The organism is Pseudoalteromonas sp. AOP31-A2-14 (assembly GCF_052378035.1).
Classification (GTDB): domain Bacteria; phylum Pseudomonadota; class Gammaproteobacteria; order Enterobacterales; family Alteromonadaceae; genus Pseudoalteromonas.
Window position 1 is genome coordinate 2,612,672 of sequence record NZ_JBQSXI010000001.1, and the last position, 57,671, is coordinate 2,670,342.

General features: G+C 40.4%; 45 protein-coding genes and 1 pseudogene (2 of these 46 running past the window's edge). 13 read left to right on the plus strand and 33 right to left on the minus strand.

All coding sequences use genetic code 11. The features are described 5' to 3' along the window. A protein-coding gene (locus ACT3S9_RS12085; protein WP_441836488.1) for a cupin-like domain-containing protein crosses the window boundary here: on the plus strand, window positions 1-863 show its 3' portion. Its footprint begins 178 nt before the window's first position; the window shows 863 of its 1,041 coding nt (coding positions 179-1,041); its start codon lies beyond the left edge, outside the window; the stop codon is at window positions 861-863. Between the two features lie 105 nt (window positions 864-968). Here the strand turns inward: ACT3S9_RS12085 and ACT3S9_RS12090 are convergent, their stop codons facing one another. The 3 genes from ACT3S9_RS12090 to ACT3S9_RS12100 are packed head-to-tail and all read right to left on the minus strand — an operon-like array spanning window position 969 to window position 5,795. Continuing rightward, window positions 969-2,006, minus strand: a complete 1,038-nt coding sequence (locus ACT3S9_RS12090) for a glycoside hydrolase family 16 protein (protein WP_441836489.1) — start codon at window positions 2,004-2,006, stop codon at window positions 969-971. Beyond that, the gene (locus ACT3S9_RS12095; protein WP_441836490.1) at window positions 1,997-4,516 is read right to left on the minus strand and encodes a glycoside hydrolase family 3 protein; all 2,520 of its coding nucleotides are present in this window, start codon (window positions 4,514-4,516) and stop codon (window positions 1,997-1,999) included. Before ACT3S9_RS12095 ends, ACT3S9_RS12090 begins: the two co-directional genes overlap by 10 nt. Window positions 4,517-4,529: 13 nt before the next feature. Next, window positions 4,530-5,795 (minus strand): sugar MFS transporter, encoded by a 1,266-nt coding sequence (locus ACT3S9_RS12100; RefSeq protein ID WP_441992932.1) that lies wholly within the window; start codon window positions 5,793-5,795, stop codon window positions 4,530-4,532. Window positions 5,796-6,029: 234 nt separating this feature from the next. Here ACT3S9_RS12100 and ACT3S9_RS12105 point away from each other — a divergent pair, with 234 nt between their 5' ends. From ACT3S9_RS12105 to ACT3S9_RS12115, 3 genes are read left to right on the plus strand one after another with little or no spacing between them, the layout of a single operon-like run. Next, entirely contained in the window at window positions 6,030-7,364 is a 1,335-nt protein-coding gene (locus tag ACT3S9_RS12105; RefSeq protein WP_441833964.1) for a GH1 family beta-glucosidase, read from the plus strand. Between the two features lie 19 nt (window positions 7,365-7,383). Next, window positions 7,384-8,718: a glycoside-pentoside-hexuronide (GPH):cation symporter gene (locus ACT3S9_RS12110; RefSeq protein WP_441833965.1), complete on the plus strand. Its 1,335-nt coding sequence runs from the start codon at window positions 7,384-7,386 to the stop codon at window positions 8,716-8,718. A gap of 1 nt (window position 8,719) precedes the next feature. Further along, window positions 8,720-9,724: a LacI family DNA-binding transcriptional regulator gene (locus ACT3S9_RS12115; protein WP_441833966.1), complete on the plus strand. Its 1,005-nt coding sequence runs from the start codon at window positions 8,720-8,722 to the stop codon at window positions 9,722-9,724. On the opposite strand, the gene ACT3S9_RS12120 is transcribed toward ACT3S9_RS12115, so the two are convergent. From ACT3S9_RS12120 to ACT3S9_RS12140, 5 genes are read right to left on the minus strand one after another with little or no spacing between them, the layout of a single operon-like run. Next, window positions 9,711-11,672, minus strand: a complete 1,962-nt coding sequence (locus tag ACT3S9_RS12120; protein WP_441833967.1) for a response regulator — start codon at window positions 11,670-11,672, stop codon at window positions 9,711-9,713. The two genes, ACT3S9_RS12115 and ACT3S9_RS12120, sit on opposite strands and share 14 nt — an antisense overlap. A 14-nt stretch (window positions 11,673-11,686) precedes the next feature. Next, the gene (locus tag ACT3S9_RS12125) at window positions 11,687-12,148 is read right to left on the minus strand and encodes a response regulator (protein ID WP_441833968.1); all 462 of its coding nucleotides are present in this window, start codon (window positions 12,146-12,148) and stop codon (window positions 11,687-11,689) included. Continuing rightward, complete coding sequence (locus tag ACT3S9_RS12130) at window positions 12,148-13,626, minus strand: sensor histidine kinase (protein ID WP_441833969.1); 1,479 nt, start codon at window positions 13,624-13,626, stop codon at window positions 12,148-12,150. Before ACT3S9_RS12130 ends, ACT3S9_RS12125 begins: the two co-directional genes overlap by 1 nt. An 8-nt stretch (window positions 13,627-13,634) precedes the next feature. Continuing rightward, window positions 13,635-13,835, minus strand: coding sequence for a histidine kinase (locus ACT3S9_RS12135; protein WP_441833970.1), 201 nt, complete (start codon window positions 13,833-13,835; stop codon window positions 13,635-13,637). A 35-nt stretch (window positions 13,836-13,870) separates the two neighbouring features. Beyond that, window positions 13,871-15,214, minus strand: coding sequence for a sigma-54-dependent transcriptional regulator (locus tag ACT3S9_RS12140; protein WP_441833971.1), 1,344 nt, complete (start codon window positions 15,212-15,214; stop codon window positions 13,871-13,873). A 397-nt stretch (window positions 15,215-15,611) separates the two neighbouring features. Between ACT3S9_RS12140 and ACT3S9_RS12145 the strand changes: the two genes are divergently transcribed. Next, complete coding sequence (locus tag ACT3S9_RS12145; RefSeq protein WP_441833972.1) at window positions 15,612-16,124, plus strand: NUDIX domain-containing protein; 513 nt, start codon at window positions 15,612-15,614, stop codon at window positions 16,122-16,124. On the opposite strand, the gene ACT3S9_RS12150 is transcribed toward ACT3S9_RS12145, so the two are convergent. Both ACT3S9_RS12150 and ACT3S9_RS12155 read right to left on the minus strand, forming a co-directional pair. Then, on the minus strand, window positions 16,105-16,284 hold the full coding sequence (locus ACT3S9_RS12150) for a YgjV family protein (RefSeq protein WP_441834012.1): 180 nt from the start codon (window positions 16,282-16,284) through the stop codon (window positions 16,105-16,107). The two genes, ACT3S9_RS12145 and ACT3S9_RS12150, sit on opposite strands and share 20 nt — an antisense overlap. A 61-nt stretch (window positions 16,285-16,345) precedes the next feature. Next, on the minus strand, window positions 16,346-16,528 hold the full coding sequence (locus ACT3S9_RS12155) for a hypothetical protein (RefSeq protein ID WP_444750954.1): 183 nt from the start codon (window positions 16,526-16,528) through the stop codon (window positions 16,346-16,348). Between the two features lie 441 nt (window positions 16,529-16,969). Here ACT3S9_RS12155 and ACT3S9_RS12160 point away from each other — a divergent pair, with 441 nt between their 5' ends. Then, window positions 16,970-18,346, plus strand: a complete 1,377-nt coding sequence (locus ACT3S9_RS12160; protein WP_441833974.1) for an NAD-dependent succinate-semialdehyde dehydrogenase — start codon at window positions 16,970-16,972, stop codon at window positions 18,344-18,346. A 77-nt stretch (window positions 18,347-18,423) separates the two neighbouring features. Here ACT3S9_RS12160 and ACT3S9_RS12165 read toward each other — a convergent pair whose 3' ends face one another. Together ACT3S9_RS12165 and ACT3S9_RS12170 are read right to left on the minus strand one after the other, a co-directional pair. After that, entirely contained in the window at window positions 18,424-19,497 is a 1,074-nt protein-coding gene (locus tag ACT3S9_RS12165; protein WP_441833975.1) for an endonuclease/exonuclease/phosphatase family protein, read from the minus strand. Window positions 19,498-20,143: 646 nt separating this feature from the next. After that, window positions 20,144-20,473: a hypothetical protein gene (locus ACT3S9_RS12170; protein WP_441833976.1), complete on the minus strand. Its 330-nt coding sequence runs from the start codon at window positions 20,471-20,473 to the stop codon at window positions 20,144-20,146. 508 nt (window positions 20,474-20,981) lie between these two features. On the opposite strand from ACT3S9_RS12170, the gene ACT3S9_RS12175 reads away from it, so the two are divergent. Further along, window positions 20,982-23,033: a TonB-dependent receptor gene (locus ACT3S9_RS12175; protein ID WP_441833977.1), complete on the plus strand. Its 2,052-nt coding sequence runs from the start codon at window positions 20,982-20,984 to the stop codon at window positions 23,031-23,033. 78 nt (window positions 23,034-23,111) lie between these two features. Here the strand turns inward: ACT3S9_RS12175 and ACT3S9_RS12180 are convergent, their stop codons facing one another. From ACT3S9_RS12180 to ACT3S9_RS12195, 4 genes are all read right to left on the minus strand, one after another. Next, window positions 23,112-23,549 carry a hypothetical protein gene (locus ACT3S9_RS12180; protein ID WP_441833978.1) on the minus strand — a complete coding sequence of 146 codons (438 nt, stop codon included), beginning with the start codon at window positions 23,547-23,549 and terminating at the stop codon, window positions 23,112-23,114. Window positions 23,550-23,875: 326 nt separating this feature from the next. After that, complete coding sequence (locus tag ACT3S9_RS12185; RefSeq protein WP_441833979.1) at window positions 23,876-24,511, minus strand: hypothetical protein; 636 nt, start codon at window positions 24,509-24,511, stop codon at window positions 23,876-23,878. After that, window positions 24,501-25,073, minus strand: a complete 573-nt coding sequence (locus ACT3S9_RS12190) for a sigma-70 family RNA polymerase sigma factor (protein WP_441833980.1) — start codon at window positions 25,071-25,073, stop codon at window positions 24,501-24,503. Before ACT3S9_RS12190 ends, ACT3S9_RS12185 begins: the two co-directional genes overlap by 11 nt. A 26-nt stretch (window positions 25,074-25,099) precedes the next feature. Next, entirely contained in the window at window positions 25,100-26,860 is a 1,761-nt protein-coding gene (locus ACT3S9_RS12195) for a vWA domain-containing protein (protein WP_441833981.1), read from the minus strand. A 217-nt stretch (window positions 26,861-27,077) separates the two neighbouring features. Here ACT3S9_RS12195 and ACT3S9_RS12200 point away from each other — a divergent pair, with 217 nt between their 5' ends. Then, the gene (locus tag ACT3S9_RS12200; RefSeq protein ID WP_441833982.1) at window positions 27,078-28,277 is read left to right on the plus strand and encodes an MFS transporter; all 1,200 of its coding nucleotides are present in this window, start codon (window positions 27,078-27,080) and stop codon (window positions 28,275-28,277) included. Here ACT3S9_RS12200 and ACT3S9_RS12205 read toward each other — a convergent pair. The 4 genes from ACT3S9_RS12205 to ACT3S9_RS12220 form a co-directional block, all read right to left on the minus strand. Beyond that, window positions 28,261-28,899, minus strand: coding sequence for a 3'-5' exonuclease (locus ACT3S9_RS12205; RefSeq protein ID WP_441833983.1), 639 nt, complete (start codon window positions 28,897-28,899; stop codon window positions 28,261-28,263). The genes ACT3S9_RS12200 and ACT3S9_RS12205 overlap by 17 nt on opposite strands. Continuing rightward, window positions 28,896-30,749: a DUF294 nucleotidyltransferase-like domain-containing protein gene (locus ACT3S9_RS12210; RefSeq protein ID WP_441833984.1), complete on the minus strand. Its 1,854-nt coding sequence runs from the start codon at window positions 30,747-30,749 to the stop codon at window positions 28,896-28,898. The genes ACT3S9_RS12205 and ACT3S9_RS12210 overlap by 4 nt, the downstream gene beginning before the upstream one ends. Before the next feature lie 112 nt (window positions 30,750-30,861). After that, the gene (locus ACT3S9_RS12215) at window positions 30,862-32,586 is read right to left on the minus strand and encodes a sodium:solute symporter family protein (protein WP_441833985.1); all 1,725 of its coding nucleotides are present in this window, start codon (window positions 32,584-32,586) and stop codon (window positions 30,862-30,864) included. A 10-nt stretch (window positions 32,587-32,596) separates the two neighbouring features. Next, complete coding sequence (locus tag ACT3S9_RS12220; RefSeq protein ID WP_441833986.1) at window positions 32,597-32,860, minus strand: DUF4212 domain-containing protein; 264 nt, start codon at window positions 32,858-32,860, stop codon at window positions 32,597-32,599. Window positions 32,861-33,249: 389 nt separating this feature from the next. On the opposite strand from ACT3S9_RS12220, the gene ACT3S9_RS12225 reads away from it, so the two are divergent. Continuing rightward, on the plus strand, window positions 33,250-36,690 hold the full coding sequence (locus tag ACT3S9_RS12225; RefSeq protein ID WP_441833987.1) for a PAS domain-containing hybrid sensor histidine kinase/response regulator: 3,441 nt from the start codon (window positions 33,250-33,252) through the stop codon (window positions 36,688-36,690). A 443-nt stretch (window positions 36,691-37,133) separates the two neighbouring features. Here the strand turns inward: ACT3S9_RS12225 and ACT3S9_RS12230 are convergent, their stop codons facing one another. From ACT3S9_RS12230 to ACT3S9_RS12240, 3 genes are all read right to left on the minus strand, one after another. Continuing rightward, window positions 37,134-39,779, minus strand: a complete 2,646-nt coding sequence (locus tag ACT3S9_RS12230) for a DUF2339 domain-containing protein (protein ID WP_441833988.1) — start codon at window positions 39,777-39,779, stop codon at window positions 37,134-37,136. 108 nt (window positions 39,780-39,887) lie between these two features. Next, a complete protein-coding gene (locus ACT3S9_RS12235) occupies window positions 39,888-41,234 on the minus strand; it encodes a hypothetical protein (RefSeq protein WP_441833989.1) in 1,347 nt (448 codons plus the stop codon). Window positions 41,235-41,441: 207 nt separating this feature from the next. Then, window positions 41,442-42,020, minus strand: a complete 579-nt coding sequence (locus tag ACT3S9_RS12240) for a type 1 glutamine amidotransferase domain-containing protein (protein WP_441833990.1) — start codon at window positions 42,018-42,020, stop codon at window positions 41,442-41,444. A 276-nt stretch (window positions 42,021-42,296) separates the two neighbouring features. Between ACT3S9_RS12240 and purU the strand changes: the two genes are divergently transcribed. Beyond that, window positions 42,297-43,124 (plus strand): formyltetrahydrofolate deformylase, encoded by an 828-nt coding sequence (gene purU / locus ACT3S9_RS12245; RefSeq protein ID WP_441833991.1) that lies wholly within the window; start codon window positions 42,297-42,299, stop codon window positions 43,122-43,124. Between the two features lie 102 nt (window positions 43,125-43,226). Here the strand turns inward: purU and ACT3S9_RS12250 are convergent, their stop codons facing one another. After that, on the minus strand, window positions 43,227-43,877 hold the full coding sequence (locus ACT3S9_RS12250) for a LuxR C-terminal-related transcriptional regulator (RefSeq protein WP_441833992.1): 651 nt from the start codon (window positions 43,875-43,877) through the stop codon (window positions 43,227-43,229). A gap of 96 nt (window positions 43,878-43,973) precedes the next feature. After that, window positions 43,974-45,914 (minus strand): acetate--CoA ligase, encoded by a 1,941-nt coding sequence (gene acs, locus ACT3S9_RS12255; protein WP_441833993.1) that lies wholly within the window; start codon window positions 45,912-45,914, stop codon window positions 43,974-43,976. A 208-nt stretch (window positions 45,915-46,122) separates the two neighbouring features. Here acs and ACT3S9_RS12260 point away from each other — a divergent pair. Together ACT3S9_RS12260 and ACT3S9_RS12265 are read left to right on the plus strand one after the other, a co-directional pair. Beyond that, window positions 46,123-47,340, plus strand: a pseudogene (locus ACT3S9_RS12260) (DcaP family trimeric outer membrane transporter); the annotation flags it as partial. A gap of 391 nt (window positions 47,341-47,731) precedes the next feature. Next, the gene (locus tag ACT3S9_RS12265) at window positions 47,732-48,700 is read left to right on the plus strand and encodes an IS30 family transposase (RefSeq protein ID WP_086959932.1); all 969 of its coding nucleotides are present in this window, start codon (window positions 47,732-47,734) and stop codon (window positions 48,698-48,700) included. A gap of 150 nt (window positions 48,701-48,850) precedes the next feature. Here the strand turns inward: ACT3S9_RS12265 and recA are convergent, their stop codons facing one another. Together recA and ACT3S9_RS12275 are read right to left on the minus strand one after the other, a co-directional pair. Further along, window positions 48,851-49,894 carry a recombinase RecA gene (gene recA / locus ACT3S9_RS12270; protein ID WP_441833994.1) on the minus strand — a complete coding sequence of 348 codons (1,044 nt, stop codon included), beginning with the start codon at window positions 49,892-49,894 and terminating at the stop codon, window positions 48,851-48,853. Between the two features lie 65 nt (window positions 49,895-49,959). Then, window positions 49,960-50,451 carry a CinA family protein gene (locus ACT3S9_RS12275; protein ID WP_441833995.1) on the minus strand — a complete coding sequence of 164 codons (492 nt, stop codon included), beginning with the start codon at window positions 50,449-50,451 and terminating at the stop codon, window positions 49,960-49,962. Between the two features lie 21 nt (window positions 50,452-50,472). Here ACT3S9_RS12275 and mutS point away from each other — a divergent pair, with 21 nt between their 5' ends. Next, window positions 50,473-53,043 carry a DNA mismatch repair protein MutS gene (gene mutS / locus ACT3S9_RS12280; RefSeq protein ID WP_441833996.1) on the plus strand — a complete coding sequence of 857 codons (2,571 nt, stop codon included), beginning with the start codon at window positions 50,473-50,475 and terminating at the stop codon, window positions 53,041-53,043. 128 nt (window positions 53,044-53,171) lie between these two features. Here the strand turns inward: mutS and rpoS are convergent, their stop codons facing one another. The 6 genes in view from rpoS to truD are tightly spaced (at most 58 nt apart) and all read right to left on the minus strand, a layout consistent with a single transcriptional unit that may run on beyond the window. Then, window positions 53,172-54,146, minus strand: coding sequence for an RNA polymerase sigma factor RpoS (gene rpoS / locus ACT3S9_RS12285; protein ID WP_441833997.1), 975 nt, complete (start codon window positions 54,144-54,146; stop codon window positions 53,172-53,174). Between the two features lie 58 nt (window positions 54,147-54,204). Next, window positions 54,205-55,029: a peptidoglycan DD-metalloendopeptidase family protein gene (locus ACT3S9_RS12290; RefSeq protein ID WP_441833998.1), complete on the minus strand. Its 825-nt coding sequence runs from the start codon at window positions 55,027-55,029 to the stop codon at window positions 54,205-54,207. Window positions 55,030-55,070: 41 nt separating this feature from the next. Continuing rightward, window positions 55,071-55,649, minus strand: a complete 579-nt coding sequence (locus ACT3S9_RS12295; protein ID WP_441833999.1) for a YqaA family protein — start codon at window positions 55,647-55,649, stop codon at window positions 55,071-55,073. Between the two features lie 9 nt (window positions 55,650-55,658). Continuing rightward, the gene (locus tag ACT3S9_RS12300) at window positions 55,659-56,297 is read right to left on the minus strand and encodes a protein-L-isoaspartate(D-aspartate) O-methyltransferase (RefSeq protein WP_441834000.1); all 639 of its coding nucleotides are present in this window, start codon (window positions 56,295-56,297) and stop codon (window positions 55,659-55,661) included. After that, on the minus strand, window positions 56,287-57,051 hold the full coding sequence (gene surE / locus ACT3S9_RS12305; protein WP_441834001.1) for a 5'/3'-nucleotidase SurE: 765 nt from the start codon (window positions 57,049-57,051) through the stop codon (window positions 56,287-56,289). Before surE ends, ACT3S9_RS12300 begins: the two co-directional genes overlap by 11 nt. Further along, on the minus strand, window positions 57,048-57,671 hold the 3' portion of the coding sequence (gene truD, locus ACT3S9_RS12310) for a tRNA pseudouridine(13) synthase TruD (protein WP_441834002.1). The gene runs 408 nt beyond the window's last position; only the last 624 of its 1,032 coding nucleotides appear in the window; its start codon lies beyond the right edge, outside the window; the stop codon is at window positions 57,048-57,050. Before truD ends, surE begins: the two co-directional genes overlap by 4 nt.

The following is a 57,671-nucleotide window of genomic DNA, read 5'->3' on the forward strand; positions in this document are numbered from 1 at the left end:
AAGCACTGAGTTACTTAAAAAGCATTGCGAGCAGCTCTTCTATACGTGCGTTTTCAGCGCCAGCAAAAGAGCAAGGTCGTTACTTTTATAATACCAATATGAGTGGATTTAACTTTACACAGTATGCCAGTAACTTAAGCGAGCTACTAACAACATTAGAACATTTAATAACAACAGAAAATCCAGATTCACACTATATGGGATCAACTTCCTGTGATTATTGTGCACCTAAATTTACCACACAAAATCCATTACAAGTAACCTCCCATGATTGCTTAAAAAGTTTATGGGTGGGCAATCATAGCTGTATTTCAGCTCATTATGATAATGCCGACAACCTTGCCTGTGTTGCTGCGGGTAATCGTGAGTTTATTTTATTTCCCCCAGAGCAAGTAGATAACTTATACGTAGGTCCGTTGGAGTTTACTCCTGCAGGACAAGCAGTTAGTTTGGTAGACTTTGATAACCCTGATTTCAACCGCTTCCCTCGCTTTAAAAACGCCCTCAACAACGCGCTAATAGCAAAACTGCAACCAGGCGACTGCATATTTATCCCCGCCCTTTGGTGGCATCATGTAAGCGCACAAAGCCAATTTAATGTGTTGGTTAATTACTGGTGGCGACAAGCGCCAGATTATTTGGCAAACCCGTTTGATGCCATGTTACACAGCATGTTAGCGATTAAAGATTTGCCACAATCTCAGCGTAATAATTGGCAGCAATTTTTCGAACATTATGTATTCAGTGAAGACAAAGATTTAGGCGCACATATAGCAGAAAATGCGAAAGGAGTTTTAGGGGATATTGACGATCAAACAGCACGCAAAATTCGTCAATTATTGCTGCAAAAGCTCAACCGCTAATAGTTTTTTAATTGACTATATTTGAGTCAAAAGCCAGTTAATGTAGCGAGTTCGGCGATACATTAATTAGCTAAAGACTCAAAGTTATTTAAGTTAATATAATAGTTACTTAGATACACCTTCAATTTGCTGGGCAGTATCTTGATAGGTCGCGCAACCTTTGCCTGTTTTAGTATCTACAGAACATTGAAATACGCGTACATAATCCACCTGCATTTGCTTAGGAAAACCACTTTCATCCACGCCTTTTTCATTCACATTAGCAGGCCAATTGCCGCCAACTGCAAAGTTGAGTAATAAATGAAAATGCTTATCAAATGGGGCAAAACCGCCATTTTCGATAAAAGAGCCATTGGCTTGCGCTGAACTTGAGTACCATTGTTCGCTTTCAAATGTTGCATAATGCACATCATCTACATACCAACGCATTTCATCCTCTTGCCACTCAAGGGCATAAGTATGAAAGGTATCAGCTGGGTTTTGCTCTGCTGTAAAACTATAAGCTAATCCACTGTATACGTTTTCAGGTGCAGGACCGCCATAATGCAATGTGCCATGCACTCGGCTTTCAGGCGTGCCAACTGGCGCTGTTTTATCATCAGTCGGAACTTTTAAATTAACCGCTTCCATGATGTCAATTTCACCAGATGACGCCCAGCGACCATACTCCCAATCAGTAGGTAGCATCCAAACTGCAGGCCAAGCACCTTGTCCAGCGGGAAGTTTGGCGCGAATTTCAAACCGGCCATAACGCCAATCACCTTGACCTTTTGTACGTAAACGCGCTGATGTAAATGGTTGTGTGCCTTGTAGCTTTTTTTGCTCGTCACTAGTTACTTCATCGCTATTATGTAAAGGCCCAGTGTACTCACCTTTTAATGCAACAATGTGTAATAAGCCGTCCTTTAGGTAACTGTTTTGCTCGCGAGCGGTATAACATTGCTGCTCGTCATTACCGCCACCACGACAATTAACTTCGTGCTGCCATTTATTTAAGTCAATGCTGTTGGCATTAAATTCATCTTGCCAAACCAGCTGCCACCCTTTTCCTATACTCGCTTGAGTTGATGCAACTTGCTCGGCCTGTTGGCAGGCGCTTAATGCGCCGACCAACAATATTGTTGTAGTTACTTTTACTGACATGCTATTGCTGTGTTATCAGCACGCTCAGCGATAATGCTAAGCTTAGCAATTGATACCTGCCATGGCGCAGCGGTACTTAACTGCCAAGGTGAGAAAACCTGAGCTAAGTTAATCCCTTGCTCTGCAAAGCAACTTAAATCTATATTTAAAGTTTGCCATTCATCAGTGCGATTTAATTGCTCAGCTATATCTAACTTTCCTTGGCAATCATCACCACATTGCATACCAAGCCAAAGCGGCGCATTTGCGTGTTGATCCACTTTAATTTGCATTTGTAGTTGTCCTGACTTTTCAACATACGAACGTAAATCCGACGGAAATGCCGACATTAATCGCACAGCTGCTGACTCAGCTCCGCTGAAAGTAATTGCACGCGCATCTTCTTGTACGTCTTTATCAAACGTTTTAACACTTACAGCACCGACAGTTTCACGGCTGCTTGCCATGGTTTTTTGTTGCTCACCACTTTGCAACTCCAAGCTCCAAGGAGCTTTAACTGCGCGTTCAAATAACACTAAGTTTTTAAGCTTTTGTGATGACTCGCTTTTCTCTATCAGGTCATCATTAAGCGTATTGCTATCTGAGTAAGTTAAACCAAAACCATAAGGTAATAGTGGCGAGTAATCAGCGTCACCACGATTTTCGTTATCGACTGGATTATTAGGCCAAGAGAACGATAATTTACCTTTAAAGTCATGATTAACTGAGCCATCTGTATTGGCAAACAATACATCACTTATCGCATCACCTTCACTACCTGGAAGCCAAGTGGCAACAAATGCATCACTGGCATTAAGCTCTGCGTTTACCCACATTGGGCGACCACTAATAAATAATGACACTACCGGAATACCGGCATCTTTAAACTTACGTAAAAGAGCTAAGTTTGTTTTATTTCCACGTTGGTATTCAAGGTTATCTAAATCACCATTACCTTCAGCGTAAGGTTGTTCACCAAATACAACAATCGCTACATCTGGGCGTGCATCGAACTCACCCTTTAAGTCATATTGAACTTGTCCGCCCGCTTGCATTACAGTGTGTTCAATACCATCAAAAATAGACGTACCACCTGGGAAGTCGCTATTTTCGTTGCCTGTACCTTGCCATGTCACACTCCAACCACCTGACTGCATACCAATGTTATCGGCGCCAAGCCCTGCAACAAGTACATTTGCTTTTGGTGACAATGGAAGTAACTTTTGTTTATTTTTAAGTAACACCAGTGATTCTCGCACTGCTTGCTTAGCAACAGCACGATGCTCTTTACTGCCAATCACCTCTGTTTCACCTGACAAAGGACGCTTGGCTGGGCTTGGCTTATCAAATAATCCTGCTCGCATTTTTACGCGTAAAATACGCGTTACTGCATCATCAATACGCGACTTTGCAATTTCACCACTATTTACTTGAGCAATTACGTTTTCATACAATGGTTTCCACGCATCGGTTGGTACCATATATACGTCTAGGCCTGCATTAGCAGCTTGTGCACAATTGCCATTAGTGCACCCTTCAATTTGCCCGTGACCGTTCCAATCACCGACTACAAAACCATCAAAGCCCATTTTATTTTTTAGTACATCAGTCAGTAGGTACTTACTGCCATGAATTTTTTCACCATTCCAGCTATTAAACGATGCCATAACGGTTTGCGCACCAGCCCCTAAGCCTCCAACATAACCTTGTGCATGAATATTAAATAAGTCTGCTTCGCTATCAATATTATCACCTTGGTCGTCACCGCCCTGCGTACCACCATCACCTAAAAAGTGCTTAACAGTACTTATTACTCGCTTATCAGATAAAAAGTCTTTATCAACAGCTCCTTGCAAACCTTTTACAATTGCCGCTGAATAGTCTTTTACTATTTGTGGATCTTCTGAGTAACCTTCGTAGGTACGACCCCAGCGATCATCACGTACTACAGCAACTGTTGGGGCAAACACCCAATCAATACCGGTTACCATAACTTCTTGCGCGGTTGCAGCGGCTATTTTTTCAATCAGTGCAGGGTTGTTAGCTGCGCCTAAACCAATGTTATGAGGGAATAGAGTCGCGCCAATTACATTGTTATGACCATGTACAGCATCAGTCCCCCACATAGTTGGAATACGACTACCATCAAGCGAATCATCAATTGATGCTTGATACATTTTTTCGGCTAATTCGATCCAATCATCAGCTGTGGCATGTTTATCATTATTTGGAAATGCACCACCACCATTTAAGTAAGAACCAAAACCATATTTACGCATATCTTCAACAGTGATATCGCGAATTTCAGGTTGAATCATTTGCGCTACTTTTTGCTCAAGAGTCATACTTGCTACAAGCGCTGCTATTTTCGACTCCATAGCGGCATCATCTTTAATACCTGTTTGAATCGTTGGCCAAATTTCTTTGTCAGTCGACTTTTTATCTTGCGAATTCCCGAAGCCTGAACAGCCGTTCATCGCGATTGTTGCAATCATTAGCGCCGACAGTGTGAATGTTTTTTTTAAAATCATGTTATGCACCTAATTATTGATGGCGAGTTGAAGAAGATACTTTTGAGCCAAATAGCGCAAAGTAAGTAATATATAAATAACAACCAATAGGTAAAAGTAGCGCTAACTGCACACCTATATTGTCGGCCAGTACGCCTTGTAATAATGGAATAATCGCACCACCTACAATAGCTAAACATAAAATACCGGAACCTTGTGAGGTATATTTTCCAAGGCCTTGTAGCGCTAAACTGAAAATAGTCGGGAACATAATTGAATTGCATAAACCGACTAATAAAATAGCCCACATAGCAAGTATACCTTGGCCGGTCATGGCCACTAAAACAAGCACTACAGCTAATAAGCCATGGCACGCCAACACTTTACCGGCATTAAGCTTTTGCATCACTACTGCACCTATAAACCGGCCAATCATAGCGCCTGCAAAGTAATAGCTAATATAATGAGCTGCTTGTTGCTCAGTAAAACCGGCAATATTTTCAAGCGTTAAAAAGCCCACTAAAAAGCTACCAATTGCCACCTCTGCACCGACATAAACAAAGATCCCCACAGCCCCTAAAATTAGGTGGCGATACTGCCATACACTACCTAAATCAACAAACCCCTCAACATCCTGACTTTCAGCTTCAGAGTCTGTGGTTTTACCCAGTTTAGGGAGTTTTAAAAAAGCAAAAATAATCGCCATAATTAACAAACTCGCAGAAAGCATCAAATAAGGAAACTTAACTTGTTCTGCTGTTGCTTGGCTTACTTCGCTTAGGATTAACCAGCCACCAATAATGGGGGCAACCGTCGTACCCAGTGAGTTAAAAGCTTGGGTCATGGTTAAACGTGAAGAAGCCGTTTTTGCTGCGCCCAATACACTAACGTACGGATTCGCAGATACCTGCAAAATAGTTATTCCTGAAGCAAGTACAAATAAAGCAAACAAAAACAGTTCATAAACATGGGCATCAGCAGCGGGATAAAAAAGCGCACAACCAATGGCAGCAACCACTAATCCAACAACAATACCGTATTGATAACCTATCTTACTGACTAACTTACCGGCAGGAATAGACATCACAAAGTAGGCACCAAAAAAGCAAAACTGGATTAGCATTGCTTGGGTATAACTCAGTGAAAACATACCTTTGAGGTAAGGAATCAAAATATCGTTTAAACAGGTTATAAATCCCCACATAAAAAACAAGGTCGTCAATGACGCTAAAGCAAAGGTTTGCTTGGGTGTAGACTGTAGGCTTTGTGTTGCCGATACAGACGAAGAGATATGAGCCATAAATTTTCTCTTATTATTTATAGTTATCAGTAAATTACAACTTAAAAATTGTTTTTCATTAGAATTTCAAAGACAAATAGTAGTTGCAACATTTAATGTAAGCGCTTACATTTATATCATACAAATCAAATTTAGCAATTCATTTACAAAAACTTGTAAGCGCTTACATTGAAAGGTTATGTTGTGTTCAATTAAGTTGCTGCAAAAACTGTAAGTTAAAGGACAACTCAAATCGTGTTTAAATCTATATCTTTATTACCTGAATCCGCATTACTAAAACCACAGTTTACTTTTGGTGTTGCAACAGCTTCTTTTCAAATCGAAGGCGATCGGCACTCTCGCCTACCGTGTATTTGGGACACTTTTTGCAAACAACCAAATACAATTGATGATAATAGTAATGGTGATGTAGCCTGTAATCACGTTGAGCTTTGGCAGCAAGACGTAGAGATGATTGCTGATTTAGCTGTTGATGCGTATCGATTGTCTATTTCGTGGCCACGCGTTTTGCATCAAGATGGCACAGTTAATCAACAAGGAATCGGATTTTATCGCGATTTATTAACTGCATTAAAAGCACGTAATATTAAAACTTATGTCACCTTATATCACTGGGACTTACCACAGCACTTAGAAGATAACGGGGGCTGGCAAAACCGCGAAACAGCCTATGCTTTTGCAGCTTATACTGATTTGGTGAGTAAAGAACTTGTTGGATTAGTCGATTCATATGCGACTTTAAATGAACCGTTTTGTAGTGCTTATTTAGGTTACGAAATTGGTGTACATGCGCCTGGTATAAAAAGTCAAAAAGCAGGTCGACAAGCTGCGCACTATTTATTATTAGCTCATGGCCTTGCTATGCAAGTACTACGTAAAAACTGCCCTTTGATAGAGGCTGGGATTGTGCTTAACTTTAGCCCCGCTTACCCCCTAACTCCCGATGATACTCAAGCGGCACTATTGGCAGATCAATATCACAACCAGTGGTATATAAAAGCCGTCCTTGAAGGACAATACCCTGACTTACTAAATCAGCTGTCGTCAACAGTAAAGCCAGATATAAAACAAGGTGATATGGCAATTATTAGCCAACCGATCGACTTTATTGGTGTAAATTACTACACCCGTATACATTACCAAAATACTACTGATAATTGGTTTAGCGAAGTTGACTTAAAAAATATTGAAGTGACAGATATGGGATGGGAGGTATATCCTCAAGGGCTAACCGAATTACTTGTCTCTCTTGATAAGTTATACTCACTGCCAAAAGTATATGTAACAGAAAATGGCGCTGCAATGGCTGATACCTATGAAAACGGTCAAGTATTAGATTATCAACGCGTTAGCTATTATCACACTCACATTAATGCTGTTAGTGATGCCATTGATCAAGGTGTTAATGTGCAAGGTTATTTTGCTTGGAGCTTAATGGATAACTTTGAATGGGCGTACGGCTATAAAAAACGTTTTGGCCTTGTTTATGTGGACTACCAAAGCCAACAAAGAACATTAAAAGAAAGTGCCAAACAATATCGAGCACTATTAAAACATCGCCAAAAATAACAATAATGAGTGCCAACTTATGCTGACAAAAAAAGAAAAAATAGCCTATGGTTTAGGTGACACTGCAAGTAACATCATTTTTCAAACGGTGATGCTATTTTTAACTTTCTTCTATACCGATATATTTGGTATTTCTCCTGCAATTGTTGGCACTATGTTTTTAGTTGTGCGGGTTGTTGATGCTGTGACTGATCCATTAATGGGCGCCCTCACGGACAAAACAAGCACTAAATATGGCAGCTATCGCCCTTATCTTTTATGGCTAGCGGTACCGTTTGGTATCGTCAGTATAATTACTTTTACTACTCCCGACTTATCGTCAACAGGTAAAGTTGTCTACGCGTTTATAACTTACACTTTACTAATGCTGGTATACACAGCAATTAATATTCCTTATTCCGCTCTTGGTGGCGTGCTTAGCCGCGACCCAGCAGAAAGGGTATCCATTCAATCCTACCGTTTCGTATTTGGTATGTTTGGTGGGCTTATAGTTAGTAGCTGCACTTTGTCATTAGTAGACTGGCTTGGTGAAGGCGATAATGCACTAGGTTATCAGCTAACAATGGTAATTATGAGTGTATTAGGCGTGACGCTGTTTTTAATTTGTTTTTACTTTACCAAAGAACGCATCAGCAACCCTCCCAATAAGCAGCTAAATATTAAACAGCAAATGGCTACGCTTTGGCAAAATGGTCCTTTTAGGGTGCTGTGCGCCGCATCAGTAGTACTTTTAACCAGCATGGTACTGCGTACCACTTTAGCCATTTATTATGTGAAATATGTACTGGGTGAAGCTGATTTAGTTACACAATTCGTTACCCTTGGGATGATTGGCAATATTTTAGGCTGTGCCTGCGCGCAACCACTTAGCAAGCGTGTTGACAAAAAAACCGCCTATATTTATTTACAATACATATCGGCTGTTATTAGTTGCATTGCGTTTTGGTTACCAGGAGAAAACCTGTTTATCGCTTTTGGAGTTTACTTTTTATGGTGCTTTTTCACGCAAATGGCAACTCCTTTACTATGGGCTAAAATGGCTGACACTATTGATTACGGACAGTGGAAAACAGGCCAACGCTTAACGGGTTTAGTATACGCAAGCGTGGCGTTTTTTATAAAACTAGGCTTAGCACTTGGCGGCGCTATTGCGGGTTGGCTATTGGCATATTATGGCTACCAAGCAAATACCGAAATAAGCGAAGCCACTAAATCAGGAATTTTAACCTCATTTACTTTATTTCCAGCCATTGGTAGCGTGCTTGTAGCCTTGATCATGAAAAGGTATATTCTTGATAATAAAACTGTGCTGCAAATAGATGCTGAATTAGCCGCTAACAATAAAAAGGAATAATATGGCCACCATATACGAGGTGTCAAAGCTTGCCGGGGTTTCTCTTGCAACCGTATCAAGGGTAATGAATAACAACGCCAACGTGAGCGATAACACGCGCGAAAAAGTCACCACAGCGATGAATAAGCTTGGCTACCGCCCTAATTCGATAGCACAGTCGCTCGCATCAAACTGCTCAAATAGTGTGGGCCTATTAGTATCAAAGCTCGACGGCCCATTTTATGGTCCAATGATGAGCGGCATTGAAAATATATTTCGAAGTCATGGTAAACATGCCATCATTGCCGCAGGTCATAGTGATGCTGAGCGTGAGCAACAAGGTATTGAATTCTTGATCAGTCGTAATTGTGATGGCCTTATTTTGCATGTAGAAGCGGTAAGTGACGAATACCTGATTGCATTAAGTAAAGGTAAAATTCCTTTTCTATTACTAAACCGATATGTTCCTGATATTAGCGATCGTTGTATTATTTTAGATAACATTTATGGTGGTTACATTGCATGTAAACATATACTTGAGCAGGGCCATAAAGATATAGCTTATATCAGTGGACCACTTTGGAAAAAAGATGCCCAAGATCGTCTTTCAGGCCACAAACAAGCCTTAGCAGAATTTGAGCAAGAATTAAATTGTGAGTTGCTTTATCAAGGTGACTATACAGAATCAAGTGGCTATGAGGGCTTCAAGCAACTGCATAACGATAATAAAACATTTTCAGCACTTATTTGCGCCAATGATGAAATGGCAACAGGGGCAATGGTCAGCGCTCGAGAGCAAGGCATTGCCTTACCAGAGCAACTTTCGATTATGGGGTTTGATAATATATTTTTCACACGTCACGTATATCCGCCATTGACCACGATTAATTACCCTATAAATGATATGGGCACTATGGCAGCAAACTGGATGCTAAATGAACTGTATCAAAAAAACACCTTGCCACTGCAAACCTTATTTAAACCTGAGCTGGTGATCCGCAATTCAGTAATTGCTAACCCTCAATGAGTTGAGTTAGCAAGCTTAAATTTATTGGCTTGAGTAACACGTGCTCTATCTCTAGCTGCTTTATCTTTTGAGGATCTGGCTCTGCGCCACTGATAATAACAAGGTTTAGCGCTGGATGCTGACATTTTAATTGACTAGCCAAAGTTAAACCATCGCCATCAGGTAAATGCATATCAAGTAGTACTTTATCAAAGGTACTGTCGGTGTTTAATGTCTCTATACATTGCTCACAACTATTGACTATAACGGTTTCAACCGCAAGACTCTCGAGTAACAGCTGAGTAATTTGCGCCGCATCATGGTCATCCTCTAACAACAAAAAGCGTAAATTAGCAGCTGGAACCTCTGGTGTAGGGTGTGCAGGCTTTGTCTGCTGATGGTCGTCAAGGTAATTAGCTAAAGTTTGATACAGTAAATTAGAATCTACTGGCTTACCTATAACATCATCAAAACCAAGTGCTGATAGCTCATTATGTATCCCCTTCATGGTTGCGGCAGTAAGGGCAACTATGCCCCCTTTAAAACCTTGCTTTCTAAGCTCAATTGTTGCCTCTTTACCGCCCATTACAGGCATGTGAATATCAATAAAGATTAACTCATAAGGCGAGCCTTGCTGCTCTGCACAGCGAACTTTTTCAAGGGCTTGCTTGCCGTGCTCAGCATAGTCTACTTTTGCACCGGCAGAACTTATCATATGCCCCACTAAAACACGTAAATCTCTAAGGTCATCAACTACCAGTACACGACCACTGACTTTACAAGGTGCTGTTTTTTGCTGCATATTCGGCGTTAAATCAAGCTTTAATGGCTCTCTTTGCACACCATTAATATTGCCCGGGTGCACTGAAATAATAAACTCAGAGCCTTCACCCACAGTCGATTCTAAATCGATACTGCCGTGCATTCGCGTTAATAACTCTGAACATATAGCCAGCCCAAGCCCTGCACCACCGACTGAACGGGACTCAATATCTGCTATTTGTTCAAAGGGCTTAAAGATCAACTCTTGCTTTTCAGGGGCAATCCCCAAACCTGAATCTTTAATGCTGAAAAAGAGCATTTCTTGGTCGTTAACAAATTCAGTCCAAGCACGCACAACAATCTCACCTTGCTCGGTAAATTTTATTGCATTATTAATAATATTTATAAGGATTTGACGAAAGCGTGTTGCATCTAGATTAACCAATAGTGGCAATGACTGTAACGACTCAAAACGCAAACACAACCCTTTATCAAGTGCAGATACACGCATTAAGGTAAAAACATCAGCCATTAGACTGTCGAGATTTACTTCGCTGAAGTTAAGCTCAAGTTTGTCGGCCGCTATTTTAGATAAGTCGAGAACATCATTAAGTAAGCTCAGTAGGTGCTTTCCGTTACGATAAATCACCCCTAGCTCGTTGTTTGCGTGCTGATTAAACTCGCTTTGCAACAGCAGCTCGGTATAACCAAGTATTGAAGATAGCGGCGTGCGTAACTCATGGCTTAAGTGGGCTAAAAAGCGGTCTTTTGAACGGTTTTCAGCTTCCGCCTTTAAACGCTCAACACGCTCACCTTCGACATCTCGCCTTGCTAGAGCATAACGAATAGAGCGCGCGAAACGACTACTGCTCATTTCACTTTTAACTAAATAATCAACAGCTCCGGCATCAAGCGCTGCATTGTCAAGAGCTTCATTAGATTGCCCGGTAAGCATAATGATAGGACCATTGTAACCATTTTCAATTGCTTGCTTAAGTACCACTAAACCGTCGGATGCACCAAGGCGGTAGTCAAGCAGGCAAATGTCATGCTGGTTTTGACTTAATACTTCTACGGCTTTTATAGGGCAGCTGACCCACTCAACATCAAAATTGTGGGAGCTTAAGCTTTTAAGATAATCACAAGTAAGAATATAATCATCTTCATCATCTTCAACAAGTAGCAGCTTGGTTGCCCTATCTATCATTATTTCTCCTGCGATTAATCGTTAAAGCTACTAGGTAGCTCTACAAACTCAACCCAATATTTGCCCAGTGTTTTCATTAAATCAACTAAGCCATCAAAGGTAACAGGTTTTGTAATATACGAGGCTGCACCTAAGTTATATCCTTTAACCATATCTTCTTCCTGCTTAGATGTAGTTAAAATAACGACCGGGATACCTTTAAGGTTAGGGTTACCTTTAATTGCCTCTAAAGCTTCTCGACCATCCATCCTCGGCATATTTAAATCAAGTAAAATAAGTCCTGGGCGAGGTGAAGAATCGCGCTCTTCAAACTTGCCTTTACGCTCTAAATACTCAAGTAGCTCAACACCATCTTCAACAAAGTGAAGCTCGTTAAGAACGCGACTTTCTGCTAGCGCATCTTGAGTTAATAAACGGTCATCTTCATCATCGTCAGCCATTAAAATGGTGATTGGTTTTACTGTATTAAGTGGCATTACGCCTCCCCTTGCAATGTGAAAAGCTCTGCTTCCACAGGTAATTTAATTATGAAGGTTGCCCCTTCACCACTTTCACTTTGCGCCGTTATAGTTCCACCATGGCGTTCAACAATTCGACGACATACAGACAAGCCAATGCCTGTGCCTTTATATTGTGAGCGTCCGTGTAAACGCTGAAACGGTACGAAAATCTTATCTGTATACTCTTCTAAGAATCCAATGCCATTATCTGTAACTGTAATAACTTGCCATTCAATATCTGTATTATGAGTTTCACTAAATTCGCTCTGATGCTGATAATTAATACTGATCCGTGGTGCCACATCAGGGCGTCTAAACTTAACAGCATTTGAAAGTAAATTTAAAAAAAGCTGATGCATCTGGCTAGGATCAGCCTGAATAACCGGCATATCATCAATATCAACCTCAGTGTCAGATTCTTTAATTGCGATTTCTAAATCGCTTACAACCTCACTCAACACTTTACTCAAATCAATATCGATAAACTCTCTACCTCGCGTAGTGACCCGAGAAAACTCAAGTAAATCATTAATAAGGTTTGACATTCTTTGTGCTGCGCTTTTCATGCGGCCAATGTAATCAATACCTTTTTCGCCGAGTTCATCTTTAAACATAGTTTCAAGGCGATCGCTAAACGCTTGAATTTTCCTCAGAGGCTCTTGTAAGTCATGACTTGCTACAAACGCAAAGTCTTCGAGTTCTCGGTTTGAACGGCTTAATTCATCAGAGTAAATCATTAACTCTTGGGTCCGCTCAGAGACCTTGCTTGCAAGCATTTCATTTTGCTGCTCCAGCTCTGAACGGTAAATACTGGCATTACGTAAATTAATCCGCGTAAGTATAAACATGCCTATAATCAATAAAGCACTAGTAATTGCTGTTATTGCAAACGTAATTTTAGCATCCTTTTTTATTTCTGCTAATTTCACAAACTGACTAATCTTAAAGTTAAGTTCCCGCTCTTCAATTTGTCCAACAAGTGTTAGTATTTGCTCGTATAAATCACGTCCTTTGTGGGTTTCTAGTAAATAATGGGCACGTCTGTCTTCATCTGCCAAGGCTAAATCAGCAGTTTTAGTGAGTACAGCTACTTTGTCATCGACTAAAAAAAGCAAGCGAGCAATATCGTCAGCCTGCCCCTCAATAGATGAGCTGAGGCTTTTAACCAAGCTTACCTGAGATTTTAGTTGTAATATGGCCTCGTAATAAGGGGTTAAATAAGTTTTATCACCGGTGAGTAAATAACCACGCTGCCCTGACTCTGCTTGTACAACAGATAAATGTAACTTACTGATAGCTGTTGTGATCATGCTGGTGTTATCCAAGCTCTGCTGAGTCTTGGTTAAACTATTAATTATATTAACGGCTAAAAAGCTATTACCTACAATAATACACAATACAATACCGATAAAACTCGCCCATATAAGGTTCGCTTTGCCCTGCCATTTTTTCATTAAATGTCCTATTGTGAATCTGATATTTTTTGCAAGCTCTCGCTGCACTGTTGGCAGTTAGCAATTATTTTATCAAGCGCCACTAGCGCTTTGTCTTTTGGCATATCATTTTCAAGTACTAACTTAATAAGCTCAGCATTCATCGAGATACGGTTAAGTGGTGCACGCGCGTCATGTACTAATTTGTTAATCGGTTCATTACTACTCATACTGCCCTCTTTGTTTCTTTAATCTAGTGTCAGGCTTACTTGTATTCGCCAATCCCACCATAAGCATTTAAACGGTTATACAAGGTTTTTGTGCTTATCCCGAGCATTTGTGCTGCTAAGGTTTTATTACCTTGTACTTTATCTAAAGTCACGTGGATCAACTCTCTTTCAACCTCTTCGATGGTTTGCCCAGCACTGACTTTATTTTCTTCAGTCTGTAATTTATTGATACGTGAAAAAGGTGATTCTAAATTTTCAGGTAAGGTAATACTGCTTTCCTTTGGGTCACTCATAATAAAAGCACGGTGGATAGCATGTCGTAATTCGCGCACATTACCCGGCCAATCGTGGCTTTCCAATACTTTTAGCTGGATACTTTGCCAGCTATAGTTGGTACCATTTTCATCGTTAAGCTGGGTTAAAAATGCTTTAGCAAGTAACGAAATATCTTCTTTTCGGTCACGCAGTGCTGGAATCTCAATCGGGAAAACCGCCAAACGAAAATAAATATCTTCGCGAATAATATTATTTTGGGCAAGTTCGGTTAAAGAGCGGTTAGTCGCAGATATAACCCGGCAGTTTACCGGTTGTTCACGATTACCGCCTACCCGAGTTACTTTTTTACTCTCAAGTACACGCAGTAAATTTGGCTGCATATCGATAGGCATTTCGGTTACTTCATCTAAAAATAACGTACCGCCACCGGCTTGCTCAAACACCCCTTCTTTACGAGCTATAGCGCCAGTAAAAGCGCCTTTTTCATGGCCAAACAACTGACTTCCTATCAATTCTTTTGAAAATGCACCACAGTTAGTCGTAACTAAAGGGCCATCGCATTTACTCGCATTATGAATTGCCTGTGCTACAACTTCTTTACCCGAGCCACTTTCACCCATCAGCATTACATTGGCAGAAGTGGCCGCCACACGTTCAACCATAGTGTAAAGATCTTTCATTACTTGTGATTCACCAATAAGCGTATCAAAATGTTTAGTTACAGCAGGCTTCGAGACTTTTTTATCGCCGCTTTTTTTAGGCGATAAAACCAGTTCAATATCTTCGCGTTGTAATGGCTTAACTAAATGGCCAACATTAGGAGCGCACATCTCAGCTAATTTACCCTTAATAGAGGGGTGGCCAGAAATAAGCGTGATTTTGGGATTATGGATAGACTGCTGTAAGTGTTCAATTAAGTGTAAGCCACTGCCGTCGGGGAGCATGAAATCTAAAAAAACATGGTCAAAGGTATTATTCTCAAACCATTGCTGAGCTTCCGCCAAATTAGCAGCAGTACTAATGTTGTGCCCTAAAAACTCAATGATATGACAAACTACCTCGCTAAACTCAGCATCGTCATCAACTAAAAGTATGTTTAACATATAAAATTCCTGTGCTTTTTTCTTATTCTACGCTGCCGCATTTGCAAAATAAAGTAAATTAAACCTTAACGCATTATAATAACAGCTTATAAATTTTTAGCCGAAATAAATACTCCTCACAAGCTAAAAACCTCGACTAAATGTCTATTATTGCTTGCTATTTATTTAGGGGGTTACTTTTTGTTGCTCTATTTTCACTTATTATTTCAGCGATTAAGTCAGTAGAGTAAAGCAGGTGCAGTTATCGACAGCCTATGAGGCTATAAATCTCACACTGTGATTAAATACCTTCGTTTTACCCCCCTGAAAAATCAACGGTCACTTTAGACAAATATTCGCTTTACACGCTACACACGTTAAAATAGCATTGCTCTAACTTATATAAGCAAGCCTAATTATGAAACTACTTCGCGACGTCATACACCCAAGCCTTGGCATTGTTAATGGTACGCAGTTTACCCGCGAAACCACGCGTGCCATTGTCATTAAAAATGAGAAGATTTTGCTTTTGTATACACCGCGTTATGACGACTACAGCTTACCCGGCGGTGGGATTGATAACGGTGAAAGCATCGAACAAGGCCTAAAACGTGAGCTTTTTGAAGAAACAGGCGCGCAAGATATACAAATAACGGGTCAGCTTGGTATGTACCAAGAGTATCGCCCTTGGTACAAAGATGACTATGACATTATCCATATCAAATCATACTGCTACTTTTGCAGTGTGAGTGACCAATTTGCAAAACCCTGCATGGAACTCTACGAGCAACAAAATGGTATGCAACCAAAATGGATGGATATTAATACTGCCATTGCTCATAACGAAACCACCATGGCCATGAGCGACAAGCAAGGTATGTCGATTCAACGAGAAACTTTTTTACTTAAGCTCATAGCTCAACACCCTTAAGCGTGTTTTCTCTTATATAAAAACGAGATAATCCAACAAGGTTACTAGCAATAAAAATACTTTCCATCAATACCGCCACAGGTGAGCCAACTCTCATGTTATGGGAGATCCAAAAAAGTGAACGACGGTCAGTAATACTAAGATAAAAACACAGTAAGATAGGTTTACGGGCTTTAAATTATAATGACGCTAAATCTAATAAAGCCGCAATAGAAATCACGCTACCACTGTAGCTTTTTATTCTGCTTACGATAGACGGCTTTAGAAAACCAAAGTGAAAGCCCCTTCAGCGGTTTAAATGGCGCAATTAAACCAACTATACCTGCATCAATGGGTTTTCGTGATGCACTCATTCCTAACGTTGACTCATCAATATCAAACTCAGCAGAATAAGGTGCAAGCAATATATGCAAATCTGCTTTTTGTTCGTGACTATAACTGAGCGGTGTATGACAAAAAAGTTGAGGTTATAAGATTGCTCGCTAGCTTGAGGGAGTTTTGTAAGCCCACTCAGTAACTACTCTTTAGGCAGCATAGCGCAAGATAGAAAGCTTAAGCCACCGCCATTACACAGCGATTACTAAATTTGTCTTTTGAACATCGCTTGTATTAACGCTAAACGGGTATTAAACAATTTTGCCATATTATACTCCTTGTAACTTTTTCAGCTACCTGCACTTTTTACCGGCATAAGACTAAATAGCGACTTAAATTAATAAGCGAATGAGCCACGTGGAAATTAAAAGTTCACTAATTACAATAAAATATAACTATAAACGAACTAAATATAGAGTTGGTGTCAGCCTTGCAAACCCTTACACAATATTATTTGTAAGGAGATAATGATGTCTAATACAGTAAAAACTATTAATCCCACCACCGAGCAGCCTATTAATGAATATACTTTGCTTACTTTAGCCCAAGCACAAGCAGAGGTTGATAAAGCCCAGCAAGCTTTTTTAGATTGGTGTACCACTACATTTACCGAACGAGCTAAACATTTAAACCAGTTAGCTGTTGTATTTGAGCAGAACAAAGAAGCAATCGCTAAATTAATGACCGAAGAGATGGGCAAAGTATATCCGCAAGGATTTCAAGAAATTGAACTATGTGCAGCTATATGTCGTTATACAGCTGAAAATGGCCCAGTGCAATTAGCTGATGAAGAACGAGATATGCAAGGCGGCAGAGCAATCGTAACCTACCGACCAACAGGCGTTCTACTCGGTATTCAACCTTGGAATTTTCCGCTTTACCAAGTAATACGTTATGCAGTCACGAATATTATGGCTGGTAATACAACCGTACTTAAACACGCTGGTAATGTGTTTGGCATGGCCGAAAAAATTGAAAGTATGTTTGATGAAGCTGGGTTCCCTGATCATGTATTTAAGAACCTACTAGTTGATGGCAAAACAGCCAGCGAACTGATTGATCATAAAGCGATTCGCGGAGTCACATTTACCGGTAGCGACGACACGGGTAAAAAAGTGGCTGAGCGCGCTGGCAAACAAGTAAAGAAAACCGTACTGGAACTAGGTAGTAACGATGCCTACATGGTTCTTGATGATGCCGATTTAACACTTGCAGTCAAAACCTGCATGCAAGGACGCATGGTCAATAACGGTCAAACCTGTGTTTCTGCTAAACGCTTTGTGGTTGTTGATGCTCTTTATGATGACTTTAAAAAAGCCATTATTGAACAGTTTGAAGGGATGAAAATGGGCGACCCAATGAGTGATGATACCGACTTAGGCCCAATGGCTCGTGAAGACTTACGTGATAAAATTCATCAACAAGTACAAGACTCAGAAAAAGCCGGGGCATCAGTTGTAACAGGTGGAGAAATACCAGAACAAACTGGTTACTACTACCCACCCACACTACTTGAAAACTTATCACCAGGTATGCCCGCTTATGACGATGAGTTATTTGGTCCAGTTGCCTCTTTAATTAAAGCAAAAGACAATGATGACGCTATGCGCATTGCTAACGACTCCCGCTATGGCTTAGGCGGCGGTATATTTTCAAAAGATGAGAAAAAAGCCATCGATCTGGCTAAAAAGCACTTTGATACCGGCATGATCAACATCAATGGCTACGGTCTTGCACAACCAAACTTACCCTTTGGTGGCGTAAAAGACAGCGGCTACGGCCGCGAACATGGTGGCTTTGGTATTCGTGAATTTGTGAATATCAAGACAATTATGATTAATGAGTAAACGTTAATAGCTCCCCCAAAAGGCCACTCATATGGCCTTTAATCTACAGAAAAGACAGCTCTAAAGAACAGTGCTCGCTAATCAAAAGTCGGGACTTGGTGTTTATCTAGATGATCCATCATCAGCTCATCAGCCACTTGTGCGGTGACGCTGGTTTGTTCATACGTTGATTGCTGATCGATTTGTTGATGCACAAGCTCGGTTAATAGTGCAAAGTGATCTGAGCCATATTTGTCTAAGCGCTTAATACGTTTCACGGTAAAGCCACCACTATGAAAAAGGTGATCAAGTGGCCAACGCATGAAAAAATAATCAGCATGGAAAGTATTAAAAAAGCCGCGACCTTTACGAGGGTCGAGCAAGCCACTTATTTGCATAAATAAACGCGTAGTGCGTGACCATGCCACATCGTTTAAATCCCCAGCAACTATCACCGGACGTTTACACTCTTTTAATGCTTTAGCGACCATAACAAGTTCGCTATCACGCGGACGAGAGGTGTCTTCTTCGGTTGGACTTGGTGGCGCAGGGTGAATAAAGTGCCCTTGCATCTCAATCCCTTCTGCGTTTTCAAAAAGGATATGAATAGATGGCACATCTTCTTCAACTAATTGACAAACTTGCGCTTGCTTAATTTTAAACTTACTAAACAAATGCATACCATAGCGGTTATCTTTTGCACAATCGATACTATAAGGGTAATCATCTTTTAAAGGTGCCAGCTCATCTTGCCACCACTTATCACTTTCAAGAGTTATTAATAAATCAGGTTCATGGCGCTTAACTAAATCGAGTAGTGCCGCACTATTTTTATTCGACATAAGCACATTAGCCGACATGATCCTTACGCTATGACGTTTGCCCTTTTGCGCATGGTTAACCTCTTTAGGAGCAATAAAGGTATATGGATAAATCCACCAGCTCTGCAAGGCAAGTGAAATAACATTAATGGTTAGTAGGCTAAGCTGTATCCATGTAAAGGAGTCTACAACAGCCAGCCAAATAATAACGACGAGCATAAAAATAGCCAGATAAGCGATTTGTAGCCTGACAAAGTCACAACTTCGAACTAGATAATGCTGACTATATGAAAGTGGCAACGCACTCACCAATAACAAAAATCCGCTGATAATAAAAAGAGCTGTATACACAAAGTCTCCCTGTAGGCTTATTTTTAACTAAGTAAGTTAAGTACATTTTAAACGCATTGTTTTTTGACTATTAAGCAGTTGCTATCAATGCCTTTGCCGTTAATTTAATTCATACCATTTTGATTACCCATCTATCATAGCCTTAAACCTATGAAAAACAACAAGGGCTTTATCCTTGTTACGGTATTAATACTCACCTCCATGGCTATTTTAGTAATCCAAGATAATCGCCACTATGGTGGAGTCAACCATTAGAGGCGCCAGCCCTTTGACGATTCCGGGTCAAAGTAGCTTGACTATTATTCAAGATAAATTAAATATTGGCAGCGACGCACAAGTTTACACTTCAAGTAATGGTATGACCGCTCAAAGAAAGTCGCTATTTAGTATATGCACCGTTAAGCAATGTTGATTAGCATCAGCGGGTGGCTTTAAAGGCTCTGTTTTAGGTAATACCGTGAATATATCTGGTGCTGACGGCATCATCTGCGATACCGCATTAAGTCAAACCACCGAACGCGATGGCAGTACTTCAGGTCCAGGCAGCCACCTAGTATTTAAAGGCTGGCGTTATGCAAATAAAGTAAAGATGAAAGTTACCAAGCTATTGTGGTCAAGCAACTTTCAATTAAGCCACTTTCAATTTTCATTTACCACGACTCAAAATAGAAAGTATTTCTCGTGTGTTATGTACCAAGTGGATAATAGTGTCATCGACTTCAATCGTAATTACATTATCACGGCCAATCGGTGTTAATATTTTTCCATATCTATAGATATCATGATCTAGAATATCACCCCGGTGATACTTTTTTTGCCAACCTGGCGGTAATTGTCCACCATTGGCTACTTTTTTCTGTAAGCCTGGTGGCAAACTACCTTTTCCCGTATGTTTATTCTTGTACTTTTGTTTAGCATCAACACCACTCGTCATCATTCCCAGTGCTAATACAGCCAAGTATATAAATGCTTTCATAAATAGCCTCTATTTAACTGAACTTAAACATAGCAAAGATTTATGAACTTCACATGAAGTGTACTAACTATAACAACGTCTAATCGTGTAATTGATGCCAGCTCACTATCAATAAAATTTCTCGTGTGTCATGCACTTGGTGGATTAGTAAACCATCAACTTCTAATAATATTAGCTCCTTACGCTCACCCTATCATGTTCACGTTCATGTTTAGCACTTGCTTGTACCGATAATATACTTTTCCCTAATACGGCTAAAAAAGTTGCAAATATGTATTTTATTATAAAAACCTTCAACGGCTATTTCGCTTTAAAGCCTAACAGTCTCGCATGAATCAAACAGCAACTACATTTCAGAACATATAAAGACAGTGAGTACTTACATTAAAATGAAAGTTAAAGAAAAAAACAGAGTGACTACTTAAAATAATTCACATTATCGTAATTGCTAGTTATCACTGGAGTTGTTATTTTATACTTGACCTAAATAATAATTTTAAGGAAAACAATGCGTTTATTTATAGTCCCCGCTGCATTACTCACCTCCACATTAAGCGTAGGTAGCGAAAAAAACGATATTGAACGTATTACCACTACCGCATCACGCGCAGAAGTAAGCGCAGAACCTCTGCCTTTAGTAATAAGCAGCATCACTAAAGAGCAGCTAGATTTAATTGCCCCGACTCATATTGAACAAGTATTAAAGCAAATTGCTGGTGCTAATATTCAACATGGCAATGGCCAAGAATATTTGCCGGCCTTGCGCTCTCCTGTTCTTTCGGGCGCAGGAGCGTGTGGTGGAATATTGACCGCAGAAGACGGAATTCCTCTTCGCGCAGCGGGGTTTTGTAATATAAACGAGTTATTTGAAGCACACACTGAAATGGCCGAACGTGTAGAAGTATTAAAGGGACCAGGCTCTGTCCTTTACGGCTCAAATGCCGTACATGGCGTAATTAATGTAATTACCCCTGACACGACTTACGATGAACACTTGCTTGGGGTTGATTTAGGTTCTTATGGTTACAGCCGTTTAAAACTTAGAAGTGGTACAGACTTGGGTAATCAAGGTATTGGCATAAATGCCAGTGTTACTCGTGATACAGGTTACCGTGATGATGAAAGTGTCGACCAAGAAAAATTAAATCTGCGCCATCGCTATGAAAGTGATGACTTTTTAGTGAATACAGGGCTAAGTTACACTCATTTAGATCAAAAAACAGCTGGGTTCATTGAGGGCTTTGAAAGCTATAAAGACGATGAAATAGCACAAAAAAACTTTGATCCTGACGCATTTAGAAAAGCTCGTTCATTTAGACTTTGGTCAAAAGTACAATGGCAAACAGCCCAAGACGTAGTCACTATTACACCGTATGTCCGAAGCCAAAGCATGACGTTTTTTAAACACTTTTTACCGGGTACGCCCCTTGAGGAAAATAGCCAAAATGGCGTTGGCGTACAATCTCTTTGGCGACATACTTACTCGGAGAAGTTAACCCTTAATTTAGGGCTGGACAGCGAATACACCCGCGCTGATTTTTTGCAGTATCAAGCAGAACCAACTCAAGGTTCAGCATTTTTAGTCGCGACAGTTCCACAAGGTAAACATTACGATTATGATGTAACCAGCACCCTACTGGCTCCATTTGTTAGCCTTGATTGGCAATGGCAGAAACTTAGCGTAAATTTAGGCGCTCGGTTTGAGCAACTCAATTACGACTACACTAATAATTTGCTCGCTGGGCGTACGAAAGAAGATGGCAGCGAATGCACAATGGGCGGCTGTCGCTACTCACGCCCGCCTAGTGGCGAGAATAAATTTACTAACACATCCCCAAAGCTTGGCCTCAGCTACCAATTAAGTAATAACAATTACATATATGCAAATGCATCAAGGGGCTATCGCGCCCCACAAGCGGCTGAGCTTTATCAATTACAACGTGAGCAACAAGTCGCTTCTCTCGCATCTGTAACTGCCGACAACGTTGAAATGGGCTTTAAAGGCCAATACCAACAGCTACATTATGTATTTTCGGCGTATGCGATGAACAAACAAAACGTTATATTTCGTGATAGTGACTTTTTTACTATCAATGATGGCGAAACCCAACACCGGGGAATTGAGCTAGAGCTTGATTACCAACTCACTAATTCATTACAACTAGCCCTTGCTGCCACTCATGCAAAGCACACTTATAGCTACGATCAAACCTTATCAGGCATCAATATTAATGGTAATGATATAGACACTGCCCCGCGGAATATCGCCAACTTTCAAATTAATTGGCAAGCGACTAATAACACTGTACTTGCACTTGAATGGCATCATGTTAGTGACTACTTTACTGATCCTGAAAACCTACATAGTTATGCAGGTCACGACTTAGTTAATTTACGTGCGGCATGGCAAGTCACAGAGCAGTTAAAACTAACTGCACGAATCAATAATCTAACCGATACGGCTTATGCAGAACGTGCTGACTATACGAGCTTCACTGGCGATCGTTACTTTCCTGGAAGACCGCGTAATGTAATGTTATCGGCAAGCTTCGCATGGTAGCTCTAACAAGCCTAGTAGTTTATTAGTCTTTTTTGATCTAGTTGTAAATATCAATTTAGATTTATTTTGTAGCGAGAGCTAAGATTCTAGAATCTCTAAGCAGTCATGGCGCTGCTTAAATATTTCAGCAAACAACACAGGATTATATTTAATGCCGACAGTACTTTCATCACAATAGTGCAAAATACATACTGGATTCAGCAAATACCATCTTGTACACATGCCCATATATAGTGTCACCTGAGCTTCCTCATAAACAGTTACATGGCCACGATAATAATGACTTTTTAATTCACCAATAACGATTCTAAACTTTAATGGATTAAAAAATATTGCATCAGGCGCCCCTACGAGTTCATTTTTCTTCAAGATAATTGGCTTATTTTTATTTAAGTTACCACCTAAATAAATACAATACAGTGGCACCCTAAAAAGCCGCTTAACTTTATAGCCTTTGAGTATGACTAACAGTAAAAAAATCGAAGTAATTAATAAGAAATGTAAAATAAATTGCATAAAACTAAAAAGCCTATAAGTAGTAATAATCGTATGATGATTGCGGGTTGATTTTTATCATCAAGGGAATCATAGTTGATTTTCACATCTTTAGTCTCTTTCAAAACCCCTTTGTTTTTTTTAAACCGATCTTTATTACTATAATAGTGTGCTAGGCTTGATACCGACACTGATAATCTTTCCATGGTTTCCTATACCTAAGATTGCAATACATCAATATTATATAAATAATTATATTGATTGCTAGTGAAAATGAAATAGCAGTTTTTAAAAAATCTTAATAAAACCAGCTTAAAACACTGATAAGTCGCAATAAAATATTTATGTTAATTTGTATTACCTAATAACTCTCTATATTGCTTACTTAAGTGAGCCTCTAATTCAGGATACACCTTTAGTAAATCCTTTAACTGCGCTTTAGCCTCCCCAACCTCACCTTTCGCAAGGTGAATATCTATACTCTTAAATTCTTTTGCAACCTCGCTTGTAATTCTCTCGAGCCCGAGTGAAAACTGGCTACGAGCAGTAATACTATATTTTTTAGATTGTTTATCAGCCTCTTTAGATGAGCTATTACGCTCAAAACTTTGTACCTTTTCAGATATATCTGCTTGTTCCATCATTTCAAATGATGCATCAGGCGCAGCCTCTGGCTTTGTATCACTTAATAGCTGTGGTTTATTTACAACCTTTAATGACTGCGGGTGCTGCGTGGTATTTTTCATGTATAACACGGCAATTAACACCAATGACGCCGCCGTAGAAAGTTGCCCATACCATGTTTGATAAAAGCGTTTATGCTTTCTTTTTGGCTCAATTGCAGTAAAGCTCTCTATGTCTTTGGTATTAACTGCATCGGTTGCACTTTGTAGTACTTTTGCATCAAGCTGGTTGCTTGGCTGCTCAGTTGCGCCGCGCTTATAAAGTGAGGCTATATCATGATCAGTTAATTTATCGCTCATCGCTATTCCTCATTTTATAATGCATACATTGCTTTAATTTAGTTAGTGCATAACGAATTCGGCTTTTTATATTCTCAGCGGTTTCTACAACTAATTCGGCTATTTCTTTTAAGGTAAACCCTGCTTCGTGCTTGAGTAAAAAGGCTTCTTTTTGCTGCCTTGGTAAATGCGCTAAGCACTGTTTTAACTGAGCTACTAGTTGAGCCTGATAGAGATTTTCATCATAACTTTGATTAAAGTGGGCAGACTTGTCTATAGCCTGCTCATCGGTATCAAACCACTTATTTTGAGTACTGTTACGGCGGTAGTGATCTATCAGTTCATTATGGGCAATGCTATACAGCCAAGTCGTAAATTTAGCGCTCACTTGATACTGAGCGCGTGCTTTTATTAATTTATTCCAAACTTCTTGGTATAACTCTTCAGCCATTTCAAGAGTCGCACACTGACGCAAAAAATACCGATAAAGGCTATTTTTATGGCGCGTGTACAGCTGCGTAAAAGCCTGTACATCACCTTGGCCATAATTCAGCATTAATTGCTCGTCTGCTATATCTGTCATAATGTCCTTTGTATATTTTATAACTATTACAGTGCTGCGACGTTATTTACCAATTTTATAAACTCACTACGGTAACCAAAGGTATCGATGCCTTTGTTTGCAATAGCAAGCTTCGCACAATCTTCATACTGCCAGTCTGCGGTATATTTTGCACCTTTTAGTAATTGTGCAAATCCAGCCACCGCTGCCGAAAATTTAAAGTCCTGGCTCGCTTGTGATAATGGCCGTGGCGTAGAAGGAGTTGAAACAGCTTGAGTGATAAGTTCACTACGTTCACTGCCTGGCTTTTTATAACGCACTTTAATAAATGCCAGCTCATTCGTATCAATGGGTTTATTCTGCGCGTGTGGCTGATAGCGCAACTCATCAATTTGTTTATGCTTTGAGTTAGCTAAGGTGATTTCGTAAAGCGCGGTCACTGTATGCCCTGCACCGAGCTCTGCGGCATCCACCTTGTCATTGTTAAAATCCTCATTATCGAGCAGGCGGTTTTGATAACCAATTAAGCGATATTCAGCCACTTGTTGCGAGTTAAACTCAACCTGAACCTTCACGTCTTTAGCAATAATTTGCATAGTACTACTGAGCTCATCAACCAGAACTTTGCGTGCTTCGTTAATATTATCTATATAGGCATGTTGACCATTACCAATATTTGCCAATTGCTCCATCAACCCGTCGTTATAATTGCCGTGACCAAAACCGAGTGTAGTAAGCGCGATCCCTGTTTTACGTTTACTAGCAACTAACTCTTTGAGTTTATCAATTGATTGCGTACCTACGTTAAAGTCGCCATCGGTGGCTAAAATCACGCGATTTATACCGTCGCTTTTATAATTTTTAGCGGCAATTTGATAGGCAAGCTCAATACCCTGCTCACCATTCGTTGACCCCCCTGCGGCCAATTTATTTAAAGCCGCTGTAATTGCACCTTCGTCATTGCCTTTACTTGCAGGTAATACGACGCCTGCAGCTCCGGCATAAACCACAATAGCTACTGAGTCATTTTCATCTAATTGCTTGGTAAGCATGGTTAAGCTGGTTTTTAATAACGGTAACTTATTCGGCGCATTCATTGACCCCGACACATCTAATAAGAACACTAAGTTAGCGGCTTTTAAATCGGCTTTTTCTATCTCAAAACCTTTAATACCAATTTTTAATAACTGACGATGCTCGTTCCAGGGCGCACTGGCTATTTCAGTCTCAACGTTAAACGGCGTTGCTATATTAGTGGGTGCGCTGTAATCATAGTCAAAATAATTAATAAAGGCTTCTTCGCGTACAGCATCACTTGACGGCAGCTGCCCTACATTCAACATACGACGGGTATTACTGTAACTCCCCGTGTCGACATCAATTGAAAAAGTAGATACCGGCGCAACTTTAACTTGTTTAACAGGATTCTGTTGTGACTTTAAGTAATTTTCACGGTCTTGCTTTGTGGTAAATGTCCCATCATCAATAATCGCGGGTTGAGGCATAGCCGATGTCGTTACAGCATTTGTATGCATTAAATCCTGCGGCACTTTTTCAAGGCTTGCAACATGAATATTGGAATTTCGCACTTGTAAAACAGGCTCTTTTTGTAGTTGATATTGCTGTGATAGCCGCTGTTTATTATCAACTTTTGTTTGTGTTACTTCGTTGCTATCAAGTTGTTCTTCTTGCTCTGTGACTTCGTTACGTGATGTTTGATTGCAACCTGCCAGACCAACCAGAATCGCACTGCTCAATACCGTTAAACATAAACCGCTGCGATTGTTGTTACTCGTAATGTTATTCATAAAACCACCCTTTTTTAAATCAATATAGACGTGTTATGTCTATAAACGGATGACTATAAAAAGTGGGGTTAATTATTTTTCAGTGCACTATTAGCATTGTCATTAGCTAATGATTAAGTTATTAAAAAACAAAGGTTAATTATTAGCTTATTTAATATCAACGTCACTGACCTTCAGGTATAATTGGCGCACCTGCCATCTATTTGGTGATTTAGCTTTGTATTCAACCCCGATTAAACGGACTGCTTTCTCTTCTATTATTCTTATTCTCGGCGTTTTTTTTATTGCTGTTAATTTACGCGCACCAGTAACCGGAATAGCCCCTGTACTTGAAGGTATTATTGCATCTTTTAGCTTATCTCCTTCTCAAGCAGGAATGCTGACAACGTTACCACTGCTAGCTTTTGCTTTAGCGTCTCCGCTTGCTAATTGGCTTGCTAAAAAGCTAGGGCTAGAAGTTACTTTGTTTATTGCTTTGATACTTATAGGCTCAGGCCTCGCCTCGCGGCTAATTACCAGCGTACCTTTGTTATATTTAGGCACCGCTATTATTGGTGTTGGTATAGCCATAGGTAACGTACTATTACCGAGTTTAATCAAGCGCGACTTCCCGCATAAAGTTGCGGTTATGACCTCAGCGTATGTATTAGCAATGGCTATTTTTGGTGGCAGCTATTCAGCTATCGTGCTTCCACTTAGTGAGTATCACAATATGGGTTGGCAACTGGCACTGGCAAGTTATGGTTTACTTACTTTACTCAGTATAGCTCTTTGGTTACCACAACTTAAATATCATACTATGCCAGCGAAAGAACTAGCTAACCCCCCTGTGCAAACGAATGTGTGGCGACAGTCATTGGCGTGGCAGATTACATTACTATTAGGCCTTAACTCGTTTTTTACTTACATTATGGTCGCTTGGTTGCCAAGTATTTTAATTGAAAGTGGCATGTCTCCCGTTCAAGCAGGCGCTATGCAAGGCGCCTTTCAGGCGGCATCTGCTGTGCCTGGTATTGTATTGATCCCCTTACTAGCAAGATTAAAAGATCAACGAATCTTAACCAGCTCTTTAGCGCTAATTGGCGCACTTTGTTCGTTTGGTTTGTTGTTTATGCCTGGGCTTGCATTGTTTTGGTCAATAACACTGGGCTTTTGCTCTGGTGCATGTTTTATTTTAGGCTTGTCGTTTGTTAGCTTACGAACACATGACAGCCGACAAGCTAGCTCCCTATCAGCAATGGCACAATGCATTGGTTACCTAATAGCCGCAACTGGGCCCATGTTAGCTGGCGCTTTGCACACCTATTTTAATAGCTGGGCACCTACATTATGGCTATGTGCTATCGCAAGTTTAGGTTGCGCCCTATTTGGTTACCTTGGTGGGCGTAATATTACTCTAGCTAAACCAGCTGCTTAACTTGCAAGCGCTTGCCGCCACATATTTGGTGGTATTGTGCGAGTAATAATTCTGCAGTTGCTGTTGCATCGGTAAGTGCATGATGATTACTGTACCGTGGAAGCTGATAACGAGCACGACATGCATTAAGGGTTAAATCGTCTAAGGCAATGTCGAGCCCTTGTTGTTGCAGGCGTTTTTTTTCTATGTGAAAGGTATCAATAACAAGTTGTGGCTGAGCGCTGATATCATGAGCTTTAAAGGCCCGCTTTAAAAAAGGCCAATCAAGCCCTGCATTATGAAAAACCAAAATAGTGCCAGGTAACTCTTTTGCCAATGCTGCTAAACTACTTTTAAGGCTTTGCCCATTTATTACATCTTGCTTTCCAATACCATGATAAACAGGGCTTTGTGCTAAGTTTTTCACATCTTTATTAATATAGTGCTGAGCTTTACTCAACTTTATACATTGCTGCTCAATAGCAAGCCAAGCAATAGACACTATTTCATGTTGCTTTGCGTCAAATCCCGTTAACTCTAAATCAATCACTATATAACGCTGCACCTTGGCATCTTGCGCTAACAATTGCTTGCGCGTTAAATAACGGCTGAACCAGCGCTTTATTACTTTGCAGCTCCTCATAAGCTGCCACGGGCAAACTTAAAGGCAGCCGCTTGTTGCGACTGCTTTACTAAATAAAAAGCCTCTTTTAGCTGATGTCGTTCAAGTGAGTTTAAATTATCAGGGTTAATACAGTTACTAGGCAACCCCTCTTGGTTTATTTGTGTTCGCAAGCGCAGTTGCGTTAAAAACCGCCAGCAGTCTTTAAGGTTATAAATGTCTTTATTGCTTAAGAAATTACATTTTTCAGATTCAAGTTTTAATAAAGCATCAAGCCGCTCTTGAGTATTAGCAAGGCGGATACCAGCCTTAAGAGCATACAAACGAACTATATCATTTATAATCACGACACCGCGCTTTTTCAAATCAATAAACTTATGCTGACGGGTGTCTTTTTCAAGCTTAAATTGATTAAACAAACCAATTGGTACCGAATTAGTATTGATATCGTTTGCCATGGCGGCATAAAACAGCTCATTATGAGAAATACGCGTTAATTGTTCACAAAAACTAGCGTAAAGCGTGTTAGATCCTTCAATAAAACGCAGATCAAAAAATATCTTACAATTTAGCATAGCATCTGGCGTAGGCGCTTCGACCCAGTTTAAAAAACGTTCACACCAATCAGACTTGCTCATTCTACAAAGCTCACTACTAGCCATAATATTACCTGGGCAACGTTTAATTCCGCACAGGGTTAATTGCTCACAGACAAACTCCCCCATACGCTTAAAGTAATCTTGCTGCGGCTCCGTTAAGCCATCGGGTAGTAATAAGCCGTTATCTTGGTCTGAGTGCAGAGTTTGCTCTTCTCGCGCTTGTGAGCCAAAACAAATAAAGCTAAAACATGTTGGTGCTGTACCATGCTCTTCCTGAAATAAATAAATTAACCGCGAGGTTAGCGCATCGGTTACGCCACTGAGCAATTTCCCCACTAACGAAATATCATCTATATTGTTCGAAAAGCCACGTAGTAATTCGGGCACTTCAAGCCCATAGCGTTTTAAATCTGTCACACTATGAGCTTTATAAATACGGCCAATTAACTGCACTGGGTCGCTTTTTTGTTGGCGTAGTAAATCGGTGCTGGTGATCATGCCCAGTGCTTTGTGGTTTTCATCAAGCACAGGTAAATGATGAATATTAAATTTAAGCATTAAATGCAGCGCCGAAAACACTCGGTTATTTTCAAAAATAAATTTTGGCTTGGCGCTCATAATACTGCTGAGCGGCTCTTTTGAGTCAACTTCATCAGCCAATACACGGTTCCGTAAATCACGGTCAGTTATAACTCCAACTAAACATTCATGTTCGGTGATCATAATTGACGATACGCCGTGTTTTTTCATTTTTTTAGCGGCTTGGTTAATGCTGGCATCAGGCGGTAATGCTACCGCTTTACGCGACATTAGTTCAGCAATTTTACGCTCAGACCAACTCTCATTTTGGCTTTTATAATGCGACGACAATAAACGATTTTTATGAGCGCGTACAAAATACTGCTCAAAGGTTTTATACTCACGGCGCAAATAATCAAAACTACTTTGATCAAGTAAATAAACAATACCTTCTTTTTGCACCTGCAAACGGTTTTGAATTGCTTCACCGGTTAACAATGATGGATAACCAAAATAATCGCCCTCGGCAAGTCGTGTTACTACATCCCCTTTTTCATCGACCAAATCATAAAGCCCTGAGCGAATTAAAAACAATTTTGGCGAATCAGATTTTAGCCATTCATTTTGGTTTTCACGAGTTAAGTAAATACTATCAAGGTGATTAACAAAATATTCAGCAGCGCTGGCGTCTAACTGACTAAATGGGGTTTGTTTTAAAACAAATTGGATAAGGTCTTGTTGCTCAGTACTCATAACGTTTATTCGCACCTTCATAGCGTTAGTATGATTATTACACTACCTATTATTCTCATAAATAAAAAGCCCGACTTAAGTCGGGCTTGGTGAACTTTTTAACTTACAAGATTTAGTGAGCGTGCGCTCCAGTTGAGCCTTTAGGGTTACGAATACCCTCTACCATTTGTTGAATTTCAACAGGAGTTTCAGCAGTAAACTTAAGCACAATAGCAGCTACTGCAAAGTTAATAACCATACCAACTAAACCTATTCCCTCAGGCGAAATACCTAAGATCCAATGTTCAGGGCTATTTAGCTCTGGGCTGATAAATTTAAAGAAGATAATATACGCAGCGGTAAAAGTAATACCCGTTACCATGCCTGATATTGCCCCTTCTTTATTCATCTTCTTAGAGAAAATTCCCATGAGAATCGCGGGAAAGAAACTCGCCGCAGCCAACCCGAAGGCAAATGCCACCACCGATGCCACAAACCCGGGCGGATTTATACCAAAGTAAGCCGATATAACAATCGCCACCATAGCGGACAAGCGCGCTGCAAGTAGCTCTTGCTTATCGCTAATATCGGGTTTTAAAGTTCGCTTAAGTAAATCATGAGAGACCGAGGTCGAAATAACCAGTAACAAGCCTGCTGTAGTGGAAAGTGCTGCAGCAATACCACCGGCTGCGACTAAGGCAATAACCCACGCTGGTAAATTAGCAATCTCTGGATTGGCAAGCACCATGATATCGCGGTCAACGCTTACTTCATTAACGCTATTAGGGTCGTTCACGTCACCCGCAGTGTAGAACATTTTGCCATCATCATTTTTATCATTAAAAGTAATTAACCCTGTTCTTTCCCAGTTTTTAACCCATGTTGGTGCTTCAGTGTATAAGGTGCCACTGCCGTCTTTACCGTTAATAGTATCAATCATATTAACCCGGGCAAATGAAGCAACTGCAGGTGCTGTGGTATAAACAATAGAAATGAATACTAATGTCCAAGCAGCAGAGATACGCGTATCCTTTACACGAGGTACAGTGAAAAAGCGCACAATAACATGAGGTAAACCAGCAGTACCCACCATTAACGCACCTGTGATTGCAAATACATCAATCATGCTCTTAGAGCCTTCGGTGTACTGAGAAAACCCTAGCTCAGTACTTAAACCATCTAGCTTATCAAGTACATAAACGCCATCACTACCAATTAACGTGGCACCAAAACCTGTTTGTGGGAAGAAGTGACCTGTCATCATCATTGAGATAAAAATTGCCGGCACTAGATAAGCAAATACCAGTACACAATACTGAGCTACTTGCGTGTAAGTGATGCCTTTCATACCACCTAGCACTGCGTAGAAAAAAACAATGACCATCCCAATGTAAACACCGGTCTCTATTTCAACTTCTAAAAAACGCGAAAAGACCACGCCTACACCGCGCATTTGTCCCGCAATGTAAGTAAAGCAAATAAAGATAGCACACATAATTGCCACTAAACGCGCGGTTCGTGAGTAGTAACGGTCACCAATGAAATCTGGCACTGTAAACTTACCAAACTTACGTAAGTAAGGCGCTAAACACAGTGCTAATAATACATAGCCACCGGTCCAGCCCATTAAGAAGACGCCTCCATCATAGCCTGAAAACGAGATAATACCTGCCATTGAAATAAATGACGCTGCGCTCATCCAGTCAGCAGCTGTTGCCATACCATTTGCCAAAGGTGGTACGCCTCCACCTGCTACGTAAAACTCTTTTGTTGAACCCGCGCGAGCCCAAATTGCGATACCGATATAAAGCGCAAAGCTTAAACCGACAATTATAAATGTGAGTGTTTGAACATCCATTACTTAGCTCCTATTCGTCTACGCCATATTTTTTATCTAACGTATTCATTTTGAAAACGTACACAAAAATCAAAGCTACAAAGGTGTAAATCGCGCCTTGCTGGGAAAACCAGAAACCAAGCTTAAACCCAAAAAAACGCACTTCATTAAGTACATCTACCAGTAATATGCCAAAACCAAATGACACGACAAACCACACTGCTAGCAACTTAAATAGCAGCGAAATGTTTTCCGCCCAATAAGCTTTTGCTTGTTCTTCATTTTTAAAAGCCATTTTATTATGTCCCCTTAGACATCACGTAAAGGTGATGGGTGTAATTAATTGTCATTAACTAAGTTAGCAACGCCAGCGTAATATTGAATTGCTACCATAGTCGGAACAACAAGTTAACACTTACGTAAACTGCATACACCGTACTAACATATAAAGGTTTAAAACATTATTTTTCATAGTGTTAAGCATTAAGTCCCTGAGTAATAGCACGCAATAAAATTGCTTTATAAGCTTGTGCGACATTAGTCTTATTAACTTTGAAAAATAATATATACCCCTTAAAATCAACAACTTAAAAATTATTTGTTTTTAGTTCTAAAATTCAAGGCTCAATATCGGGGTAAGTTCTGGTATGGTGGGCAGCAACATAATAAAAGTTGAATGAAAACATGACTGCTGCACTAATTTTTGTCGCGTTAGCGTACATTGGCGTATTGTTTTGGCTAGCTAATTGGGGCGATAAAACCACGCCGCTAGCTAAACGCATTAGCCACCATCCTTTTGTTTATTCTTTATCGCTGGGTATTTATTGCACTTCGTGGACTTACTATGGCTCGGTGGGCACAGCAGCCACCAGCAGTTGGAGTTATCTGCCTATTCTACTCGGCCCAGCGCTGTTGTTTTTTTTCGGTCAGGGTTTTTTACGAAAGCTGGTTTTAGTAAGTAAAAAGCAAAATATAACCACCATTGCTGACTTTATCTCAGCCCGTTATGGCAAACGCCAAACCACCGCTATTATGGTTACCGTGATCGCACTACTTGCAACGATCCCCTACATCGCCTTACAACTAAAAGCGCTCAGCAGCAGCTTTTTGTTACTACAAACTGACAGCAAAATATCAGGCTCAACACTTGCGCTCTCAGCGACATTTATTATGGCCCTGTTTGCTATATTTTTTGGCACCCGCAAAGTTGATGTAACCGAGTACCGTTCAGGATTAATGCTAGCAGTTGCTTTTGAGTCAATGATCAAACTATTAGCACTGGTGGCCGTTGCTGGGCTTGCCCTTTACACCTTGTTTAATTTACCACAAGGCACCCCGTCACTTAACTCTGAATCAATTTGGCAGCATTGGCATAACTTTGACTTTTTTAGTTTTAACTTTATTGGCCAGTCATTAATGGCGGCGGCGGCAATCATCTGTTTGCCACGTCAATTCCATGTAACTGTGGTCGATAACCAAGACAAACGTCACTTATTTACTGCACGCTGGGCGTTCCCGCTTTATTTGCTGCTAACAGCGGCGATGATTTTACCCATTGCAACTGCAGCTATACATCCAGGCATTGGTAATGGCTTCTCACCAGATAGCTTTGTACTCGCCCTACCGCTAATGCATGAAAATATGTTACTCACTACCTTTGTTTTTATTGGCGGTATTTCAGCAGCAACCGCCATGATTGTTGTGGCAACACTCACACTTAGCACCATGGTTACTAACGATGTGGTGTTACCATTAATGCTGCGCCGTAAGTTTAAACGTAATCGGATCACCAGTAATTATAAGTCTCAAATACTATTAACTAGGCGTTTTACTATTGCTGGTATTTTAATTCTTTCGTACTTTTATCAGCAGTGGTTTGGCCACGGTAAAGCGCTTGCCAGTATGGGCTTAGTCGCGTTTTCATTAGTAACTCAGTTATTACCTGCTATTGTCGGCGGGTTATATTGGCGTAAAGGCCATGCTTATGGCGTTTATGCTGGCATGTTAGCGGGCTTTATTTGCTGGGTATTATTTTTAATGCTACCTATTTTAAATACAGGAAATACGCTTGATGCCGAGCTACAGCAAACATTAATTACCCGTGGTACGCTGATTGCGCTATTTGCCAATATTGGCTGTTATATTAGCTTTTCGTTAGGTGCAGAGGAGCGCTTAATTGATAAAATTCAAGCTGCGGCCTTTGTAACCCCCAAGGAGCAAGCTGTACTGGCAAGGCGTTTAAATAAAAATGTTAAAGCCACGATTTACGACTTCAAAGTATTACTGCAAACCTTTTTAGGAGTGCAGCGCAGCCAACAAATATTAGCGCACTTTTCGTTAAATCATCAGCTAGATGATAACAACGCCCACCCTGAACCTGAGTTTATCGCCTATTGCGAACGTGCATTAACCGGCGTATTGGGTGCTTCATCCGCGCAGGCGTTAATACATACCGTAGCTTCAGGCAAGCGCATGGCATTTGAAGAAGTGGTTAACTTTTTTGACGAAACCACCCAAGCATTACAGTTTAACCAAAACTTATTATTCACCTCTCTTGAAAACCTGAGCCATGGTTTATCAGTGGTCGATAAAGACCTAAACTTAGTGGCGTGGAATAAACGCTACGCAGAAATGTTTCACTACCCTGATGGTTTTTTAGAGGTAGGCCAACCTATCGAGGATGTGATCCGTTATAATGCAGAGCGCGGGGAATGCGGCCCCGGTGAAATAGAACGCCATGTAGACAAACGCGTACAACATTTAAAAAATGGCAGTTCACATCACTTTATTCGCCACCGTAAAAATGGTCAAGTATTTGAAATGATAGGTAACCCGTTACCTGATGGTGGTTTTGTTACCAGCTTTTCAGATATTACCACCCATATTGAAACCCAAAATGCCCTTGAAGAAGTGAACATGGATCTTGAAAACCGTATTGAAGCACGTACTCAAGAAATCCGTACCATTAATAAAGATTTACATGCCCAAATAGATAGCCGAGTACAAACCGAGCAAGCATTAACCCTTGCCAAAAAAGAGGCTGAACAAGCCAACGACAGTAAAACTCGCTTTTTAGCACTGGCGAGCCATGATATTTTACAACCTCTTAATGCCGCACGTTTATATTTAGCCGCCGTTGATGAAGGCTCGCTCACGGTTAGTAATAAAAACAACTTTGAGAAACTCGGCGACAGCCTCGATTCAACAGTGCATTTAATGTCGGCCTTACTAGAAATAGCCAAGCTTGAACAAGGTGCAATGACCCCAAGCCCACGACACTTTAATATCGACGATATTTTAGCACCGCTACAAAACGAATACGCTATTTTATCAAGTGAAAAAGGCTTATCTCTGAAGGTACGCTCTGATGGACAAATTGTGCATAGCGACATTACCTACCTGCGTCGAATAATCCAAAACTTCGTATCAAATGCGGTGAAATACACAGATATCGGCCATGTTTTAGTCGCATGCAGAAAACGTAAACATCAGCTACGCATAGAAGTATGGGATACCGGCCCTGGCATTTCAGACCTTGAACAAAGTAAGATTTTCAATGACTTTTACCGCATTGAAGGCGGTGATAATAAAGGTGTTGGCCTTGGACTTGGAGTGGTAAAACGCATGGCTGACTTACTCAGTGTACGCCTTGATGTGCATTCTGAAGTTGGCAAAGGTAGCCGCTTTAGTATTGAAGTTCCTTACGGAGAGTCGCAACAAGTACAGCAAAAAGTCGTGACCGGCAGTTTGTTTGAACACCGCAGCGCAATGAATATTATTGCCGTTGACGACGATCCAGAAAACCTGAGTGCCATGGCAAGCTTATTACAGAAGTGGCAAGCCAATTACCAGCTGTTTGATCAAGTAGAAGCTGTAATAGCTTATGCCAAAGCAAACGGCGCACCTGATGTTATTTTAATGGATTATCAACTAGGCCATAACTGCGACGGTATTACACTTATCAAAACTCTGCGTGAAATTTGGCAAAACGACGTGCCCGCTATTTTAATTACCGCAGTACGCGATGATGAATTAAAGCAAACCACCAAAGCAGCGGGTATTCATTATTTATCTAAACCGATAAAGCCCGGAAAATTAAAAGCCCTACTTAATCATAGTACGTAAATGAAAATACGAAGGAACAAAACGTAAAGCGAGATACAAGACTAAAAAAGGCTATTCGACGTTAAGTTTATCGCCATTAGACATCAAAAATGTTGAATGGATCTGCTGATTTAAAATGTGCTAAATTTTAGCTGTAATGGCTGAATATGCGAATCACACATAAATCAGAAAACGATGTATAAAATGAATCAGCCTTTAGCTTTATTACTACTAGATGAGTAGAGATCTCTGCCACTTACACTTCATTCTTAATTCATTTAAATGTTCTCTAAAGTAGAGCGTCAGTTACTCTGTTTGTAAATATTCACTGAAAGATATTTTTTACAAAAAATGAAAGTGATTTAACCTATAGTGATTTAACCTATAGTGATTTAACCTATATTGTTGAGAGACCATAATGAAGTACACCCAACAATATTGTTAGGTGTACATTACATTTTAAACTAAGTAGCTTCGGCTTTACTTCTGAGTTTCTGAAACAACCAACTCAACGCCACAAGCGATAGCCCTAAACCGATAAATGACACCGCCTTGAGCAACCCAGTAAGGCTTGCCATATCGATTAAAAACACTTTCACGATCACCGCACCAAGAATGCCCAAACCGATTTTTTGTAGTAGCAGCTGTTGCTTTAAATGTCCTGCAATAACGACTAACGCACCTAAAAGTAACCAAATAATAGAGTAACTATAAAGCTCGACGTCACTCGTTGGTTTACTCAAGTGTATAAAGCCAGATTGCCAATACTGGCGAATTAAGCTATTTATCGCTAATACGGCCAGTAAACCAGCTCCCCCCAGCAATACTTGGCTAAGCGTTTTATTAATCGGTTTAATAAAGTTTGCTAGCCATACAATAAGTACGCTTGGCACTAACCAAGTTAATAATAGCCAGTTAAACAGTGGTACTTCTCCAATATAAAGGCGCTCTAAAAGTGGGTTTTTGTCTATCGTGGTATTAAATAATAATAAGCCTGCTAAGCCAGCTAATAAAAGCCCTGCAACCTTATAAAGCTTACCTAACTGCCCTGCACTTTGTGAGCGGTGCAAATAAACGCAGCCCAGTGCCAGCCAGTTACAGCTCAACAGCACTTGTTCGTAAAAGCTAAAGTTAGTTAATTGCGGGTAGTGCCCTACCAGCTGATAGCTTGTTTCGGTGGTTACAAACAGTGCCAAGCAATGAAGTGTTGCTCCTTCAAGCCATATTTTCATATTAGTTTGTTGCCATTGCTTTGCCGCAAGCCAAAATAATACCAGCGCAACAGGATAAACAATAAGGCTCCAATGTAATGAAAATATCGTTAGATCAACGTAACTCGGTATCCATGGTGCAAAGGTAAGCCTTGCAAGAACAGCTGCAACCAAGGCTTTGATTGGCCAATGAGGCATAGGTACTTGATGGCGTTTAACCAAATAGCTAATTAATAAAACTTGCACGGCTAACGCAAGCGTTAAACCACTATTATCAAGTATCATCGTTAAGCATAAGGTAAGGTTGGCATTTGCACCAATCCAGTAACTAAACTGCTGCCATTGGCTTCGCGCTTTCTGGGCAAGTTTAATAAGTACTGCACTAGTTAGTAATAAAATAACCACCCACACAGGGTAAGCAATACTAAGACCGACAACAGGTATAATTACATACAACGTAGCAATCAGCACAAATATACTGAGCGCCGCAAGTAAATGAAAAGCAAGCCGCTTATAATAGCGGGCACCAAAATATAAACCATAAGCACAAAACGCTACGCCAAGTAACAGTCCCAAACCATAAACACCTGTAAATACAAATAGGTGTTCATCGGTATTAATTGCTCTTTGTTGACTAAAAATAAGCACCACAGCTATAAGCAGAGCCAGCCCTTGCCAAAGATCCCAACGGCTATTTTGCAATACCAAAAATAACAGTAATACAATTGAACAAAGCGCAGTTATTTGCCACTGCATTGTAGGTAAAGTTATTAGCATCATCAGTAAAAGCGGCAGTACCAGTGCCAACAATAACGGATGATCAGGTATAAGCTTACATAATCGCTTAACACTATGTGGACGATACTCTAAAAGAGTCAACTTAACGCCTAAGCGCATCATAGCAATAAGCCCAACTATAGAGAGCAATGCAAAGATACCCATCAGCCAATATTGTTGTGTATCAGCAGCATTTAACAGGAGCCAATACCAGCCTATATGCCCTGCCCACAGTAAATACCAAAGCCAATTGCGTTTTACTTTCTTTGCAACCAGCACGCCCGATAATGTAATAAAACTAATGTAAGTAAGTAGTGCAACTAAATAACCACTACCGGTATTAACCCATAGCGGCACGCTATAAGCACTAACGATACCTAGTACGGCAAGCAAAGGGCCCAACCGCAATGCCATTGAGCTTGCAGCTAATGAAATAACGCTTAGCATAACAAAAGCAAGTGCTGGGCTGAGTATTTGATAACTACTATAAGCTAATAATGTTAAAGCAAAGCAACTAATAAAACCGCCCCCTGCAAGGGCTGCGGGTATGTAATTATTAAAACCTTCAAAAACAATACCTTTACGATGTAAATACTCTGCTAAAGCAATTAGTCCTACGCCAAATAAGCCTCCTAAGACTAAGCGTAAACTCGCTGATAGCAATCCAGAATCTAAGCTGTATTTAGCTAAAAATATACCACCGAACGCCAATGCGACCCCACCAATCCAGGTCATCCAATTTTCTAAAAACTGGTCTTTTAATTTGTTAACTAGTACGGATACTGCCGACGGTTTGGTTATTTTTTTTGTCTGAGTTTTAATAGGTTGGGTGTGATTTGTTTTATTTGCATCGATTGAGGTTTTTGAGAGTACTGAGGAAGCTTGATCAGAACTTTGCGCCTGCTGTGCCTTTCGGTTTGTATGTTCGGCCTTTATTTCTACATTTTCACTTGGTGATAATGGCCTCAAGCTCGGTGAAGAGATTACGCTCTGTAATTGCTCTTTCAATTCGGCTACTTGTTGCTTTAGATTACTTAACTTCGCTAATGCAACAACCCCTGCAATAGAGCCAGCTAAAACAGCCAGCAATAAAATAACAATTAATGCTATGCTTGCTCCCATGGTTCAATCCTTGTCAGTATTAATACCCCTCTTTATAACGCAAAGTATATTGAAAATACAGCCAAATTATCAGCCCCAACTACATTGAAGCTGATAATTTAAAGTTAACTATTCAATTGAATCTGTCACTGTACGTTCTAAAGTCATTTTATACCCTGAATCACTCATTTCATCATGCTCTAAAATAAGCAGGTAATTACCTTCTTGGCTAAAGTCCATACCCCCTTGTTGTAACAACACAATTTGCTGTCCGTTATCTTCAAATAATACATAGGTGGTGTACAATGCATTATCAACACTTTGTACTTCTTGACTATACATAGCTAAACCATCAATGGTGTTTTTGGCATCTTCAATGGTTTCACCATTAAGGGTAAAGTACACGTCAACATCTGCAATGGGTTGTCCTGCATAATTATCGAGTAAATTCACAACTGTCACATTATGACTATAACTACTAGGAGTTAAATCCTCTTCTATGGTCATCATCCGTGGACCCACATCAATATCATCATAGAAAAGCCCCACTTTACTTTGCTCTCTCTCAAGCGTAAGTAAAAAGTTATCAACCACGCTATTACCGGTGTCGTCTAACATTGCAATGCTATAACTATTTGGAGTAAATTCAATATAGTTTGAAAAATTATCATTAGGGGTTAATTCTGTAAGACTGTTTTCACTGCCACGAGAAACACTAAAACTGGTTTGCGGATAATCATCAATAGTATTTATAAAGCGCAGTTGACCTTGGGCATCTTGGTGCTTAAGTTGGATAATATTGCTGCTTGGGGTGACGACGTCTAAACTAATACCGTTTTGCTCGGTGGCGTAACTTGGGCGAATTACAGTAACGTAACTCGTGCTATCGTCAAAATAAAGTGTTGGCGATTCAAACAACACCTCATTTTCACCACTTAGTGTTATATACAGTGTGTAATAACCTTCATCAAAGCTTTGCAGCTCTGGTTCTAGTAAATACCCTGCAGTACTAATTAGCTCTGCCGTTTCAAACAAGCCGTCAGCTGTAGCTAAATAAGCATCATAATTAACCCCTTCATCTACAATATTAAAAAAACCTAAGTTTAGTACGTCTTCATCACTTGTGGTTGGAATACTTAACTCACTAAATGTCGGCTCTGCAAAATCACCACTCATTACAATCAATTGTGTTGTGTCATCACTAATACTCACGGTTTGTTCATAAATAGTAATATAGCTGTCATTCGCATCTAAATATTGAAAGCTCAAGTCATAATTACCTGTACTATAATTATGCCAGGTGGAGACATCACCAAATTCAGTACCAGAACGCTCAATATCATCAACAAAAAGCCGTGTATAAGGACTGTTGTAAGAGCCATTATACAGCTGTACATAACCACTTTGAGCCGATGAATCATCGTCTGAACAAGCGGTTAATACAGCACAAAAAGTTATGATAAAAGCAGTTTTCAAAAAACGGGGGGGGTCATGGAATCAATTCCTTATTGTTTATAATCGTATATGAGACTCAAACAAAAGGTAAAAAATTTCATGATTTACAAACCATTACCCTCACTTACAGTTCCTTACCTAATAGTTAAAAACTGTAAGAAAGAGTAAAAAATAAGGATATGGCATAAAGGGCCATACTAGCCCTTTACTTTAATGTTGTGACGCACGTTAATGTGCGTTGTGCTTGCCTTCTTTTATTTCTTCGATAAATTTTCGGTTAAATGCAGGTAAATCAGCAGGACTGCGGCTAGTTACTAAACCTGCATCGACACATACTTCTTGATCAACCCAGTTGGCTCCTGCGTTGATTAAGTCGGTTCGTATACTAGGGTAAGACGTGATTTTTTTATCGCGTATTTTGTTAATTTCAGCCAATAACCACGGAGCATGGCAAATTGCCGCAACAGGCTTATTTTTATGAGCACCAAAAAACCCATCAACAAATGCTTTTGCATCAGCATCTTGGCGTAGACTATCAGGATTAAACAATCCACCAGGTAATAGTAACGCATCGTAGTCAGCGCTTTGTGCATTTCTGGCTAACTTATCTACGCTGACCTTTTCTCCCCATGTATCTTCGTCCCAACCGATTATCTCCCCTTCTTTAATCGATATAATTTCGACTTCAGCACCAGCATCTAATAACGCGCTACGGGGTGATAAAAGCTCACTTTGTTCAAAACCATCAGTTGCAAGAATAGCAATTTTTTTACCTTGTAATTGAGTACCTGTTTGTAATGTGGTCATGTTATCTCCTTATTAATTAATAAACGGGAACAAACTTAACAGAGCAAGCACTACGCCAAAAATAACTCTATGATATATAGTTTTTTTTATTTATTTCACTCACTACTTTTTGCAAATAATTTAGAATTCATGAAAAAAATACACCGCTAAAAACACACCTTACCCTTGAGCTTCGCAAGTAATAAATAAAGTTTTAAAATATACATTTTAAACAGTGACTAAAAGCCTTAGTGATTGCTAGTATGAAGCCTTGGAATGAGGGATTGGAATGAGACAATGAACACAATACTAACCACACAATGCGTGGACGATGTAGGCTTAATAGCTAAAGTTACCGGGCTGTGCCACGAACATAATTTGAATATAACTCGCAATAATGAATTTGTTGATAAAGACGCTAAGCGCTTTTTTATGCGCACTGAATTAGCAGGAAAACCAAGCAATGACTTTATCTCTCGACTTGAGCAGATATTACCCATAGGTGCTACTGTTACGCTGCATAATGATGAGCAAACCAAAGTGGTGCTGCTTGCAACCAAAGAAGCGCATTGTCTTGGTGGCGTATTACTAAAGCAGTTTGAGCAAGCGTTGAATATTGAAGTACTAGCCGTTATTGCCAACTACCCTGATTTAGCGCCGTTGGCGAAAGGCTTTGATGTGCCATTTCATGTAGTTAGCCACGTAGGACTGAGTCGATTAGAGCACGATGAAAAAGTGGGGGATTTAATAGCCAGCTATAATCCTGACATTATTGGCCTTGCTAAGTACATGCGTATTTTAAGTCCTGAGTTTGTAGCACGCTTTGACGGCAAAATTATTAATATTCACCATTCATTTTTGCCTGCATTTATTGGTGCTAAACCTTATCATCAGGCGTTTGAACGAGGTGTTAAAATTATTGGTGCTACCGCGCACTTTGTTAATAATGAACTTGATGAAGGACCAATTATTATGCAAGACGTAACGCATGTTAATCATGCAAATACCGCAGAAATAATGGCAAAAATGGGTAAAGATGTTGAAAAGAACGTGTTTTGTAAAGCCCTGCAATTGGCTTCTGAACATAAGCTGTTCATTAACGGTAATCGAACGGTTGTTTTTTAAGATTTTTATTAAAGCCGTTTAGTTAGTTTCTTATACAGCTAAAAATGAAGAGGCACTGCGCCTCTTTCTTGTTGTTATTATTTTGATTCAATTTTTGTCTAGCTATGTGGACTCAATAGGTTCAAGTTGCAACTTTGCTGCAATTAGCACGGCTTGTGTGCGATTATAAACACCTAACTTTCTAAAAATAGCGGTTATATGTGCTTTTATTGTCGCTTCTGAAATATGCAGCTCATAGGCTATCTGCTTGTTGAGTAACCCTTCATGCAAGTATTGTAATACCTTATATTGCTGAGGAGTCAACGACGCAACCTGTGCGGCTATTTCTTTGTCTTCACCTTTAATGGTTGCTACTTTGTCTTTTAGTTCAAGTGGTAACCACACATCGCCATCAAGAATTTGATTAATAGCCCCAGCAATATCATCCGACGATGATGACTTAGGGATAAAGCCCATCGCACCGTAATTCACTACCTTTGAAACAATATTAATATCTTCACTGCCCGACACCACCGCAATAGGCAAGCTAGGGTAATCTTCGCGAATACGAATAAGGCCATATAAATCACCATTACCTGGCATATGTAGGTCTAGTAATAAGATATCTAAATCTTCTTGTTCGCTTAGCACCTGCAATGTGGTATCAAAATTTTCTGATTCAAAAACCTCTAAACCTTCAAACTTTAAACTCAATGCGCCTTTTAATGCTTCACGAAATAACGGGTGATCGTCCGCTATTAAAAACTGACTCATGGTTCACTCCTAATAAATTCGGCTGTTGTCTAATAATAGACAACAGCCGATATACTACGTTTAGAATCAACTTATAATCAAGTTTTTAACGCAAATTTAGCGGTTTAATCGATTTTCGATTAACTCATCAACCACACCCGGATCAGCAAGAGTCGAAGTATCACCCAACTGTTGATGCTCATTTGCCGCAATTTTACGTAAAATTCGACGCATAATCTTACCTGAACGCGTTTTTGGTAAACCTGGTGACCATTGGATCATATCAGGTGAGGCAATTGGACTTAGTTCTTTACGAACCCAGTTACGCACTTCTTTAGTTAGGTCATCACTAACTACTATGCCTTCATTTGGCGTAATATAAACATAAATACCTTGGCCTTTAATATCGTGCGGATAACCCACAACAGCAGCTTCTGCAACCGCTTCGTGCGCAACTAAAGCACTTTCAATTTCAGCAGTACCTAAGCGATGACCCGATACGTTAAGTACGTCGTCAACACGCCCTGTGATCCAGTAATAACTATCTTCATCACGACGACAACCATCACCCGTAAAGTAAACACCAGGGTATGCTGAAAAGTACGTTTGTTCAAAACGTTCATGATCGCCATATATTGTGCGTGCTTGTGAAGGCCAGCTATCAAGAATCACTAAGTTACCATCAATCGCACCTTCAAGAGTATTACCCTCAGCGTCAAATAATGCGGGAGCAATACCAAAAAATGGTCGTGTTGCAGAGCCAGGCTTCATGTCAGTTGCACCCGGCAGAGGGGTGATCATAATACCGCCAGTTTCAGTTTGCCACCACGTATCAACTATTGGGCAATTTTCATTACCAATTTTCTCGTAATACCATGTCCATGCTTCAGGGTTGATTGGCTCACCGACAGAGCCTAGCACGCGTAAGCTATTACGATTTGAAGAAGTTGTTGGCTCATCACCTTTAGCCATTAACGCACGAATAGCTGTTGGCGCAGTGTACAAAATAGTAACGCCATGCTTATCAACTATTTCACCCATACGCCCTGCGGTTGGGTAAGTCGGTACACCTTCAAATAATACTTGTGTGCAACCGTTTACAAGCGGCCCATAAGCAATGTAGCTGTGGCCGGTTATCCAGCCTACATCTGCGCTACACCAAAAGACATCGTCTTCTTTTAAATCAAACACATACTCATGCGTCATTGATGAATAGACTAAGTAACCACCGGTTGTATGTACTACACCCTTTGGTTGCCCAGTAGAGCCTGATGTATACAAAATAAATAGTGGGTCTTCAGCGTTCATCGGCTCAGGATCACACTTAGCAGGTAAGTCCGCGACTAAATCGTGCCACCAAATATCGTGATCGTGCCATTGCACTTCGCCACCGGTTAACTGATGCACGATAACGTGCTCAATAGTGGTTACTGATTCTTGATTTACGGCTTCATCAACGTTAGCTTTAAGTGGCACGGTATTACCAGCACGACGGCCTTCATCAGAAGTAATAACAATTTTAGCGCCTGAATCTTTGATGCGGTCAGCAATGGCTGACGGTGAAAAACCACCAAATACGACTGAGTGAATAGCACCCACTCTTGCACACGCTTGCATGGCGTAAACTGCTTGTGGTGACATCGGCATGTAAATAGCAACACGGTCGCCTTTTTTTACACCTAATTTTTTTAAACCATTGGCAAACTGAGCCACCTCATCATGAAGCTTTTGGTAACTAATATGCTCACTATCTGCTGGGTTATCACCTTCCCAAATAAGTGCGGTTTTATCGGCGTTAGTTGCCAAGTGACGATCGATACAGTTGTATGAAGCATTTAATTGACCATCTTCATACCAACGGATATCAATATGACCTTTATCGAATGAAGTGTTTTTTACTTTTGTATATGGGGTTGACCAATCGAGACGTTTTCCGTGCTCTGCCCAAAAACCCTCTGGGTCATCAATAGATTGCTTGTAAAGTGTATTATATTTATCGTTATCAACTAATGCTGCATTCTTGATATTTTCAGGAACTGGATAGATAGTTTGTGACATCGTCGTCTCCGTTTTAATTTCTTCTCCCAAGGATCACTCAGCATAGCTGGTGAGAGTATTAGACCTTAGTTGTAAATAGGTTTAATTATTTTTCCTCATCACTTTAAACTATAAATCACGGTGTTTTTACCCCTACTTTATACTAATACTTCGCCTGCCACCTTAGTCTAATAGACCAATAGGTAATTGAGTAACAAGCGCACTTAATCAAAAGTGGATTACAATTTTGCAACAAGTAGCCCGAATAGGACATAAAACGATGGCAACAACAGTAACAGCAATCAAAACTCTTACCGCAAGCGCCGTACTTTGCGCAATAAGCACAACGGCTAATGCAGCAAGCCTTGGTAACACCGAAATAAGTTACGGCGGCTATATAAAACTTGATGCAATGTGGAGTGATTATTCATCGGGTGTACCGGCAGGAGATAATGTTGGCCGTGACTTTTACGTACCTAGCACAACACCTGTTGGTACTGATGTAGATAACGATCCAGTACTTGATATGCACGCCCGTCAGTCGCGCTTTAATTTTGGCACAGCTACTACGCTTGATAACGGTAAATCAATCAATACTAAAATTGAAATCGACTTTTTAGCATCAGCTCCTGGCGGAAATGAACGTGTTACAAGCTCATACGCACCACGTATTCGTCAAGCCTATATTACTTATGACGGCTGGTTATTTGGTCAAGCATGGTCGAATTTTCAAAACGTAGGCGCTCTTCCTGAAGCACTTGATTTTATAGGGCCAGCGGAGGGCACAGTGTTTGTTCGCCAAGCCCAGATACGTTATGCAACAGGTAATTGGTCATTTTCTTTAGAGAATCCAGAAAGTACAATCACTGCACCAGGTGGTGTCCGTGTTGAAACCGATGACGCAACTTTACCTGACTTTACTGCGCGCTACGGTTTAAAAGCGGACTGGGGTGAGTTTGTTGTCACCGGTTTAGCCCGTCAATTAACTTATAAGCAAGATGGCCTTGACGCCGATGAAACATCATTTGGTGTAAGTGCCTCTGGTAAAGTTAATTTAGGTGAAAACAACCTTAAATTTATGCTAACTCAAGGTCAGGGTTTAGGCCGCTACGTAGGTGTAAATATTGCCAATGGTGCAGCGCTTGACGGCGACCAACTAGATGCCATTGACTCAACCTCGGGCTTTATCGCTTATCAGCATTATTGGAATAGCCAGTGGCGTTCAACCTTTTTGTATTCATTTTTCTCAGCTGATAACAACCAAGACTTACTCGTAATTACCGATGACCCTACTAAAACGAGCCAAAGTTATAGTGCCAATATCTTATACTCACCGGTTAAAAAGCTAACCTTTGGTGTAGAACTAAAACACGCCCAACGAGATTTAGAAAGCGGCACTGATGGCGATATGGATCGCTTACAGTTTTCTGCTAAATACGCTTTCTAATTTTCTGACTTTTTATTAATTCTTTGAGCGGCCTAGGCCGCTTTTTTTTGCTTTATAACTTAATAATTGCGAGTACCAATAATATCGCTACAACCACTATCAAACAACATGCCTATGGCGCACCCGACTTAATGGCAAGCTAAGACGCTACTGACAATGTGGGCCTTACTTTTAATATCAATAATCTAATTTCAAAGCAGTACTTAAACAACTTATACTGGACACAAAGTTATTGCGGTGCGCCTCGTCTGTGTTAATTGGTAGCTATAAGGCTAATTTACTTTAGCCTATACTTTTTAGCTACCTAAATTCGGATAATAAGTGCAATTTCTCAGATTAGATGGCCAGCTGTTATAATTCGGCCATTTTCTCGCCAAAGGAAATTGCTTTAATGAAATATAAACAGCTGACACAAGAAGAAAGATACCAGATTTACGCGTTAATAAAAGCAGGAAATAACCAAAAGCAGATAGCTGAAGAACTAACTCGTTCACCGTCATCTATTTCTAGAGAGCTAAAACGCAATAAAGGACTTAAAGGCTATCGGCCTAACCAAGCCAATAACTTTGCTGAACAAAGACGTAAGTCATCTTTCAAAGCAAGTAAGTTAACAGAGGACGTCACTCACTGGATTAATAAATTGTTGCATGACGGACTTTCCCCTGAGCAAGTGGCAGGCCGCTTAGCTTTAGAGAAACAGGTCGTTTTACATCATGAAACAATTTATCAATATATTTACAGAGACAAGGCTCGTGGTGGCAAGCTACATAAGACACTCACTCGTGCATGTAAAAAGTATAAAAAACGCTATGGAAGCTATGATAAACGTGGACAGATAGTTAATCGAGTCAGCATTGATGAACGCCCAAGTATTGTGGATTCAAAGTCTAGGATTGGTGATTGGGAGGGCGATACAGTGATAGGTAAAGGGCGTAAAAATGCGCTTGTCACAATGGTTGAACGTAAAACGTTATATACAGTCGTTCACAGAATTGAAAGCAAGCATGCGAAAATAACAGCCGATGCGCTGATCACGTGTATGACACCATATAAAGGTAAGGTTATTACCGTGACGTTAGATAATGGAAAAGAGTTTGCTCACCATGAGCATGTTGCACAAAAATTAGAAGCTGATGTGTATTTCGCTCATCCCTATTCATCATGGGAGCGGGGCATAAATGAGAATACCAACGGCTTACTTAGACGCTTCTTCCCCAAGGGAACTGACTTTATGGCGCTAAGTGAAGCAGAGATACAGGCGGCAGTTGATAAGCTCAACCATCGGCCAAGAAAAACAAGAGGGTATAAAACCCCTCATGAATTATTTACGGGGCAATCAGAAGTTCTGGTGGCTGCATAATGATTGCACTTAATACTTGAATTCAAGCTATGCAAAACCCTAGATTATCTGGCAATTAAAAACAAAAAACCGCTAAATAAAATTTAGCGGTTTTTTAAGTTTTAAGCTCGGGTCAAATCAAGCTTAACTCATTCAATTTACAAGCAGAGGCTATAAGTCGGCTTTATCGCCTAAACTTTCTTCGCCATCGGCTGCTTTTTCAGTGGCTTTTAATAACAACATACCACGTAATTTTCCTTCGATTTCATCAGAGATCTCAGGGTTATCTTTTAAGAACTTAATTGAGTTAGACTTACCTTGGCCGACTTTATTTCCATTGTAGCTATACCAAGCACCGGCTTTTTCTACAATTTTGTGCTTAACACCTAAATCGATTAATTCACCGTGCTTAGAAATACCTTCACCGTACATAATGATAAACTCAGCTTGCTTAAACGGTGGCGCGACTTTATTTTTCACTACTTTAACGCGGGTTTCGTTACCGACAACTTCATCGCCTTCTTTAACAGAGCCTATACGACGAATATCTAAACGTACTGAGGCATAAAACTTAAGTGCATTACCCCCGGTCGTGGTTTCAGGGTTACCAAACATAACACCAATTTTCATACGGATTTGGTTAATGAAAATACATAAAGTGTTTGAACGCTTAATATTACCCGTTAATTTACGCAGCGCTTGTGACATCAAACGAGCTTGTAGGCCCATATGCGAATCACCCATATCGCCTTCAATTTCAGCTTTTGGTGTTAATGCTGCTACCGAGTCAACAATTACAACATCAACGGCGCTTGAACGTACTAACATGTCACAAATTTCTAATGCTTGCTCACCGGTATCTGGCTGTGACACTAATAACTCATCAATGTTTACGCCCAACTTTTGCGCATAAACCGGATCAAGTGCGTGCTCTGCATCAACGAAAGCACAGGTTTTTCCTTCCTTTTGCGCTTCTGCGATAACTTGTAAAGTTAGGGTTGTTTTACCTGATGATTCAGGACCATACACTTCTACAATACGTCCCATAGGTAAGCCACCTATGCCTAACGCAATATCAATACCTAATGAGCCCGTAGACACAGCATCAATATCAAGTGCTTTATTATCACCCAATTTCATAATTGAGCCTTTACCAAATTGACGTTCAATTTGTGATAAAGCAGCGTCCAACGCTTTTTGTTTATTATCGTTCATTTTATTCTCCAAATCCGGCTAATGCGAACAAGTATACTGTATGAAATTACAGTATCAAGCTAATTTTATAAATTTATCTTATCTATTACTACTTTTAATGAGTAAACAATAGCTTGCAACCTAACTTGTGCTCTATCACCGGTAAATATTTGCTGGCTTGCATACTGTTTATTACCAATTTGAATACAAAACCACACCAAGCCCACCGGTTTATCTGTGCTGCCACCACCAGGGCCTGCAACACCCGACACTGCAATAGCAATATCGGCTTCTGTTGCCGAAATTGCGCCTTTTGCCATAGCAAGCACAGTTTGCTCGCTTACTGCACCATACTCATCTAATGTATCAGCACTAACAGCCAGTAAATCTTGCTTAGCTTGATTGCTATAAGTAACAAAAGCACGGTCAATATAAGCAGAGCTTCCGGGGGTATCGGTTAGTGCATAACTAACTCCACCACCAGTACATGATTCAGCACTAGTGATCCATAAGCATTTATCCGTTAAAATAGTGCCTAATTGCGCAGCAAGTGTTTTAATCTCTTGATGTAATTTCATATTCAGCCTTTGGGTAAATACATGTCGTTTGATCTTTATGCACCGCACACTATAAATCAACAAACCCCGATGATGCAGCAGTATCTAAAAATAAAATCCGAACATCGTGATATTTTATTATTTTATCGTATGGGCGACTTTTATGAACTCTTCTTTGATGACGCAAAACGCGCCGCACAGTTGTTAGATATTTCACAAACCCATCGCGGTAAAGCCGGCGGCGACCCTATCCCAATGGCAGGCGTACCTTATCATGCGGTAGAAAACTATTTAGCCCGGTTAGTACAAATGGGCGAGTCTGTCGCTATTTGTGAACAAATAGGTGACCCTGCAGCAAGCAAAGGCCCGGTTGAACGTAAAGTTGTGCGCATTGTCACCCCCGGCACGATTTCTGACGAAGCGCTTTTACAAGAACGCCAAGACAACTTGCTCACTAGTGTCTGGCAAAATAAAAAAGGCCTGTATGGCATTGCTTATTTAGATATTAATTCAGGGCGCTTTAACATACTTGAAGTAAATACTGATGAAGCTTTTAGCTCATCACTGCAGCGCCTTGCCCCTGCTGAATTACTATACCCTGAAAGTTTTGAAAACGTTCATTTAATCGAACATATTAAAGGTGCTCGCAGGCGCCCAGAATGGGAATTTGATTTAGATACCGCGAATCACTTATTGTGCGACCAATTTGGTACTAAGGATTTAGTCGGTTTCGGGGTAGAAAAAGCCCACGCAGCCATCACCGCAGCTGGTTGCTTAATGCAATATGTTAAAGATACCCAGCGCATTGGCTTGCCACATATTCGTGCTATTACCCTTGAGAAAAACGAACACGCTGTGATCTTGGATGCCGCGACACGTAAAAACTTAGAGCTCACTGTTAATCTTTCTGGTGGTTTTGAAAACACCCTAGCGCAAGTACTTGATAAAACAGCCACAGCAATGGGTTCGCGATTATTAAAGCGCCGTATTCACACACCGATTCGAAATAAAGTAGAGCTAAGCTCTCGCTTAAATGCCATTAGCGCCATTATTGATGTACAACTTTGTGGTGAACTGCATGAATCACTTAAGCAAATTGGTGATGTGGAGCGTGTCATTGCTCGCTTAGCACTTTGTACCGCAAGGCCGCGTGATTTAACTCGTTTGCGCAGCGCATTACAAGCCTTAGCGCCGCTTCACCTGTTACTTAACGATGCCAGTGACGCACGTATAAACAGCATTATCAGTCAATCGGCGGAGCTACCTGAGCTACAAAGCTTACTTGAACGTGCGGTGATTGAAACACCGCCAGTATTAATCCGTGATGGTGGAGTAATTGCACCAGGTTATAACAGTGAGCTTGATGAATGGCGCACGCTTAGCCAAGGCGCAACAGATATTTTAGAGCAGCTTGAAGCGCGTGAGCGTGAACGCACTGGTATAAGTACCCTTAAAATTGGTTACAACCGAGTGCACGGCTTTTTTATTGAGGTAAGCCGCGCTAACTCGCACCTTGTACCTGCTGATTATATTCGCCGCCAAACCCTTAAAAATAACGAACGCTATATTATTCCAGAGCTTAAAGAACACGAGGACAAGGTGCTTGGCAGCCAGTCAAAAGCACTGGCGCTTGAAAAACAGCTTTATGAGCAGTTATTTGAGTTTATAGCGCCGCATATTGAGCAACTACAGATCATGGCAGAGGCACTTGCTGATTTAGATGTACTAAATAATTTAGCAGAACGTGCCCAAGCGCTTAACTACGCTAAACCAGAGCTTTATGATAATGACGATATAAGTATTCGTCAGGGCCGCCACCCAGTGGTTGAGCAAGTAATGAAAGACCCTTTTATTGCTAACCCTGTTGAGCTTAATCGCGCACGAAAAATGCTCATTATTACTGGCCCTAATATGGGTGGTAAATCAACCTATATGCGCCAAACAGCACTAATCGTACTGATGGCACACATTGGCTCTTATGTTCCGGCAGATGCCGCTAAAATAGGCAATATTGACCGTATATTCACCCGTATTGGTGCCAGTGATGACCTAGCCTCGGGCCGTTCAACCTTTATGGTTGAAATGACCGAAACCGCAACGATTTTAAATAATGCCACCACCCAATCATTGGTGTTAATGGATGAAATTGGCCGCGGTACGAGTACCTACGATGGTTTATCTCTTGCTTATGCGACCGCCGATTATTTAGCCTCAAAAATTGCTGCAAAAACACTTTTTGCAACACACTATTTTGAATTAACAGAGCTCGCTGAGCAGCAAACAGGCTTAGTGAACGTGCACTTAGATGCTATTGAGCACAACGACACCATCGCCTTTATGCATACGGTATTAGATGGCGCAGCTAGTAAAAGTTTTGGCTTACAAGTAGCCGCTTTAGCAGGCGTACCAAAAGCCGTTATAAAGCAAGCCAAACAAAAGCTTAAAATGCTCGAAAATCATCAACCTGTTACTGCCGACATAAACACCCAGCAACCGTCATTATTCATAAGTGAGCCTTCAGAGGTAGAAACACAGTTAGCAGACATTGATCTTGATAACTTAAGCCCACGCCAAGCTCAAGACTTACTTTATAAGCTAAAAGCGCTGCTTTAACTTATAAAACTAAGCACGCTATAAAACGTAAATACAAAAAAAGCTGAAGGCATATCACCTTCAGCTTTTCTTTAAATTACTTTATTAAATAATTCTTTTAAATTGCAATTTTAAAAGCAAAGTTTAAGTTACGAAAACTGCTCAAATAAGCTGTCTGTACTTAACCCTTCAAGCTGTAAAATATCTTTTAAACGACGTAGTGCTTCCACTTGAATTTGCCTTACTCGTTCACGCGTTAAACCAATTTCACGTCCAACATCTTCAAGGGTCGATGGCTCATAACCTAACAAACCAAAACGGCGCGCCAGTACTTCACGCTGCTTAGGATTAAGCTCACCTAACCAATCAATAATGTGTTTATCCATATCATTATTTTGCACTTCACCTTCAGGACCTGAACCTTTATCATCTGCAATAATATCAAGCAGTGCCGTATCGTTATCGCCACCGATTGGCGTATCAACAGAAGTAATTCTTTCGTTTAAACGTAGCATTTTTGTCACGTCTTCGACGGGTCGATCTAAGCATTGTGCAATTTCTTCGGCGGTTGGTTCATGATCTAGCTTTTGAGTTAACTCACGAGCTGTTCGCAAATAAACATTAAGCTCTTTAACCACATGAATGGGTAAACGGATAGTCCGCGTTTGATTCATAATGGCACGTTCAATAGTTTGTCGTATCCACCACGTTGCGTAGGTTGAAAAACGAAAGCCTCGTTCAGGGTCAAACTTTTCAACAGCGCGGATAAGTCCCAAGTTACCTTCTTCAATTAAATCAAGTAATGCAAGACCACGATTATTGTAACGGCGGGCAATTTTTACAACTAGGCGTAAATTACTTTCGATCATTCGTTTACGTGAAGCTTCACAACCTTTAAGTGCTTTTCGAGCAAAGAACACTTCTTCTTTAGCACTCAATAAAGGCGAAAAGCCAATTTCGCCTAAATAAAGCTGCGTTGCATCGAGATTTTTAGTCACTTCCTCTTTGGCAAATATTTCTTCTTCGTTGTCTACTTTTTCAAGCAACCCAGTGCTAGATTCTTCAGACGCTATATTGTCGAGCTTATCATCTTTGGTTTTCTCAAGTTTTTCTATATGACTCATGAGCGTACTCCCAAGCAAATATGTGATTGAACTAAATCACTATTTATCAATACCCGAATTAAGGCAGGTATTTTTCAGGGTTTACAGCTTTGCCTCGGTAACGAATTTCAAAACGAAGTGCCGTCACTGATGAACCAGAACTACCAACCTCTGCTATTTTCTGCCCTGCCTTCACTTCCTGTTTTTCTTTGACTAACAATTTAGAGTTATGTGCATAAGCACTAAGGTAATCATCATTATGTTTCAAAATGATTAAATTACCGTACCCTCTTAATGCACTACCGGCATAAACGACGACTCCATGTGCAGCGGATAAAACTGACACGCCTTTTTTGTTAGCAATTTGTACACCTTTATAACCATTTTCCTTACTCGAAAAACGCCGGGTCACCTTACCTTTAGCTGGCCAAGACCACAGAACCTTCTTAGTGTTCAAGCTATTAGTATTACTAACTTTTTTATTGGCTTGTTTTTGAACATACTCTCGTTGTTTTGGCTGATCAAGTTCTTTCTTTAAATTTTTGTTATTTTTTTGTTTGTTATATGTAGACTTTTTACTCAAATTCGTATACTTTTCCGTCTTTTTATTTTTCTTCGTCGTACCTCTGAGGTTAATAATTTGACCAGGACGGATAACGTAAGGAGCCGGGATAGCATTGTTTCTAGCGAGTTTTTTAAAGTCTTGCTGGGCGCTAAACGCGATAGAGTAAAGCGTATCGCCTTTTTGTACTTTATAACTACTACCATTTATGATGACACCGAGGTTATGATCTACAACTTTAGTATCTAAACTACTAACCGGCGCAGGAGTGTTTCGTGACGAGCAACCAAAAAGCAAAATGCTAATAAACAAAGTAACATAAACTGTTAATCGTTTACTCATCGTAATTTGCTCCTTAATTTATAAAAGTAAATTTTTAATGCTTAACGTAGTAAAAAATACGCGATGACAATTAATAGTACTAATCCCCAGCCAAGTGCTTCAACATATTGACGTAATTTTTGTTCCATTTTTACACCGCCCCATTTCATTAATGCTGAAACTAAAAAGAACCGTGCACCACGGCCAATAGTTGAGGCTAATAAAAACGGTAAAAATGCCATTTGCATTAATCCTGCGCCAATAGTAAATACTTTATAAGGAATAGGCGAAAAACCTGCTAAGAACACCACCCATACCCCATAGTTTTCAAACCAGCTCAATGCCGTCGCAAACTTATCTTGCCAGCCCATTTGTGTAATGAAAGGCTCAACAACCGGTTCAAACAACCAAAACCCAAGTAAATACCCTACAATACCACCTATTACCGACGCTATCGTAGTAAGGCTGGCAAACCGCCATGCTTTACTTGGCTGTGCAAGTGACATTGGCGCAAGCATCACATCGGGTGGGACGGGGAAAAAAACAGATTCAGCAAAACTCATCCCAGCTAAATAACGTTCTGCATGACGGTGCTTTGCCCACACTAGGGCCATGTCGTATAGCTTAGTAAACAACTTCAAAATGATTTCCTATTCAATATCACCAGGCACTAAAGGTACAAACCTGACTGGTGCAATAATATGCTGATTAAACGTATCGCCTTCGCGAACTACCATAATTAATTTCTGATCTTGCTCGCCTATAGGCGCGATCATCACCCCACCATCAGCAAGCTGATCAAGTAACGCTTGCGGTACTTTTGATGCCGCGGCGGTAACAATAATACCTTGAAAAGGCGCTTGTGAATGCCAGCCTTGCCACCCATCGCCATGTTTCATACTGACATTGTATAAATCAAGCTGCTGCAGACGCCTTTTAGCTTGCCATTGCAATGCTTTAATACGTTCTACCGAACACACTTTAGTAAACGTTTTAGCCAGTATCGCCGTTTGATAGCCCGATCCCGTACCAATTTCGAGCACCTTTTCACGTACTCCTGCCAAACGGAGTAATTCAGTCATCCGCGCAACAATATAAGGCTGCGATATTGTTTGCCCTTTACCTATCGGCAGCGCGGTATTTTGATACGCTTTGTGTTTTAGCACATCATCAATAAACACATGACGAGGAATATTAGCAATAGCACTTAAAACGTGCTTATCTTCGACCCCTTCACGCTGTAATAATTCAGCTAATGCCTGAGCACTGCGAGAATAATTAGCCAGCACTATTTATCTCCATTGTTTTCAGCCATTGGGTAACCGCACCTAAACTGTCTTTAGCAGTCATATCAACATTTAGCGGTGTAACCGAAGCATAACCATTATTAATTGCATAAAAATCGGTATCAGAGCTTGCATCACTTTCAGCTCCCAAAATACCATACCAGTAAATGTCTCGTCCCCAAGGGTCTTGTTGTTTAGTCATGGCTTCGGCTTTATGGCGCGAACCTAACCGCGTAACGTGTACACCTTTAAGCTCGCACAATGGTACATCAGGAACGTTAAGATTAATGATTTGATCTTTGGGTAACGGATGAGAAGTCAGTTCTTTAATAATACCCACAGCGACCGCTGCTGCGGTCTCAAAATGATTGCCTTCTTTAGAGCAAAGCGACACAGCAATCGCAGGAAAGCCTAAATGACGCCCCTCTGTCGCAGCTGCTACAGTACCAGAATAAAGAGTATCATCACCTAAATTTGCACCGTGGTTGATGCCTGCCACTACTAAATCGGGCATTTCTGATGAAAGCTCATTAACCCCTAAATGCACACAATCTGTTGGTGTGCCATTAACTGAAATAAAGCCATTATCTAAAGTGGTAGCGCGTAATGGGTTTATTAAAGTAAGCGAATTACTCGCGCCACTGCAGTTTCTATCAGGGGCAACTAAGGTAACCTCAGCAATCTGTGTAAGCGCATGATAAAGAACACGAATACCCTTAGCATTTACACCATCATCATTGCTTAATAATATTTTCATTTAGCGTCCTTTTGTTTTTCTACTCGCGGGCTGGCATCCGTATAATCCACAAGTTCACGCAATAAAGCAGTTGCAAAACACCCTTTAGGTAAACCAAAGCTTAGTTTTATTGTTGCTTCGTCGATGGTTTCAACAGCTAAATGCTGCGGCACTAAACGCAGCTTCCTGCGCTCATTCTTAAGCCCTAATTCACCTAATCCGTCACACCATAATTGATAAGGTTCAAGCCAGACTTTTTCTTGTTCTGTTAATCCCCCTTCGCTTTTCCCCACCATTGGCGCCGACATAACAATTTCGCCGGTGGCTAGCCTTGCTATATTTTCATCACTAATAGCATCTTCAAAAAAGGCATTCCCCCCGCTAAACATAAATACTTCACGGTGCATGGTTTTAGCTAGTCCATGCTCGGCTACGCGTAAATTAACTATTTGATTAAATACATAAGAACGCGCAGCAGAAATAACTAAACCACGTAGTTTTTTATCGCGAATGCGCTCACCTGCAAACATTTTTTTTGCCATTTCGAGGTTATGCCCGCCGTGGCCAAAGCGTTGTTCGCCAAAATAATTAGGCACCCCCGTGCGTACAGCATTTATGCGGCTCAAAATATCAAGAGGCTC

Bases quoted from the DNA above. Each gene is read 5' to 3' on its own strand.
- ACT3S9_RS12090 (WP_441836489.1), bottom strand. From the start codon at position 2,006: ATGTCAGTAAAAGTAACTACAACAATATTGTTGGTCGGCGCATTAAGC.
- ACT3S9_RS12095 (WP_441836490.1), bottom strand. From the start codon at position 4,516: ATGATTTTAAAAAAAACATTCACACTGTCGGCGCTAATGATTGCAACA.
- ACT3S9_RS12100 (WP_441992932.1), bottom strand. From the start codon at position 5,795: ATGGCTCATATCTCTTCGTCTGTATCGGCAACACAAAGCCTACAGTCT.
- ACT3S9_RS12110 (WP_441833965.1), top strand. From the start codon at position 7,384: ATGCTGACAAAAAAAGAAAAAATAGCCTATGGTTTAGGTGACACTGCA.
- ACT3S9_RS12115 (WP_441833966.1), top strand. From the start codon at position 8,720: ATGGCCACCATATACGAGGTGTCAAAGCTTGCCGGGGTTTCTCTTGCA.
- ACT3S9_RS12120 (WP_441833967.1), bottom strand. From the start codon at position 11,672: ATGATAGATAGGGCAACCAAGCTGCTACTTGTTGAAGATGATGAAGAT.
- ACT3S9_RS12125 (WP_441833968.1), bottom strand. From the start codon at position 12,148: ATGCCACTTAATACAGTAAAACCAATCACCATTTTAATGGCTGACGAT.
- ACT3S9_RS12130 (WP_441833969.1), bottom strand. From the start codon at position 13,626: ATGAAAAAATGGCAGGGCAAAGCGAACCTTATATGGGCGAGTTTTATC.
- ACT3S9_RS12135 (WP_441833970.1), bottom strand. From the start codon at position 13,835: ATGAGTAGTAATGAACCGATTAACAAATTAGTACATGACGCGCGTGCA.
- ACT3S9_RS12140 (WP_441833971.1), bottom strand. From the start codon at position 15,214: ATGTTAAACATACTTTTAGTTGATGACGATGCTGAGTTTAGCGAGGTA.
- ACT3S9_RS12145 (WP_441833972.1), top strand. From the start codon at position 15,612: ATGAAACTACTTCGCGACGTCATACACCCAAGCCTTGGCATTGTTAAT.
- ACT3S9_RS12160 (WP_441833974.1), top strand. From the start codon at position 16,970: ATGTCTAATACAGTAAAAACTATTAATCCCACCACCGAGCAGCCTATT.
- ACT3S9_RS12170 (WP_441833976.1), bottom strand. From the start codon at position 20,473: ATGAAAGCATTTATATACTTGGCTGTATTAGCACTGGGAATGATGACG.
- ACT3S9_RS12175 (WP_441833977.1), top strand. From the start codon at position 20,982: ATGCGTTTATTTATAGTCCCCGCTGCATTACTCACCTCCACATTAAGC.
- ACT3S9_RS12180 (WP_441833978.1), bottom strand. From the start codon at position 23,549: ATGCAATTTATTTTACATTTCTTATTAATTACTTCGATTTTTTTACTG.
- ACT3S9_RS12185 (WP_441833979.1), bottom strand. From the start codon at position 24,511: ATGAGCGATAAATTAACTGATCATGATATAGCCTCACTTTATAAGCGC.
- ACT3S9_RS12190 (WP_441833980.1), bottom strand. From the start codon at position 25,073: ATGACAGATATAGCAGACGAGCAATTAATGCTGAATTATGGCCAAGGT.
- ACT3S9_RS12195 (WP_441833981.1), bottom strand. From the start codon at position 26,860: ATGAATAACATTACGAGTAACAACAATCGCAGCGGTTTATGTTTAACG.
- ACT3S9_RS12205 (WP_441833983.1), bottom strand. From the start codon at position 28,899: ATGAGGAGCTGCAAAGTAATAAAGCGCTGGTTCAGCCGTTATTTAACG.
- ACT3S9_RS12210 (WP_441833984.1), bottom strand. From the start codon at position 30,749: ATGAGTACTGAGCAACAAGACCTTATCCAATTTGTTTTAAAACAAACC.
- ACT3S9_RS12215 (WP_441833985.1), bottom strand. From the start codon at position 32,586: ATGGATGTTCAAACACTCACATTTATAATTGTCGGTTTAAGCTTTGCG.
- ACT3S9_RS12220 (WP_441833986.1), bottom strand. From the start codon at position 32,860: ATGGCTTTTAAAAATGAAGAACAAGCAAAAGCTTATTGGGCGGAAAAC.
- ACT3S9_RS12225 (WP_441833987.1), top strand. From the start codon at position 33,250: ATGACTGCTGCACTAATTTTTGTCGCGTTAGCGTACATTGGCGTATTG.
- ACT3S9_RS12230 (WP_441833988.1), bottom strand. From the start codon at position 39,779: ATGGGAGCAAGCATAGCATTAATTGTTATTTTATTGCTGGCTGTTTTA.
- ACT3S9_RS12240 (WP_441833990.1), bottom strand. From the start codon at position 42,020: ATGACCACATTACAAACAGGTACTCAATTACAAGGTAAAAAAATTGCT.
- purU (WP_441833991.1), top strand. From the start codon at position 42,297: ATGAACACAATACTAACCACACAATGCGTGGACGATGTAGGCTTAATA.
- ACT3S9_RS12250 (WP_441833992.1), bottom strand. From the start codon at position 43,877: ATGAGTCAGTTTTTAATAGCGGACGATCACCCGTTATTTCGTGAAGCA.
- acs (WP_441833993.1), bottom strand. From the start codon at position 45,914: ATGTCACAAACTATCTATCCAGTTCCTGAAAATATCAAGAATGCAGCA.
- ACT3S9_RS12265 (WP_086959932.1), top strand. From the start codon at position 47,732: ATGAAATATAAACAGCTGACACAAGAAGAAAGATACCAGATTTACGCG.
- recA (WP_441833994.1), bottom strand. From the start codon at position 49,894: ATGAACGATAATAAACAAAAAGCGTTGGACGCTGCTTTATCACAAATT.
- ACT3S9_RS12275 (WP_441833995.1), bottom strand. From the start codon at position 50,451: ATGAAATTACATCAAGAGATTAAAACACTTGCTGCGCAATTAGGCACT.
- mutS (WP_441833996.1), top strand. From the start codon at position 50,473: ATGTCGTTTGATCTTTATGCACCGCACACTATAAATCAACAAACCCCG.
- rpoS (WP_441833997.1), bottom strand. From the start codon at position 54,146: ATGAGTCATATAGAAAAACTTGAGAAAACCAAAGATGATAAGCTCGAC.
- ACT3S9_RS12290 (WP_441833998.1), bottom strand. From the start codon at position 55,029: ATGAGTAAACGATTAACAGTTTATGTTACTTTGTTTATTAGCATTTTG.
- surE (WP_441834001.1), bottom strand. From the start codon at position 57,051: ATGAAAATATTATTAAGCAATGATGATGGTGTAAATGCTAAGGGTATT.